Raw genomic sequence first — 54,859 nt, forward strand, 5'->3', positions numbered from 1 at the left:
GCTTCGCGGTGGTGGCCGGTGAAGTGCGCAACCTGGCGCAGCGCAGCGCACAGGCGGCCAAAGAGATCAAAGGCCTGATCGAAGACTCGGTCAGCCGCGTCGATATGGGTTCCGTATTGGTCGAGAGCGCCGGCGAAACCATGGGCGACATCGTCAATGCCGTTACCCGCGTGACCGACATCATGGGCGAAATCGCCTCGGCTTCTGACGAACAGAGCCGCGGTATCGATCAGGTTGGCCAGGCGGTAGCGGAAATGGACCGCGTGACCCAGCAGAACGCCTCGTTGGTGGAAGAATCCGCCTCGGCGGCGGCGGCGCTGGAAGAACAGGCCAGCATGCTGACCCAGTCGGTGGCGGTATTCCGCCTGAGGCCGGAAGGCCAGGAAGAGTTTAAAGCGCCTGTCACCAGCAAGGCGACGGTAACACCGGTAATCAATCATAAGAAAATGAACGCCAGCGATCTGCAGGATAACTGGGAAACGTTCTGACCGGTATCGGGCCTCTCTCGCAGAGGCCCTTTTCCCTACGTAGGCCGGTCGCCGGCCGGCTGCAAGGAGGTTCACAGTGTTTAACCGAATCCGTATCTCTACCAGCTTGTTCCTGTTGTTGATGACCTTCTGCGTTCTGCAGTTGGCTAGCAGCGGCCTGTCGTATTCCGCGTTTCGTTCCGATAACCACAACCTCGACATCATCACCCTTGGCAGCCAGCAGCGCGATTCGCTCAGCCTGAGCTGGGTGTCGCTGTTGCAGGCGCGCAATACGCTGAACCGCGCCGGCACCCGTGCGGCGCTGAAACTGCCACAGGAGCAGGTGAACGAATTGATGAGTAGCGCCCGCAGTTCGCTGCAGAAGGCCGATCTCTATTTCAATCAGTTCATGGCGGTTGAGCGCAGCAGTGAGCAACAGCGTCAGCAGACGGCAACCACCAAGGCCAGCTACGAGCGGCTGCGCGGCGCGCTGCGTGAGCTGATCGACTTCCTGGAGAAAGGGGAGCTGCAGGCGTTTATGGACCAGCCGACGCAGAAAACCCAGGACCTGTTCGAAGCCGACTTCGTGCAGTACCTGCAGTTGGTCAACGGCGACATCAGCGAAGCCAGAGACGCCAACCAGTTCTCCTTCACGCTGGCGGGCCTGATGCTGGCGGGGGCGGTCTTGATGCTGATCGTGGTAACCGGCAGCGCCATGTGGTGGTTACGCACCATGCTGGTACAGCCGCTGAACCAAATCCGCAGCCACTTTGAACGCATCGCCGCCGGCGATTTGGCGACGCCGATTCAGGTGTATGGCCGCAATGAAATCAGCATGCTGTTCGCCAGCCTGCAACGCACGCAGCAGTCGCTGATCGGCACCGTCGGCGCCGTGCGCGACGGCGCGGAGTCGATTCTGATCGGCCTGCAGGAGATCTCCGAAGGCAATAACGATCTCTCTTCCCGCACCGAGCAGCAGGCCGCTTCGCTGGAAGAAACCGCCGCCAGCATGGAACAGCTGACCGCCACGGTGAAACAGAACGCCGACAATGCGCGGCAGGCTTCTCAGCTGGCGCGTGACGCCTCGGCCACCGCGGCCAAGGGCGGCGAACTGGCCGGCGACGTGGTGACCACCATGCACGACATCGCCAACAGTTCGCAGAAAATCGGCGCTATCACCAGCGTGATTGACGGCATCGCCTTCCAGACCAACATTCTGGCGCTCAATGCGGCGGTGGAAGCGGCGCGCGCCGGCGAACAGGGGCGCGGTTTCGCCGTGGTTGCCGGCGAAGTGCGCAACCTGGCGAGCCGCAGCGCGCAGGCGGCGAAAGAGATCAAGGGGCTGATCGATGAATCGGTCAGCCGCGTCAAACACGGCTCGGTGCTGGTGGAAAACTCCGGCGCCACCATGCAGGACATCGTGCGTTCGGTGACCCGCGTGACCGACATCATGGGCGAGATCGCGTCGGCTTCGGATGAACAGAGCCGCGGCATCGAGCAGGTGACGCAGGCGGTGACCCAGATGGATCAGGTCACCCAGCAGAACGCCGCGCTGGTGGAAGAGTCCGCTTCTGCCGCCACCGCGCTGGAAGAGCAGGCTATTACCCTGGCCGACGCGGTCGCGGTATTCCGTCTGGCGGACGATAACTTCGTCGCGCCAGGTAACAGCAGCAACGCAGTTTCACCTGTGGTAAAGGAAGCCCAAGATTGTTAAACCGCATAAGCAGCACGTTTTTCCCCGGTGAGGTGGCATGAAACAGGCGCCGTCAACTTCTAACCGGGATACTGCGTCGATGTTGACGCAAATGGTGCAGCGCCTGCCGCTGTCGGACGTGCATTTTCGCCGTATCAGCCAGTTGATTTATCAACGCGCCGGCATCGTGCTGGCGGAGCATAAGCGCGAGATGGTTTACAACCGCCTGGTGCGCCGTTTGCGGCTGTTGGGATTGCACGATTTCGGCGACTATCTGGCGCTGCTGGAAAGCGACCCGAACAGCGCGGAGTGGCAGGCGTTCATCAACGCGCTGACCACCAACCTGACGGCCTTTTTCCGCGAGGCGCATCACTTCCCGATCCTGGCGGAACACGCGCGCTCGCGGCCGAACGGCTACAGCGTCTGGAGCACCGCGGCCTCGACCGGCGAAGAACCGTATTCGATCGCCATCACGTTGAGCGATGCATTGGGCCAGCGGGCCGGCAGTTGCCAGGTCTGGGCCAGCGACATCGATACGCAGGTGCTGGAAAAAGCGGAGGCGGGCGTTTACCGCCAGGAAGATCTGCGCACCCTGACGCCGACCCAAATGCAGCGCTATTTCCTGCGCGGCACCGGGCCGCATCAGGGGCTGGTGCGCGTGCGGCCGGAACTGGCGGCGCGGGTGAACTTCCAGCCGCTGAACCTGCTGGCGCCGGAGTGGGCGCTGCCGGGGCAATTCGACGCCATTTTTTGCCGCAACGTCATGATCTATTTCGATAAGGCGACGCAGGAGCGCATCCTGCGCCGCTTCGTTCCCTTGCTTAAGCCGGGGGGGCTGATGTTCGCCGGCCACTCCGAGAATTTCAGCCAAATCAGTCGGGATTTCTACTTGCGTGGGCAGACCGTGTATGGGCTGACCAAGGAGAGGTAATGAGTAAAATCAGAGTGTTATGCGTAGACGATTCGGCACTGATGCGCCAGCTGATGACGGAAATCGTGAACGGCCACGCCGACATGGAGATGGTGGCGACCGCGCCGGATCCGTTGGTGGCGCGCGATCTGATCAAAAAATTTAATCCTCAGGTGCTGACGCTGGACGTCGAGATGCCACGCATGGACGGGCTGGATTTCCTCGAGAAGCTGATGCGCCTGCGGCCGATGCCGGTGGTGATGGTCTCTTCGCTGACCGGCAAAGGGTCTGAGATCACGCTGCGTGCGCTGGAGCTGGGCGCGGTGGACTTTGTGACCAAACCGCAGCTCGGCATTCGCGAAGGCATGTTGGCCTACAGCGAGCTGATTGCCGAGAAGATCCGCACCGCTGCCAAGGCGCGCCTGCCGCAGCGTTCCAACAGCCCTGCGCCGGCGATCCTCAGCCACGCGCCGCTGCTGAGCAGTGAAAAACTGATCGCCATCGGCGCTTCCACCGGCGGCACCGAAGCGATCCGCCAGGTGCTGCAGCCGCTGCCGGCGACCAGCCCGGCGCTGCTGATCACCCAGCACATGCCGCCCGGTTTCACCCGTTCGTTCGCCGAGCGGCTGAACAAGCTGTGTCAGATCACGGTGAAAGAAGCGGAGGACGGCGAGCGCGTGCTGCCGGGCCACGCCTACATCGCGCCGGGGGACCGCCACCTGGAGCTGGCGCGCAGCGGCGCCAACTATCAGGTGAAGCTGCATGACGGCCCGGCGGTCAACCGCCATCGTCCGTCTGTCGATGTGTTGTTCCGTTCGGTGGCGCAATACGCCGGCCGCAATGCAGTGGGGGTGATCCTCACCGGCATGGGCAACGACGGGGCGGCGGGGATGCTGGAAATGCACCGCGCCGGGGCCTATACCCTGGCGCAGAACGAGGCGAGCTGTGTGGTGTTCGGCATGCCGCGCGAAGCGATCGCCAGCGGTGGCGTCAGCGAAGTGGTCGAGTTGGACAGGATGAGCCAGCGCATGTTGGCGCAGATTTCCGGCGGCCAGGCATTGCGCATTTGATTTTAGTCCGCAGGGTTTACCCGGCGGCGATATGACCCAGGTTCGCCGCGCGGTGGCCTGCGGTTTTGCATCATTAAACGGTTAACTATTTCAGGAGTAACAATGGCAGATAAGAACCTCAGATTTCTGGTTGTGGACGACTTTTCCACCATGCGCCGCATCGTCAGAAATCTGCTCAAAGAGCTGGGCTTCAACAACGTCGAAGAAGCTGAAGACGGCGCGGATGCGCTGAACAAGCTGCGCGCCGGCGGTTTCGACTTCGTGGTGTCCGACTGGAACATGCCGAACATGGACGGGCTCGAACTGTTACAGACCATTCGCGCCGACAGCGCGCTGGCCGCGATGCCGGTACTGATGGTGACGGCGGAAGCCAAGAAAGAGAATATCATCGCGGCGGCGCAGGCCGGCGCCAGCGGTTATGTAGTGAAACCATTTACGGCGGCGACGCTGGAAGAAAAGCTCAACAAGATTTTTGAAAAATTGGGCATGTAAGGAGAGGGCGATGAGAGACATTCCAATGCCTGCCAGCGATGCAGCGACCGCGGGAGAGATCATCTCCCGCATCGGCCAACTGACCCGAATGCTGCGCGACAGCATGCGTGAACTGGGGCTCGATCAGGCGATCGCCCAGGCGGCAGAAGCGATACCGGATGCGCGCGACCGTCTTGACTATGTCGTAACCATGACGGCGCAGGCGGCGGAACGGGCGTTGAACTGCGTGGAGGCGGCGCAACCGCGCCAGGCGGAGCTGGAATCCGGCGCGAACGCGTTGAAAGGGCGCTGGGACGAGTGGTTCGCCAATCCTATCGAACTGGACGACGCGCGTTCTCTGGTTAACGACACGCGCCAGTATCTGGATCAGGTGCCGGGCCATACGGGCTTCACCAATGCCCAGCTGCTGGAAATCATGATGGCGCAGGACTTCCAGGATCTGACCGGTCAGGTGATCAAGCGCATGATGGACGTGGTGCAGGAGATCGAAAAGCAGCTGCTGATGGTGCTGATGGAAAACATGCCGGAGCAGCCGGTGAAGGAAAAACGGCCGAACGACAGCCTGCTGAACGGCCCGCAGCTCGACCAGAACGGCGTCGGCGTGATCGCCAACCAGGCGCAGGTCGACGATCTGCTCGACAGCCTCGGTTTCTAAGGCTTTTCGGGGCGCGCGACGGCGCGCCCCGACACCATTCCACGCAGTTTTCGTTTCATCCCCTAAATAACCCGCCTTTTTCCCCGTTGTTCCGTCAATGACATCGCCAATTTTTTGGCATGCTGACCGCCATTCTTTACCCTCCCGACACAGGAACGGCGTTTCGTGGCTGAAGACAGCGATCTGGAAAAAAGCGAGGCCCCCACGCCCCACAGGCTGGAGAAGGCGCGTGAAGACGGCCAGATCCCGCGTTCCCGCGAACTGACCTCGGTACTGATGCTGCTCTCAGGCCTGGCGATCATCCTGATGTCCGGCAGCAACATGGCGCAACAGCTGGCGGCGATGCTCACGCAGGGTTTGAACTTCGACCACGGCATGGTCAGCAACGATAAACAGATGCTGCGCCAGCTGGGCATGTTGCTGCGCCAGGCCGTACTGGCGCTGTTGCCAATCATGGCGGGGCTGGTGCTGGTGGCGCTCGCCGCGCCGATGCTGTTGGGGGGCATTCTGTTCAGCGGCAAGTCGATCAAATTCGATTTGAAGCGGCTGAACCCGTTGTCCGGGTTGAAGCGCATCTTTTCCAGCCAGGTGCTGGCCGAGCTGCTGAAAGGGATCCTGAAAGCGACGCTGGTCGGCTGGGTGACCGGCCTCTATCTCTGGCATAACTGGGCGGCAATGCTGCATCTGATGACCCAGCAGCCGCTCGACGCGTTGGGCAATGCGCTGCAGATGATTCTGTTCTGCGGTTTTCTGGTGGTGCTGGGATTGACGCCGATGGTGGCGTTCGACGTGTTCTACCAGCTGTGGAGCCACTTCAAAAAGCTGAAGATGACCAAGCAGGATATTCGCGACGAATTCAAAGACCAGGAAGGGGACCCGCACGTCAAGGGGCGCATTCGTCAGCAGCAGCGGGCGATCGCCCGGCGCCGCATGATGGCCGATGTGCCCAAGGCGGACGTGATCGTCACCAACCCGACGCACTACGCCGTCGCGTTGCAGTACAACGACAAAAAAATGAGCGCGCCGAAGGTGCTGGCCAAAGGGGCCGGCGAAATCGCCTTGCGCATTCGCGAGCTCGGTGCTGAGCATCGCATCCCGATGCTGGAGGCGCCGCCGCTGGCGCGCGCGCTGTATCGGCACAGCGAGATTGGACAACATATCCCGGCCACCCTGTATGCCGCGGTCGCCGAAGTGCTGGCCTGGGTGTACCAACTGCGCCGCTGGCGGCGCGAGGGCGGCCTGATCCCGAAAAAACCTGAACGTTTACCGGTGCCGGAAGCACTGGATTTTGCAAAAGAGAGTGACTCTGATGGCTAATTTGGCCTCCCTGCTTCGTTTGCCGGGCAATTTTAAAGATACGCAGTGGCAGGTGTTGGCCGGCCCGGTGTTGATCCTGCTGATCCTGTCGATGATGGTGTTGCCGTTGCCGGCGTTTATCCTCGACCTGCTGTTTACCTTCAACATCGCGCTGTCGATCATGGTGCTGCTGGTGGCGATGTTCACCCAGCGCACGCTCGAATTCGCCGCCTTCCCGACCATCCTGCTGTTCTCCACGCTGCTGCGTTTGTCGCTCAACGTCGCGTCGACACGCATCATCTTGCTGGAAGGGCACACCGGTTCCGCCGCCGCCGGCCGCGTGGTGGAGGCCTTCGGCCATTTCCTGGTGGGCGGCAACTTCGCCATCGGTATCGTGGTGTTCATCATCCTGGTGTTGATCAACTTCATGGTCATCACCAAGGGGGCCGGGCGTATCGCCGAAGTGGGCGCGCGTTTCGTCCTGGACGGCATGCCGGGCAAGCAGATGGCGATCGACGCCGACCTGAACGCCGGGTTGATCGGCGAGGACGAAGCGAAGAAACGCCGCGCCGAAGTCACTCAAGAGGCCGATTTCTACGGCTCAATGGACGGCGCCAGTAAATTCGTGCGCGGCGACGCCATCGCCGGCCTGATGATTATGGTGCTGAACGTGGTCGGCGGCCTGTTGGTCGGCGTGGTGCAACACGGCATGGAGCTGGGAGCGGCGGCGGAAAGCTATACGCTGCTGACCATCGGCGACGGCCTGGTGGCGCAGATCCCGGCGTTGGTGATCTCCACCGCCGCCGGCGTTATCGTCACCCGCGTCGCGACCGATCAGGACGTCGGCGAGCAGATGGTGGGCCAGCTGTTCAACAATCCGCGCGTGATGCTGCTGAGCGCCGGGGTGCTGGGGCTGTTGGGCCTGGTACCGGGCATGCCGAACCTGGTGTTCCTGCTGTTTACCGCCGCTTTGCTGGGCCTGGCCTGGTGGCTGCGCGGCCGTGAACAACAGGCACCGAAAGCGGTGGAGGCGCCGGTGATGCCGGAGAACCCGCAGGCCGCCGAAGCCAGCTGGGCCGACGTGCAGTTGGAAGACCCGCTGGGGATGGAGGTGGGCTATCGGTTGATTCCGATGGTCGATTTTCAACAAAACGGTGAGCTGCTGGGGCGTATCCGCGGTATTCGCAAGAAATTTGCGCAGGACATGGGCTATCTGCCGCCGGTAGTACACATTCGCGACAACCTGGAACTGCCGCCTGCCAGCTACCGCATCCTGATGAAAGGCGTCGAGATCGGCAGCGGTGAAGCGCAGCCGGGCCGCTGGCTGGCGATCAACCCCGGCAATGCCGTGGGGGAGCTGGCGGGAGACAAAACCGTCGATCCGGCCTTTGGGCTCGAGGCGGTGTGGATCGACAGCGCATTGCGCGAGCAGGCGCAGATCCAGGGCTTTACCGTGGTGGAAGCCAGCACCGTAGTGGCGACGCATCTTAATCACCTGATCGGCCAGTTCGCCAGCGAGCTGTTTGGCCGCCAGGAAACCCAACAGTTGCTGGATCGCGTGTCGCAGGAGATGCCGAAACTGACCGAAGACTTCGTGCCGGGCGTGGTATCACTGACCACGCTGCACAAGGTGCTGCAAAACCTGCTGGCCGAGCGCGTCTCTATCCGCGATATGCGCACCATCGTCGAAACGCTGGCGGAGCATGCCCCGGCGCAAAGCGATCCTTATGAGCTGACCACCGTGGTGCGGGTGGCGCTGGGCCGGGCGATCACGCAGCAGTGGTTCCCGGGCAACGGCGAGATTCAGGTCATCGGTCTGGATACCCAACTGGAGCGTTTGTTGCTGCAGGCGTTGCAGGGCGGTGGCGGTCTGGAGCCGGGGCTGGCCGATCGCCTGCTGGATCAGGCGCGCCAGGCGCTGCAGCGGCAAGAGATGCTCAGCGCGCCGCCGGTGCTGCTGGTCAACCATGCGCTGCGGGCCTTGCTGGCGCGCTTCCTGCGCCGCAGCCTGCCGCAGATCGTGGTGTTGTCCAACCTCGAAATCAACGACGATCGCCAGATTCGCATGACGTCGACCATTGGAGCCGCCTGATGAAACGCTGTCTGTTCGTGTTGTGTTTGCTGACGCCGTTGACTGCCGGCGCGGTGTCCGGTTCCTGGGTGGCCGAAGGGGCGGGCGTGACGTTGGAACAGGGCGGCATGCGCGATGAATCCGCCGGTTTGCGGCCGCCGAACGCGTTGCCGGATGCCGATGCGCGCATCACCAGCGTCAGCTGGCGCTATCGTTTACTGGGGCCGGAGCCGGTGGGGCTGCAGGCCCAGCTGTGTACGGTAAACCGCTGCATTCCGCTGGGCGGCGGCAGCGGCAGCAGCAACGGTCTGCAGGGCGAACCGGCCAATGCGGAATTGCGCTTTGTCTATTACGTGCAGTCGCAAGGCGGGCTGAACCCGCCGCTGCGGGTGATTGGCAATCAGGTGATCGTCAATTATCAGTAGGATCAAGCCAGAATTTGCAGGCCGTTGCGTTCCACCAGCGTCAGCAGCTTCATTGCGGCGGAATTCGGTTGCGCTTCGCCGCGCTCCCATTTCTGTACCGCCTTTTTGCTGACGTTGAGATACAGCGCAAACACCGGCTGACTGACGTTTTCCCGTTCGCGCAGCGCGCGGATCTCGGCCGGCCCGAACTGTTTCACCGGCCGCAGGCACAGCATGTCGAAGGTGCGCATGGTCACGTCGTCGACGAAACCGGCGCGGTGCAGGCCCTGAACTTCCTGGTGGATCGATTTCAGCATCTTGCTCATAGTTGTAACCTTATTAATTCCCCGCAGTTGACCAGCTGATACAGTCTGAATGGTGAATAATCCAGATACAGCGCCGCCAAATGCCGCCAGGAAATTAACTCCTCCTGATTGATGTTGTCTCTTTCGTTTTTGGCAAAGCCATACATGAAAAAGATCCTGCCTTCATCTGCCGTTGCGATTAATACCCGATACCCGCGCCGTTTTCCACTCCCCATCCGGGCGATGCGTTTTTTGTAAACGCAACCACCGAGATTGGCGTCGTACAACTGATTTTGCATCTCTCGTGCCGCTTTCACTATCGTGGCGTCACTAATGCGTTCGTCGCCGGCAAATGTCTGGAAGGCTTTTGTGAGATAAATGTCGGTCATTCACTCTCCGTGTGAAAATATACCCTTAATGGGTACAGATCAAGATGTTTAACGACCGAGCTAAGATGACGAAATAGAGAGTGATGGGGAACAGGCAAATATCCGTTCTGCGCAGCCTGGCGCATAACGTTAAGGGAATTCAGAAAGCAAAAAGAAGAAAATGCGAGAGGGCGCGCATAACCGGGGAAACCCGCGCCCGGCGCTGCGCACACCGGGCGAAATCAGGGGGTTAGACGCCGATTTTTCTGCCGAGCAGGCTGCCGGCGTGCGACTGGCCGTCCGGGCCATACAGCGATTTGTTGTTCTTGCTGAGGATGGCCAGCGCCTGCGCGTTATGGTCGATCTGTTGATTGAGCAGCAAGCCATTGTGCTGATTCTTTTCGCGCAGCGTTTGGCTCAGCAATTGAATGCGCTGCCAGCGATCGGCCAGAGACGCATGGCTGGAATAGGGCGCGCGTTGCCCGCAGGCTTTTTCCTGCCCCAGACGCTGTTGCTCGAGGTAGGCGACCGTCGCCAGCAGTTGGCTTTTGGCATCGGTGACGCGCTGCAATGCCACGCCGGGCAACTGGCCGGAACACAGCAAGTCGTGCTCTTCCTCCAGCACGCCATTGAGCGCCCGCAGCGTTTCCAACAGTTTGTCCAGCAGTTGTGCCAGGTTTTCCATAGTGATGACTTATCCTTTACCGCTACTCGCCGCGCGCTGTCAGTCGCGTCCGGCGATCCATTGAATATCGCTCTGTGCGTCTTGCAGCAGCGCGTCGGCGATTTTACCGGTGTCCATCTTCAGTTCGCCGCTGCGGATCGCCTGCTTGATGGCCTCGACCCGGCCCATATCGATATCCTGGGAACCCGGTTGCATCAGACGCGCCTGCGCCTCGCTCAGTTTGACCTGCGTGCCGCTGACGGCCGTTTCGGCCACGGCGGCCTTACGCGGCTGGAGCGGGTTGTCGGCCGGGGTTTCACGCGGTTGCACAGTGGAAACCGGCTGTAACCGCTGGGTGCGATCGATACTCATGGTCCATCTCCGTTTACGCCGTGACCGCTGGCGGGCGACGACGCTGCAATGAAAGTTTTGCGGCCCTGGTGGCCAATAAAATGCTGCTTGATTTGTCTTATCGGCAAGGTTTGCGGAACCTTTACTTTTTTATAACGTAATGCGAATCGCGCCGTCGTCTCCGACCACGCCGCTGACGATCTGCCCGGACGCCATCCGCACGCGCACGCTGTCTTCGGCGGCGGCGTTGTTCATCGCCTTGCCCGACCCGCTGATGTTGAATCCTTCGCCCTGCGCGTTGACCTGCACCGATTGCCCCGCCTTGATAATCCAGGCGCGGCGCAGCATGGCGAGGGTCAGCGGTTGGCCAGGGCTGATGTTGCGCAGGCTGACGGCGCCCAACGCTTTGCCCGTTTCGGTCAGCGCGCGCGGCGGCAGGGTATCGAGCCGGCCTTCTTTCAACGTCAGATCCGCCGCGGTCAACCGGCTGCCGGCGCTGATGCCGCGCGCCGAAACCAAATAGCGGCCGAACACCTGCACCTGCGTCTGGATAAAACGCCGCTCCTGGCCACAGCGCGCCGAAATACTGACGTTGCCGCCGATCCGCGCGTTGGGCGGCAGCGACAGCTGGGGCAGTTCGCAGGCGGGCCACTGGGCCGGCGGCGTGCGCACCCGCACTTTCACCTGCACCGGCTCGCCGGTGAACTTGCCTTGGATGAAGCTTTCGATTTGCGTCGCCAGATCGTCGGCGCGCGCGTTCAGACTGCACAGCAGGCCGATAAGCAGCAGCATTTTACCTTTCATCGTCATCTTCTCAAGCTTCATCGGGATACGCGTAAGTGTACCCGCAGCGCGCGCAGGCTAAGCAGATAAATAGCGCCCCATTTTGCGTCTATTCCCGCGATAGGGTGGCGCAGGGGGCGTTTATCCTGTCGACTCCAAATTCTAACCTCGCGGAGGGAGCATGCTCGACAAACTGGACGCGGCTCTGCGCTTTGGCCAAGAGGCGCTGAACTTGCGCGCCCAGCGGCAGGAAATTCTGGCCGCCAACATCGCCAACGCAGACACACCGGGTTATCAGGCGCGGGATATCGATTTCGCCAGCCAATTGAACAAAGTGCTGGAACAAGGGCGCGTCAACGGCAACGGCATGTCGCTGAACCTGACGGCGGCGCGCCACATCCCGGCGCAAACCCTGCAGCCGCCGCAGCTCGATCTGTTGTACCGGGTACCGGACCAGCCGTCGATGGACGGCAACACGGTGGACATGGATCGCGAACGCACCAACTTTGCCGATAACAGCCTGAAATATCAGACCGATCTGACGCTGCTCAACGGGCAGATCAAAGGGATGATGTCCGTGCTGCAACAAGGATAAGGCGCATGTCTTTACTGAACATTTTTGATATCTCCGGCTCGGCGCTATCGGCGCAATCCCAGCGCATGAACGTCAGCGCCAGCAACATGGCCAATGCCGACAGCGTGACCGGCCCGGACGGCGAGCCTTACCGCGCCAAACAGGTGGTGTTCCAGGTCGCGGCGGCGCCTGGGCAGCCGACCGGCGGCGTGCGCGTCGCCCAGGTGGTGGACGATCCGGCGCCCGAGCGTCTGGTGTACCAGCCGGGCAACCCGCTGGCGGACGCCAAGGGCTACGTGCGCATGCCGAACGTCGACGTAGTGGGGGAAATGGTCAACACCATCTCCGCTTCCCGCAGCTACCAGGCCAACGTCGAGGTGCTCAACACCACCAAGTCGATGATGATGAAAACCCTGACACTGGGTCAGTAACCGGAGGTTCCCATGGCTATTGCCGCAACCACGAACGAGTCGTTGGACAACACCGTCATCGGTAACAACAGCAAAAATACCAACAGCCAGGATCTGCACAACAGCTTCCTGACGCTGCTGGTGGCGCAGTTGAAAAACCAGGATCCGACCAATCCGATGCAGAACAACGAACTGACTTCGCAGCTGGCGCAGATCAACACCGTTCAGGGTATCGAAAAACTCAACACCACGCTGGGATCGATCTCCGGTCAGATCAACAGCAACCAGTCGCTGCAGGCGACTGCGCTGATCGGTCACGGCGTAATGGTGCCGGGCAACAACATTCTGGTCGGCAGCAAGGACGGCAAGGTCAGCACCACGCCGTTCGGCGTGGAACTGGAGCGCGCCGCCGATCAGGTGACTGCCACCATCACCAACGCCAGCGGGCAGGTGGTGCGCACCATCGAAATCGGCGGCCTGACCGCCGGCGTGCATGCCTTCACCTGGGACGGTTCGCTGGATGACGGCTCTACCGCGCCAGACGGCGCCTACAAAGTGGCGATTAACGCCAAAGGCAACGGCGAGCAGTTGGTGGCGCGTAGCCTGCACTTCGGGCTGGTCAACGGCGTGATCCGCGACGGCAACGGCGCCAAGCTGGATCTTGGCCTGGCGGGCAACGCCACCCTGGAAGACGTGCGACAGATCTTATAACCCCAAGCATCAGGCTCAATCGGACGATAGCCTGACCACTATTCGGAGAATAACATGGCTTTTTCTCAGGCAGTCAGCGGCTTGAACGCGGCAGCAACCAACCTTGATGTGATCGGTAACAACATCGCCAACTCCGCGACCGCGGGCTTCAAATCCGGCAGCGTGTCCTTCGCCGACATGTTCGCCGGTTCGCAGGTCGGGCTGGGTGTTAAAGTGTCCGGCATCACCCAGAACTTCAAGGGCGGCACCACCACCGGCACCAGCCGTTCATTGGATGTGGCCATCAACGGCAACGGCTTTTTCCGCATGCAGGATAAAGACGGCGGCATCTTCTATACCCGCAACGGCCAGTTCAAGCTGGACGAAAATCGCAATCTGACCAACATGCAGGGCCTGCAGCTGACCGGTTACCCGGCGGCCGGCTCCCCACCGACCATTCAGCAGGGCGCCAACCCGGTGCCGTTGAGCATTCCTGAAGGCATGATGAACGCCAAGGCGTCCACCTCCGGCCAGATGGTCGCCAACCTGATGTCGACCCATGAAGTGCCGAAAAACAAGACCTTCGATCCGACCAAACAGGACAGCTACAACTATACCAATACCATCACCGCCTACGATTCTCTGGGTAACGCGCACAACATCAACGCCTACTTCGTGAAGACTGAAGACAACAAGTGGCAGGTCTATACCCAGGATGGTAGCGCCGCGCCAGTGAACGCCGGCACCATGGAGTTCAACACCAGCGGCAGCCTGGTGAAAACCACCAGCACCAACGGTGCGCCGGGCGAGTTCAGCATGGTGATCCCGATGACCGCCAAAGACGGTGCGCCGGCGCAAAACTTTACCCTGAGCTTCGCTGGCAGCATGCAGCAGAACGTGAGCAGCGACTCGGTGAGCAAAGTATCGCAGGACGGTTATGCCGCCGGTGAATACACGGGCTATCAGATCAACAACGACGGCACCATCATGGGGGTCTATTCCAACCAGCAGACCCAGCTGTTGGGCCAGATCGTCATGGCTAACTTCTCCAACCCGGAAGGGCTGGCGTCGCAGGGCGATAACGTTTGGCAGGAAACCGGCGCGTCCGGCCAGCCGCGTGTCGGTCTTGCGGGCGGCGGCGGCTTAGGAAAGCTGACCAGTGGCGCGCTGGAATCTTCCAACGTCGATCTGAGCCAGGAGCTGGTGAACATGATCGTCGCGCAGCGTAACTACCAGTCCAACGCCCAGACCATCAAGACGCAGGACTCCATACTGCAGACGCTGGTTAGCCTGCGCTAATAGGGCCAAGTTATGGATCACGCGATTTATACCGCGATGGGCGCGGCGCGCCAAACGCTGGAGCAGCAGTCCATCACCGCCAACAACCTGGCCAACGCGTCGACGCCGGGTTTTCGCGCCCAGCTCGCCGCATTGCGCGCGGTGCCGGTCGACGGGCCGAGCCTGGCAACGCGCACGTTGGTGACCGCCTCGACGCCGGGCGCCGACATGAGCCAGGGGGCGCTGAACTACACCGCGCGTCCGCTGGACGTGGCGCTGCAGCAGGACGGTTTCCTGGCGGTGAGCCTGCCGGGTGGCGGTGAGGCCTATACCCGCAACGGCAACATTCAGATTTCCTCCACCGGGCAGTTGACGGTGCAGGGATTGCCGGTGATGGGTGACGGTGGCCCGATCGAGGTGCCGCCGTCGGCGGAGATCACCATCGCGGCCGACGGCACCATTTCGGCGCTGAACGCCGGCGATCCGCCGAACACCATCGCGCAGATCGGCCGTCTGAAGCTGGTGAAAGCCGATGCTCGCGAAGTGATGCGCGGTGACGACGGGCTGTTCCGCCTGACGCCGGAAACCCAACAGCAGCGCGGCAATCAGTTGCAAAACGACCCGCAGGTGCGGGTGATGCCGGGCGTACTGGAGGGCAGCAACGTCAAGCCGATGGAGACTATGGTCGACATGATCGCCAACGCCCGCCGTTTTGAAATGCAAATGAAGGTCATCCACAGCGTGGATGAAAACGAACAGCGTGCCAACTCACTGCTCTCAATGAGTTAAGCAGCAAGGAAATAACCGATGATTCCATCCTTATGGATTGCCAAAACCGGTCTGGATGCGCAGCAGACCAACATGGACGTGATCGCCAACAACCTGGCGAACGTCAGCACCAATGGCTTCAAACGCCAGCGTGCGGTATTTGAAGATCTGCTGTACCAGACCATGCGTCAGCCGGGGGCGCAGTCCTCCGAGCAGACCACGCTGCCTTCCGGTTTGCAGATCGGTACCGGCGTGCGTCCGGTGGCGACCGAGCGCCTGCACAGCCAGGGCAACCTGTCGCAGACCAACAACAGCAAAGACGTCGCCATCAAGGGGCAGGGATTCTTCCAGGTGATGCTGCCGGACGGCACCCAGGCCTATACCCGCGACGGGTCGTTCCAGATCGATCAGAACGGCCAACTGGTGACCTCCAGCGGTTTCCAGGTGCAGCCGGCGATCACCATTCCGGCGAACGCGCTGTCCATCACCGTCGGCCGCGACGGCATCGTCAGCGTCACCCAGCAGGGGCAAACCGCCGCCCAGCAGGTGGGCCAACTGACGCTGACCACATTCGTCAACGACAGCGGTCTGGAGAGCGTGGGCGAGAACCTGTATCAGGAAACCGAAAGCTCGGGCGCGCCGAACGAGAGCACCCCGGGGCTGAACGGCGCCGGCTTGCTGTATCAGGGTTACGTGGAAACCTCCAACGTCAACGTGGCGGAAGAGCTGGTCAACATGATCCAGACTCAGCGCGCTTACGAGATCAACAGCAAAGCGGTATCGACCTCCGATCAGATGCTGCAAAAGCTGACGCAACTGTAATCTGTCATTGACGGGCCCGGCTTGCCGCGCCCGTCATTCTCTTTCGTGAAACAAAGGCGATACCCGTGGTAACCACATATTCGATGGCAATCCTGCCGCGGCAGGGACAACGCTGGCTGGCGGGAATGGTGATGCTGACGCTGAGCGGCTGCGCCTATATCCCGCACAAATCGCTGGTGGACGGCGCGACCACGGCGCAGCCCGCGCCGGCCAGCGCGCCGATGCCGAACGGCTCGATCTTCCAGACGGTGCAGCCGATGAACTACGGCTATCAGCCGCTGTTCGAAGACCGCCGTCCGCGCAACGTCGGCGACACCCTGACCATCGTGCTGCAGGAAAACGTCAGCGCCAGCAAAAGCTCCTCCGCCAACGCCAGCCGCAACGGCGCCAGCAAGTTCGGCGTCGCCACCTCGCCGCGTTACCTCGACGGCCTGTTGGGCAATGCGCGCGCCGATATGGACATTTCCGGTGACAGTACCTTCGGCGGCAAGGGCGGCGCCAACGCCAACAACACCTTTAACGGCACCATTACGGTGACGGTCAACCAGGTGCTGACCAACGGCAACCTGCACGTGGTGGGGGAAAAGCAGATCGCCATCAACCAGGGCACCGAATTCATCCGCTTCTCCGGCGTCGTCAACCCGCGCACCATCAGCGGCAACAACTCGGTCACTTCGACGCAGGTGGCGGACGCGCGCATCGAATACGTCGGCAATGGCTATATCAACGAAGCGCAGACCATGGGCTGGCTGCAGCGCTTCTTCTTAAATGTTTCACCGTTTTGAGTACAGGCTATTTTACTTGCCATTTTGAGGTTGGGCAGTGCTCGGAAACGTCACGTACTGCGTGTACGCTCCGTTTCCTGCGCGCTGTCCGCCCTCAAACTGCCTGCGACAATAACGCCTTTTGGCTAAGGCGAATGAGGTTCTAATGACAAAAAAAATCCTGATGGCTTTGCTGATCGGAACGATGAGTCTGCCGGCGGCGGCGGAGCGCATCCGCGATCTGGTGACGGTGCAGGGCGTGCGAGACAACGCCCTGATCGGCTACGGCCTGGTGGTGGGGCTGGACGGCTCCGGCGACCAGACCATGCAGACGCCGTTCACCACCCAAAGCCTGAGCAACATGCTGTCGCAGCTGGGCATCACCGTGCCCCCGGGCACCAACATGCAGTTGAAAAACGTGGCGGCGGTCATGGTGACCGCCAAACTGCCGCCGTTCTCACGCGCTGGGCAGAACATCGACGTGGTGGTTTCTTCGATGGGCAACGCCAAGAGCCTGCGTGGCGGCACCCTGCTGATGACGCCGCTCAAAGGCGTGGATAACCAGGTTTATGCGCTGGCGCAGGGCAACGTGCTGGTCGGCGGCGCGGGCGCGGCGGCCGGCGGCAGCAGCGTGCAGGTCAACCAGCTGGCGGGCGGGCGCATCAGCAACGGGGCTACCATCGAGCGTGAGCTGCCGACCACCTTCGGCAGCGGTGGCGTTCTCAACCTGCAGCTAAACGACGAAGATTTCACGCTGGCGCAGCAGATCAGCGACGCCATCAACCGCCAACGCGGCGGCGGCACCGCGACGCCGCTCGACGCCCGCACGATCCAGGTGCTGGTGCCGCAGGGCAACAGCTCTCAGGTGCGCTTCCTGGCGGAGATTCAAAACATCACCGTCAACGTTGGGGCGATGGACGCCAAAGTGATCATCAACTCGCGCACCGGTTCGGTGGTGATGAACCGCGATGTGATCCTCGACTCTTGCGCCGTCGCCCAGGGTAACCTGTCGGTGGTGGTCGATAGGCAGAACACCGTCAGCCAGCCGACGACGCCGTTCGGCGGCGGCCAGACGGTGGTGACGCCAAACACCCAGATTTCGGTGCAACAGCAGGGCGGATCGCTGCAGAAGGTGAACGCCAGCGCCAACCTGAACAACGTGATCCGCGCGCTGAACGCGCTGGGTGCCACGCCGATCGATCTGATGTCGATCCTGCAGGCGATGCAGAGCGCCGGCTGTCTGCGCGCCAAGCTGGAAATCATCTGATGGCCGGCGATCTGATGGCGATGTCGGGCGCGGCCTATGACGCCCAGGCGCTGAATGGCCTCAAGCGCGATGCGGCGGCCGACCCGCAGGGCAACCTCAAGCAGGTGGCCCAGCAGGTAGAAGGCATGTTCGTGCAGATGATGCTGAAAAGCATGCGTTCCGCCTTGCCGCAGGACGGGGTATTGAGCAGCGATCAAACGCGGCTCTATACCTCGATGTACGACCAGCAAATCGCCCAGCAGATGTCGCAAAAAGGGCTGGGGCTGGCCGACATGATGGTCAAGCAGATGAGCAACGCCAACACGGTGCCGAGCGAAACGGCGGGCCTGTCGCCGATGGCGCTGGACAACGAGGTGCTGCAAACGTTGCCGAACCAGGCGCTGGAGCAGATGGTGCGCCGCGCGATGCCGAAAGCCCCGCCTGCCGCCGCGCCGCTGTCGCTCAACAACGGCAACTTCGTCGCTCGCCTGTCGATACCGGCGAAGGTCGCCAGCCAGCAGAGCGGCATTCCGCATCAGCTGATCGTCGCGCAGGCGGCGCTGGAGTCTGGCTGGGGGCAACGCGAGATCCCGACCTCAGACGGCACGCCGAGCTACAACCTGTTCGGCATCAAGGCCGGCGGCAGCTGGAACGGGCCGGTGACGGAGATCACCACCACCGAGTTCGAACAGGGCGCGGCGAAGAAGGTGAAGGCGAAGTTCCGCGTCTACGGCTCGTACGTCGAGGCGATCGCCGATTACGTCAAACTGCTGACCAACAACCCGCGCTACGCCGACGTGGCCGCTGCGCGCAGCCCGGAGCAGGCGGCGCATGCGCTGCAACGCGCCGGCTACGCCACCGATCCGCAGTACGCCAGCAAACTGGTCAGCGTGATTCAGCAGATGAAGAACGCGGGGGAACAGGCGGTGAAAGCTTACACCCACGATCTGAAAGATTTGTTCTAAATCCCCGTCATTCTTGACGCCGCAGCGGCGCCAATTATTTAGGGAATAGGCGGTAATGAAGGCTGGCTGCTGACCGCATTGCCGCTTTTTTTTCTCAAGTTCTTCCCATTTTGGCCGATAACCGAAACAGGCTGAGCGAACAGGCTCAGCAGCTCAATTAGAACCCTGTGGGCCACCGGCGCCGCAGCATAAGGAATTCCGATGTCCAATAGCTTAATCAATACCGCGATGAGCGGGCTGAATGCGGCTCAGGTGGCGCTCAGTACCGTCAGCAACAACATCTCCAACTACAACGTGGCGGGCTACAACCGCCAGACCGCGATCCTGGCGCAGAACGGCGGCATGGCCACCATGAGCGGATTTATCGGCAACGGCGTGACCGTCACCAGCGTCAACCGCGAGTACAACCAGTTCATCACCAACCAGCTGCGCGGCGCGCAAAGCGCGTTCGGGGCGCAAAACGCCTATTACGAGAAGATTTCGCAGATCGATAACCTGCTGGCGAGCAAAACCAACCCGCTGTCGACCAACATGCAGGATTTCTTCACCAACCTGCAGAACCTGGTGAGCAACGCCGGTGACGACGCCGCGCGCCAGACGGTGCTGGGCAAGGCCAACGGCCTGGTGAACCAGTTCAACAACACCGACAAATTCCTGCGCGACATGGACAACGGCGTTAATCAGCAGATCAGCGATACGGCGCAGCAGATTAACAGCTACGGCCAACAGATCGCCAAGCTGAACGACGAGATCACCCGTTTGCGCGGCAGCGCCGGCGGCGAGCCGAATGCGTTGCTGGATCAGCGCGATCAGCTGGTCACCGAGCTGAACCAACTGGTGGGCGTACAGGTCACGCAACAGGACGGCGATGCGTATACCGTCTCCTTTGCCAACGGTTTGACCCTGGTGCAGGGCAGCAACACCTATCAGGTGGAAGCCGTGCCTTCCAACAGCGATCCTTCCCGTCTGACCATCGGTTATAACCGCGGCAATGGCGCCAGCGAAGTGCCGGAAGGCCAGATCACCAGCGGTACGCTGAGCGGCGTGCTGAAATTCCGCAGCGAAACGCTGGATGGCGTGCGCAATCAGCTGGGCCAGTTGGCGCTGGCGATGGCGGACAGCTTCAATCAGCAGCATCGCGCCGGTTTCGATCTGAACGGTGATGCGGGCGGCGACTTCTTCAGCTTCAGCGGCGGCCGGGTGGTGGATAACACCCGTAACACCGGCGACGCGTCGCTGTCGGTCGCTTACACCGACACCGGCAAGGTGAAGGCCAACGATTACCGCGTCGAGTTCGACGGCAGCAACTGGCAGGTCAGCCGCCTGCCGGACAACGTGAAAGTCAATGCCACGCCGGGCACCAGCGCGGACGGCAAACCGACGCTGAACTTCGACGGGTTGGAAGTGAGCATCGACGGCAATGCGCAGGCCAAAGACAGCTTCACCGTGAAGCCGGTCAGCGACGTGGCGGGTAACCTGAAAGTGGCCATCACCGATTCGTCCAAGATCGCCGCCGCCGGTAAAGACGACAGCGGCCGCGGCGATAACGAAAACGCCAAGAAGCTGCTGGATCTGCAAACCAAAAACCTGGTGGACGGCAAGGCGACCCTGAGCGGCGCTTACGCTGGCATCGTCAGCGGCGTCGGCAACCAGACCGCTGCCGCCAAGGCCATTGCCACGTCGCAGGCCAAGATCGTGACGCAACTGGGCGCGCAACAGCAGTCGATGTCCGGCGTCAACCTTGACGAAGAGTACGGTGAGCTGTTGCGTTTCCAACAGTACTACATGGCCAACGCGCAGGTGATTCAGACCGCCAGCTCGCTGTTCGACGCGCTGCTGAATATTCGTTGATTTTATTGTTAACCGGCACCGATAACGGCGCCGGTCGCTCAGAGTAAGGAACCCACAGCATGCGCATGAGCACCAGCATGATGTACCAACAGAACATGAACGGCATCACGGGCAACCAGTCGCTGTTCATGAAGGCGGCCGAGCAGCTTTCCTCCGGCAAGCGGGTGATCAACCCGTCCGACGATCCGCTGGCGGCGTCGCGCGCGGTGATGTTGTCGCAGTCGCAGGCGGAAAACAGCCAATACACGCTGGCGCGCACCTTCGCTCGCCAAAACGTGTCGATGGAAGAAACGGTCTTGGCCGGCGCGACGTCCACTATCGCGGACATGAAGGCGTTGATCGTCAACGCCGGCGGCACGGAAAGCGATAACGACCGTCAGTCGTTGGCCACCCAGCTGCAGGGGCTGAAAGATCAGCTGCTGAACCAGGCCAACAGCACCGACGGCAACGGCCGCTATATGTTCGGCGGATATGTGAACGACAAGGCGCCATTCGTCGACAACGGCGGCACCGTCAGTTATCAGGGCGGGGACAAGACGGTTCAGCAGAAAGTGGACGCCAACCGCACCATGACCATCGGCCATACCGGCAACGCGGTGTTCATGTCGTTGACCAGCAACCCGAAGCCTGAGCCGGACGGCAGCGCGCCGGTCAGCAACGTGTTCGAGAGTATCGATATCGCGCTGAACGCGCTGAAAATCCCGCTGCAGGGCGCCGATGAGGCCACCAAGCAGCAGGTGAACGATGCGCTGGCGAAAGCCAACCGCGGCCTGGACAACTCTTACAACAACGTGCTGAGCGTGCGCGCCGAGCTGGGCAGCCAGCTGCAGGAAATGGATCAGCTGGACAGCATCGGCAAAGAGCGAGACATGACCAACCAGGTGCAGATGAGCGCGTTGACGGATGCCGACCTGGCCGAGTCTATCTCGTCTTATTTCATGCAGCAGGCGGCGCTGCAGGCGTCGTATAAAACCTTCAGCGATATGCAGGGCATGTCGCTGTTCCAGATGAATCGTTAAGAGCAATACCCCGTTGCCTGACCGCGACGGGTTTCCCTTTAGTGTGCTTAGAAAATACCCTCTCCGCCCCGCGGGGAGGGTGGCTTCTTGAAACCGGGCGCACTCGTTTGGCGCGTCGCTCGTTCTCCCACTACTGACTGGGCGACGCGCCTTTTTTTCATCAGGAAAGAAATAATAAGATTGTCACCCCTGCTTAATGCGCAACGGCATGATTGAACTCAGCGGCGGAAAAATCGTGAGGGGATATTATTTCCCTGATGTTCAATAGCGGTATTATTTCTTTTTCTTCACCACTTTCCATTTTCCACCGTCGGCCGTCTCGGTAAAAGAAACGCTAAATTTGTTGCTTTTCCAGTGGGTCAAACCGAATAACCGGCGCGCCTTGCGGTTGCTTTTCGCTTTAATCATTTTCTCGCTCCTGTGGTTAGTAAAGGTCGATGCTGCGCCCTGCAGCCGGCAGGCGCCGGACGCATTTATTCAAGGTATAAGTTATCTGTCGCGCATTTAACCCTGCGTGACTGCGTTATTTTTATTTTTTACTCAAGATAAACGTACTTTATCGCTGCAGGAAAATAAGGAGATGCAGGCGATATTTTTTGTTACCGGGTCTATTCTATGTCGGGGTTTTATTTATTCAAGCCGCCGGAGACATTTGAACCTTAATCCGGATAAAAGACGTTTCTCAGGCTTTTGTCCCAGGAAAGCGTTTTTATTGCCATTTTGTCTCAGGGGAAAAGGGGGAAAGGAGGGGGCTTAGAAGGTCATGCCGCCGATCACCGCCGCCAGCCGGTCGAAGATTTCACCGAACAGATGCTCGCAGAACGGCGCCAGCATCGGCATCATCATGCCCAGCGTCATAATGCCGAAGGTCATGGTGACCGGGAAGCCGATCACAAAGACCGACAGCTGCGGCGTCATGCGGTTGAGCAAGCCGAGCGCCATGTTCAGCGTCAACAGCAGGCAGATCAGCGGCAGCGCCAGCATCATGCCGTTGATGAAGATCAGCGAGCCGACCTGGGTCAGCACCAGGAAGCCATTGCCGTTCAGCGGCTGCGTTTGGACAGGCAGGGTGTGGAAGCTGTCCGCCAGCAGCGAAATCAGCCACAGATGGCCGTCGAAGCTGAGGAACAGCAGCATCGCCAGCAGGTTGAGCAGGCGCGCCAGCACCGGCATGTTCGGGCCGCCGCTGGGATCGAAGAAGGTGGCGAACGACAGGCCCATCTGCATGCCGATCACTTCGCCCGCCAGGCGCACCGCCGCGAAGGCAAACTGCATGGTCAATCCCAGCGCCACGCCGATCAGAATCTGTTGAATCGCCAGCCACAGGCCGGCGGCGGAGAAGATCGGGATATTGCTGGCGGGCAGCGTTGGCGCGATCAGAATGACGATCAGCCCGCCAAGGCCGATTTTGACCTTTTTGCTGATTTGCTTTTCGCTGAATATCGGCGCGGTGCTGATCAGCGCCAGAATGCGCAGCAGCGGCCAAAAATAGTGGCTGAGCCAGACGGTGAGCTGGGCGCTGTCGAAGGTGAGCACGGTTAGCCGATCAGGGTGGGCAGGTTGCTGAACAGGGTGCGCATGTAGTCCAGCAGCAGGTTCAACATCCAGGGGCCGGCGATGATGATGGTGGCCACCACCGCCAGAATTTTGGGGATGAACGACAGCGTCATTTCGTTGATCTGGGTGGCGGCCTGCAGCAGGCTGACCACCAGGCCGCTGATCAGCGCCGCCAGCAGCAGCGGGGCGGCCAGCGCCAGCGCCACTTTCATCGCCTCGGTGCCGAGCGCCATAACCGATTCAGGTGTCATCTCGCGTTCTCCGGTCGGGGGTTACGAATAGAAGCTCTGCGCCAGCGAGCCGAGCAGCAGCTGCCAGCCATCGACCAGCACAAACAGCATCAGCTTGAACGGCAGCGAGATGGTGGCCGGCGGCACCATCATCATCCCCAGCGCCATCAGCACGCTGGCGACCACCAGGTCGATAATCAGGAACGGAATGAACACTGTAAAACCGATCTGGAAGGCGGTTTTCAGTTCGCTGGTGACGTAGGCGGGCAGCAGGATGCGCATCGGCACCGCCTCCGGGCCGGCCAGCGGCGGCTGATTGGCCAGCCTGGCGTACAGCGCCAAATCGGTTTCGCGCGTTTGGCGCAGCATGAATTCGCGCAGCGGCTGCGCGCCTTTATCCAGCGCGACCTCCAGCCCGATCTTGTCCTGGCTGAACGGCAGATAGGCGTCCTGATAAACCTTGTCGAACACCGGCGACATGATAAAGAAGGTCAGGAACAGCGCCAGCCCCAGCATCACTTGGTTCGGCGGCGCCGACGGCGTGCCCAGCGCGTTGCGCAGCAGGCCGAGCACGATGATGATGCGGGTGAAGCTGGTCATCATCAGCAGCATGGCCGGCAGGAAGGTCAGCGAGGTTAACAGCACCAGCGTCTGCACCGGCAGCGACCAGCTTTGGCCGCCGTTGGCCAGCGGCTGACTGATCAGCCCCGGCAGTTGCGCCAAAGCCGCCGGGCTGATGAACAGCAGGGCGGCAGGGAGCCAAACCGCCGGACGGCGGACGAGGGTATGAAGAGTCGAGGTCATGCCGATTTTTCCGGGCGTTTCAGAACTTTTTGCATCAGTTGGCGGAAGTCCGCCGGCGTCGCCGCGTCGGTCGCGCCCTCGTCTTTCGGCGGGGCGGGCAGGGTGTGCAGCGGGGTGATCTGCTGGGCGGTGACACCCAATACCAGCAAGGTGTCGTCGACTTCCACCACCACCACGCGCTCGCGCTGCCCGACCTGGCAACTGGCGCGCAGGTTGAGCAGCTTGTGGTTGCGCGCCTGCGGGGCGAAGCCCAGCCGGCGGAACAACCAACCGGCCAGCAGGATCAGCAGCAGAATGCCGCCGAGCGCGCTGCTGACCTGCATCAACACCGAACCGGCCGGCAAGGCCGGCGCGGCGGGTGGTTGGCTGCTTTGGACGGTAACGGGCGCCGCGACGGTCATCAGCGGCTCAGTCGACGCATGCGTTCGGACGGGGTGATGATGTCGGTGATGCGCACGCCGAACTTGTCGGCCACCACCACCACTTCACCTTGTGCGATCAGGTAACCGTTGATCAGGATGTCCAGCGGCTCGCCGGCCAGGCCGTCCAGCGCCACCACCGAGCCTTGCGACAGGCGCAACAGCTCTTTGATGGTCATCTTGGTGCGCCCCAGTTCCACGGTCAGCTTGACCGGAATATCCAGGATCAGGTCGATATCCTGCAGGCTGCCGAGCGCATCCTGAGCTTCCAGCGACTTGAACACCCCTTCGGTGCTCGCGCCGGATTTCTCTGTCGACTGCTGCTCGTTAAACGCATCAGCCCACAGATCGTCTACGGATTCCTTTCCTTCGCCAGACGGTTGCTTAGGATCACTCATTGGGCTGTTCCTCACTCAGAGCATTCAAAATAGGGTTAATCAAATGTTCAACACGCAGGGCATATTGCCCATTCAACGTGCCGTATTGGCTGGTCAGAACCGGTACGCCGTCCACATGGGCGATCAGGCGTTCCGGCTTGTCTATCGGTAATACATCGCCCGGCTGCAGCTTCAGGACTTTCGACAGCCGCATCGGGATATCGACGAAGTTGGCGATCAGCTCCAGTTCGGAGTGTTGCACCTGCTTCACCAGGGTTTCGCGCCAATGGCTGTCTTCCTGTCGCGAGTTTTCCAGCGGCGGGTTGGTCAGCAGCTCGCGCAGCGGCTCAATCATCGCGAACGGAATGCAGATGTTGAACTCGCCGGTCAGCGCGCCGATCTCCACCTGGAACGGCGTGGTGACCACGATGTCGTTCGGCGAAGTGGTGATGTTGGTAAATTTCACCTGCATTTCGGCGCGCACGTACTCTACGTCGATCTTGTAGATGGCGCTCCAGGCGTCGCCGTAGGCGTCCAGCGCCAGGCGCAGCATGCGCTTGATCACCCGCTGTTCGGTCGGGGTGAACTCGCGGCCTTCGACCTTGGTCGGGAAGCGGCCGTCGCCGCCGAACAGGTTATCGACGGCGATGAACACCAGGCTCGGCGCGAACACGAACAGGGCGGTGCCGCGCAGCGGGTTCAGATGCACCAGGTTCAGGTTGGTCGGCACCGGCAGGTTGCGGGCGAACTCGTGATACGGCTGGATTTTGATCGGGCCGACGGTAATGTCCGGGCTGCGGCGCAGCAGGTTGAACAACCCCATGCGGAACTGCCGGGCAAAACGTTCGTTGATGATTTCCAGCGCGTGCAGACGCTCGCGCACCACGCGGCGCTGGGTGTTCGGATCGTAAGGCTTGACCTCGCTCTCTTTGCCGACTATCGCTTCGGGTTCATCACCCGCGCTGTCGCCGTTGAGCAAGGCGTCGATCTCTGCCTGTGAAAGAATGCTATCGCCCATAGTGATTACCGCAGTATGAAGGCGGTGAACAGCACGTCGCTGACCACCTGCTTCGGTTGTCCCTTAACCAGTGGTGGGCTGAGCACGTCCTTAATCTGCGCCACCAACTGTTGCTTCCCTTGCTCATTGGCCAGCTGGCTCGCTTCCTGGCGGGAGAGCAGCATCAGCAGACGGCTGCGCACTTCCGGCAGAAAATCGTTCAGCTGGCGGCGGGTACTTTCGTCCGGCAGACGCAGCGTGAGGCCGATGTACAGCACGCGATCCGGGTTGTTGTCCGGCGTCACCAGGTTGACGGTAAAGGTGTCGAGCGGCATGAACACCGGCGCGGCCGGCGGTTGCTGTTTGGCGGCGGCCGGTTCGGCGCCGTTTTTATGCTGTTGCAGCAGCCACCAGCTGTAGCCCGCGGCGCCACAGGCGACGACGCTGATCAAGACCAGCAGGATGACCAGAAGGGGGCGTTTCGGTGCTGCCGGAAGGGAGTTCTGAGACATAGCGAAATCTAATTCCTGTTGTTCCACCCGCGGCCGGCGAGGCGGCGGGCATAGCGCGCGGCAAAGCCGCACGCATGACATGTAAAGGTATTATCGCGTCTATTGCGGCGTGCAATAGCCTGAATAGACGCGCAAATGGGTGCCAGCTTGGGCGTTTGCGGCGGCTCAGGCGAAAATATCGACGCCGTTGACCGCACTGGCCATACGCTGCAGCGTCACCGGTGCGCTGACGCCCTCGGCGGCTGCGCCATCACCGCCATGATGTTCAGCATAGTTGGAACGACCCTGGCCGTTGGAAGCCTGCTGCTGCCATTGCGGGGTGGACTCGCCGCCCACGCTGCTTTGCCCCAGGTTGATACCGCTCTCCGCCAACGCGTGACGCAGCTGCGGCATCGCCGCTTCCACCGCCGCACGCACCTGGCCGTGAGCGGAGGCGATGTGCAGTTGCGCCTGCTGATCGTCCAGTTTTAGCGTGATCTGCAAGGCGCCCAACTCCTGCGGGTGCAGGCGCAGCTCGGCGCTCTGCTGGCCGTTGCGGTGGAACATCAGCACCTGTTGGTTCAACGCCTGCTGCCACTCCGGGCTGCCCAGCTGCGCGTTGAGCTGCGGCGCAGGCGGTGCGGTCACCAGTGCGCTGGCCGGGGCGGCCGTTTGCGTCGGGCTGGCGGCGGCCAGGGCGACGGCGTGGTTGAACGTCGGTGGCTGCTGCGTATCGCTTGCCGGCAGCGGTTGTGCGGTGCTTGCGCGTTCGCCGTTGGTTGGTTGCGGTAGCGCCGCCTTGGCATTATCGCCGTCGGTAGCCGGCGATTTCGCGCCCGTCAGCGACGGAGCAGGAGAGGCCGACGCGCGCGCAGCGGTTTTATCACCGGCCGCCGCGATGTTCAGCAGGCCGTTGCCGGGCTGCAGCGCAGTCGCCTCGTCAGCGCTTTCCTCCGGCAGCGGCCGTTGCCCGTCCGCCGGTTGCGCCTGGGCGACGATCGCGGCCGGCAGCATGGCGTAAAGCGCCTGCAGCGTTGCGGCATCCAGCTCTTTGGCGGCGGCGATCGGCGTCTGCGCCGGTTTATCGCCGGCGACGGGCGCGTCGCCCTCGGTATCTTCAGGTGAAAGCGCGTCGGCTGAGGTTGTCGGGTTCTGCAGCAGACCGCCGCGCTCGCCGAAGGTGGCCAGCAGTTGATTGAGCGGGTTGCGGCTCAGGGCCGGGGCGTGTTCATCGTCTGTGTTCAGCGCGACCGGTGGCTGTTTGCCGTCGGTCGCGGGCGCGAAACGGGCGCCGAGCAGCTGGGCGAAAGCGGACGACAGCTGGCTCTCATCCAGCGCCGACGTCAGTTCGGCCAGGCCGCCGGCGTCGCCGGGTAAGACCAGACCGGGCAGGGCGTTCAGATTCATGGGTTGATATTCCTTTGTGCACTGCGTTGAGCGAACTCATCCATCAGTTTTTGATCCCGTTTGTTCTCCTGCTGCTGCTCCGCCGTCATGGCGCGGGTATGCAGGGTCTCGAAAGCGTTCAGCCGCTGTTGTTTGTCTTGCCATTGCTTCACCGCATGATCCACTTTCTGCCCCCACTGCAGCAGCTGCTGGCGGTGCTGGTCGATGGCCTGTTCCAGCGTGCCGATAAACTGCTGGTAGTTTTGCCAGCGTGAGCTGTCCATGCCGTCGCAGAGCGTATGATTCAGCTTCTGGCGGTATTCGTCCTGATAGTTGAGCAGCATCGACAGCTGCTGTTCTGCCGCCTGCTGCGCCTGCCGTACCTGGCCCAGCTGTTGCGCGGCCTGTTCCACCGCATCCTGCGCCAGATCGCGCAGGGTAATCAGGGGGGATTGTGATTTCATCGCTCTGCGCCTCTGGTGACGTTAAACAATCAACTGCTGCAGCTGTTGACAGGCTTCGTCATAGCCGCTGCGTTCAAAGATGCCCTGCTGCAGGTAGGCTTCCATCTGCGGATACAGCGTCATCGCTTTGTCCAGCAACGGATCGCTGCCTGCCGCGTAGGCGCCGACGCTGATCAGATCGCGGTTGCGCTGATAGCTGGCCAGCATCTGTTTGAAGGTGCGCACCCGGCGGTAATGCTCTTCGTCGATCAGCGACGTCATGGCGCGGCTGATCGACGCTTCGATGTCGATCGCCGGGTAGTGGCCGGCCTCCGCCAGGCGCCGGGACAGCACCACGTGGCCATCGAGAATCGCGCGCGCCGAGTCGGCGATCGGGTCTTGCTGATCGTCCCCTTCGGTCAACACGGTGTAGAAGGCGGTGATGGAACCGCCGCCGCTGATGCCGTTGCCCGCGCGTTCCACCAGCGCAGGCAGCTTGGCGAAGACCGACGGCGGATAGCCTTTGGTCGCCGGCGGCTCGCCGATGGCCAGGGCGATCTCACGCTGCGCCATGGCGTAGCGGGTGAGGGAGTCCATGATCAGCAACACATGCTGCCCGCGATCGCGGAAATCTTCGGCGATGCGGGTGGCGTAGGCCGCTCCCTGCATGCGCAGCAGCGGCGAAACGTCGGCCGGCGCGGCGATCACCACCGATCGCGCCCGGCCTTCGGTGCCGAGAATGTTCTCGATAAAGTCTTTGACCTCGCGGCCACGCTCGCCGATCAGGCCAACGACGATCACATCTGCCTGGGTATAGCGGGCCATCATGCCGAGCAGCACGCTCTTGCCGACGCCGGAACCGGCGAACAGGCCCATGCGCTGGCCGCGACCGACGGTCAGCAGGCCGTTGATGGTGCGCACCCCCACGTCCAACACCTGCTCGATCGGCGTGCGCTGCAAGGGGTTGAACGGCGCGGTGATCAGCGGCGCCCGGTAACCGGTTTCCGGTGAAGGCAGGCCGTCGAGCGGTTTGGCGCTGCCGTCCAGCACCCGTCCCAACAGCGCCGGGCCGAGCGGCAGCTGTTTGCCGGCGCTTTGGCCTTCCGGCGCGATGCGGGCGTAAACCCGTGCGCCCGGCACGATGCCTTCCACTTCTTCCAGCGGCATCAGGAACAGCCGCTGGCCGTTGAAGCCGACCACTTCGCTTTCCACTTCCTGCACCTCACCGGCGTCGTGCCGTTCGATGAGGCAGGTCGCGCCGAGCGGCAGCTGCAGCCCGGTGGCCTCCAGCACCAGTCCGGTGGCGCGGGTCAGGCGACCGTAGCGGCGCACCGTCGGCGCGCGGGCGATGCGCTTTTCCAGCGTATCCAGAGAGCTCAGCCAGCGGCCGAGACGCGCGGTCATCAGACGTCTCCCGGTGCTGCCAGGCGGCACAGTTCATGCCAGCGCGTTGCCAGGCTGGCGTCGAGATCGCCTTCCTCGGCGCTGACCTTGCAGCCGCCCGGATGCAGTTCGCCGTCCGCCAGCAGACGCCAGCCGTGCAGGCTGAGGGTGACCCCCAACTGTTGCTCGACGCGTGGGTAGTCGTCCGGGTGCACCCGCAGCTGCGGCTTGCCGTTGAACATCGGCTCCTGCTGGATCAGCTGTTGGATCTGCGCCAGCAGGGCGGTGCCGTCGCACACCGGCGGTTGGCCCAGCACCTGCTTGGCGGCGGTCAGCGCCAGCTGCATCAGTCGGGAGGCGATCACGCTGTCGAGCGCATCCAGCGTGTGCTGGAATTCGGTGACCAGCTGCTGCCAGTGGGCAGTCAGCGGCTGCTGCTGCTGCTGTGCTTCCAGCAGCCCTTGCTGGCGGCCTTCCTCCAGTCCGGACTGGAAACCGGCCTCATAGCCTTTTTGCTGGCCGTCGGCATAGCCCAGTTGCTGGCCCTGTTGCTCCGCCTGCAGGCGCAGCGTCGCCAACTGCTGCTGCAATTCGGCCTGTGCGTCCGGCGACGGATCGTCAAGTTCGAGATCCGGCAACTGCGGCAGTTCGAACGCCGGTTTCTGTTCGCCCAAATCGTTGAGCGACCAGGGCTGCCAGGGCAGGGTGTTAATGCGATCAGACATAGGTGTCCTCGCCGCCGCCGATGATCATTTCGCCGCTTTCCGCCAGGCGTCTCACCACCAGCAGGATGGCTTTCTGCTCGTTCTCCACCTGCGACATGCGCACCGGCCCACGGTTGGCCAGATCGTCGCGCAGGATGTCGGCGGCGCGTTGCGACATGTTCTTGAGGAACTTCTCGCGCAGCGGCTGCTCGGCGCCTTTCAACGCGATCAGCAGCGACTCGCCTTCCACTTCCTGCAGCAGGCGTTGGATACTGCGATCGTCGACTTCCACCAGGTTTTCGAACAGGAACATCTCGTCGATGATCTTCTGCGCCAGCTCGCCGTCGTATTCGCGCATCGCGTCGATGACCGCCTCTTCCTGCTGGGTTTTCATCAGGTTGATGATCTCGGCGGCAGTACGCACCCCGCCCATTTTGCTGCGTTTGAGGTTCTGGCCGTCGAGCAGGTTGTTCAGCACTTCGGTCAGCTCCGCCAACGCCGCCGGCTGCACGCCGCCGAAGGTGGCGATACGCAGCATCACGTCGTTGCGCAGGCGTTCGTCGAACAGGGCCAGGATATCCGCCGCCTGGCCGCGTTTGAGGTGCACCAGGATGGTGGCGATGATCTGCGGGTGTTCGTCGCGGATCAGATCGGCGGCGCTCTGCGGCTCCATAAAGTTGAGCGTTTCCATGCCGGTGGTGGTCTCGCGCGATTCGAGAATGTCTTCCAGCAGGCTGGCGGCGCGCTCTTCGCCCAGCGCCTTGACCAGCACCGAGCGCAGATAGTCGCTGGCGTTGACGCTCAGCGCCGCGTATTGCTCGGCGTCGTCTTCAAACTCGGTCAGTACTTCGCCGAGCTGTTTGTGCGAAACCTGGCTCATGCCGGCCATGGTGCCGCTCAGCAGCTGTACTTCGCGCGAGGAGAGGTGCTTGAACACCTCCGCCGCACGATCTTCACCCAGCGTCATCAGCAGGATGGCGCTTTTGTCGGTTCCGGTCAGGCTCATATCTCGTTACTCATCCATTGGCGGATTACCAGAGCGACCACGCGTGGGTCTTTGTCAGCCAGATCGCGGATCCGCTGGCTCTGGACTTCTGCGCTGACGCGCTGCTGCGATTTACGACGCTGCGCCAGCTCCTCGTTGCTCGGTTTGCTGCTGTCGACCGCTTTGGCGGCAGGGGCGTTGGCGGCGGCGACGGCGGCCTGTTGCGCCGCCTGGCGCTGTTGCAGCTGCGGCCGCACCAGTTTGCGCCACAGCAACCAGGCCACCAGCAGCACCAGCAGATAGCGGCCCGCGTCGATCAGGCGATCGATAAACGACTGGCTTTGCCAGAACGGCAGTTCGCCACCGGTCACCTGACTGTCGGTAAACGGCGTGTTGACCACGTTCAGGGTATCGCCACGGCTGCTGGAGTAGCCCATCGCTTCACGCACCAGCGCTTCGATCTGCGCCAGCTGCTCTTTGCTCATCGGCTGCGGTTTGCCGTCTTTATCGGTGCCCAGATAGTTGACCACCACGGCGACCGACAAACGTTGCACGGTGCCGGCTTTTTGCTGGGTATGGCGAATGGTGCGGTCGAGCTCGTAGTTGGTGGTCGCGTCGCGACGGGTATTTTGCGGTACGCCGTTGGCCGCCGCGCTGCGGGTGGTCGCGGCGTTTTGCGCGGTGGCGTTGGCATTGTTGCCTGCCGCGGTGGCCGGCTTGGCGGTCTCAATCGGCGCCGTGGCAGGCGCGCTTGGTTGGTTGGACAGTGCGCCCGGCACGCCGCCTACCTGTGGCCCGCCGATCTGCTCGCTCAGGCTGGTTTGCTGAGAGCGGATAGCGGCTTTGTCCGGCTGTTGGTTCGGTTGGTACTGTTCATCGGTTTGTTCGCGAGTGGCGAAGTCAATCTGCGCCGTGACCTGCGCACGCACGTTGGCGCTGCCGACCACCGGGGCGAGGATCGCTTCGATGCGGCGCTGGAAGCCGTTTTCCACTTCGTTGGCGTATTTCAGCTGCGAGGCGTTGAGATCGCGCCCGGTGCCGTCGGACTGCGTCAGCAGGCGACCGGCCTGATCGACCACGGTCACGTTGCCCGGCGGCAGGCCGGCGACGCTGCTCGACACCATATAAACGATGGCGTTGATCTGGCCATCGTCCAGCGCACGGCCGGGTTGCAGGGTCAGCGTCACCGACGCGGAAGGGGATTTCTGTTCGCGCACGAACAGCGAAGGTTTAGGCAGCGCCAGGTGAACGCGGGCGTTTTGCACCGGCCCCAGCGATTCGATAGTGCGCGACAGCTCGCCTTCAAGGGCGCGCTGGTAGTTGATCTGCTCGCTGAACTGGCTGATGCCGAATTTTTCCTGATCCAGCAGTTCGAAGCCGACGGCGCCACCCTTCGGCAGCCCTTGCTGCGCCAGACGCAGACGGGTTTCATGCACTTTTTCCGCCGGGATCAGCAGCGCCGCGCCATTTTCGGCAAAGCGGTAAGGGATGTTCATCTGCGTCAGTTGAGTGACGATGGCGCCACCGTCGCGGTCGTTCAGATTGCTGTACAGCACGCGGTAGTCGGGGCTTTTCACCCACAACAGCAGCGCGACGACGATCGCGATCGCGGCGGAAGCGGCGACCAGCAACGGAATTTTCGGGTTGGCGCGCAGACGATTCCAGATGGCCTGCAGGCCGTTGTCGCGGCTTTCGCCGGCGGTTATCGAAGCACTCATTTTAGGTCTCGTCCTTCAATGGCGCTCACGATCCCGTATGGGCCGCTGAGCAGCTCCCTGCCAGGCTGATGAACGGTATGGTTAGCGTTGTGTGACAAAACAGACTCCCTGATACACATATCTTCTAAATAGCGGCGCTCCCATTTCTGGGCAGGCCATTATTCGCCTTATCAGACGATTCCGATTGCCCGATAAGCCGGGTTTTTTGCAGTTAATTAGCCGCTTTAGGTCTGAAAACGCTGTGCTAGGGTGTGCATCATTGGAGAAGTGCAGGGTGAAACGTCACCCGGCGAGACGAGATGATTGAGGATCAGATGGCGATTCAGGGCATTGAAGGGGTACTGCAGCAGATGCAGACCATGGCGGTTCAGGCCGGCAAGATGGGGCAAAATGCGGCGCCGCAGGGCGTCAGCTTCGCCAGCGAACTGACCGCGGCGCTCGGCAAGATCAGCGAGACCCAGCAAACGGCGCGCAAACAGGCGCAGGATTTTGAACTGGGCGCGCCGGGCATCAGCCTGAACGATGTGATGGTCGATCTGCAGAAATCGTCGGTCTCGCTGCAGCTGGGCGTGCAGGTGCGCAACAAGCTGGTGGCGGCCTACCAGGACATCATGAATATGCCGGTGTGATGAGCATGCCGCTCATTTTGCAGTGACATTTGGGCTGGCGCTGTTACCCTATAGCGACGGTTATTTATCAGGATAGGATGATGTGCAAATCGCTGTGTCTTGCTCTGGGCATCATGGCGCTGTCAGGATGCGCCGGGCAAAACGATGATGATTCATCGGCCCAAAAAAACGCGGCTCATCAGGAAGCCGGCAAGGAATGGAAAGCGTTTGTCGCGCCGCTGTCCGTGAAAACGCAGTCACCCGGTGAGCGAGAAATGAAACGCGTCGCCCGGCAATACTGACGCCGAGACCCCAGCCGATGAACAAAAAAAACCAGCTATCGAAATAGCTGGCTCAAAGTGCGATAAAACTTTATGTGATGTAGGTGCGTCGACGCCCGTTCTGGGTGACGTCAACGCGGTTATCATATTTGTTATGTTATAACAAATCAATACTGCCGTGCGTTTGCCTCAGTCCGCCAATTCCGCAATCCGCTGGTGGGCGTTCGCCAGCCCCTGCGCGAGGCCGTGCGGTTTCATATCCAGCCCTTCGGCATAGATAAATTGAACGTCGCCGATCCCCATCAGCCCCAGCACCGACCGCAGATAGGGCGTCACGGCGTCGGTCGGCTGGCCGGCGTGTACGCCGCCGCGTGAACTGAATACCAGCGCATTGACGCCGTCGACCAATCCGACCGGGTAGGTGGCGGTATAGTTGAACGTTACCCGGGCGCGGGCCACCAGATCGAACCAGTTTTTCAGCTGGGTCGGGACGTTGAGGTTGTACATCGGCGCCCCGATCAGCAGCAGATCGCTCCCTTTCAGTTCGGCAATCAGCCGATCGGAAAGCGCCAGCGCCGCTTTGGCGCGTGGGCTGGTGTTTTCCGCGCCGCGCAGCGCACTGAACAGCTCGCCGTCCAATACCGGCAGGTCCAACGCCGTCAGATCGTGCTCGATGATCTGGTCTTCGTGCCCGTTGGCCCGACGTTCCACCAGATAGCGATCAATCAGGTTATTGGTCTGCGAGTCGTTTCCCATAATGCTGGATTTGAGCACCAGTATTTTTTTCATACGGTTGTCCTCTGACGGTCATCTGTAGTTTTCACCGGGAATTCCGGAATGACTGCAGGTTATCATTGCTTGATGTTCACCAGTGGTGATAGGTTTTCACTTAATTGATTCCAATTTGGAAACGGTAAAATGAAAAGCGATCTCAGCGCGCTGCCGGCTTTTGTCGCCGTGGCGGAAGGCGGCAGTTTTGCCGCCGCCGCAGAAAAACTGCATCTGACGCGCTCTGCGGTCAGCAAAATCGTGTCGCGGCTCGAGGCGCGGCTCGGCGTGATGTTGTTTATGCGCACTACGCGCAGCCTGAGCCTGACGGATGAAGGGGTGCTGTACTACGAGCACTGTCGGCAGGCGTTGGCGAACATTCAGGCGGCGGAAAATCAGCTGGACAGCGGCAAGATGCAGGTCAGCGGCCGGCTCAGGGTCTCAGTGCCGGTGTTGTTCGGCCACCTGTGCATCGCCCCCTTGCTGACGGCGCTGGCGAATGAGCATCCGTTGCTGGCGTTGGAAATCTCGTTCAGCGACCGCAGGATCGATCTGGTCGACGAGGGGTTCGATCTGGCGGTACGCATCGGCGAGCTGGCGGACAGCGGCAGTCTGGTTGCCCGGCGTCTGGGTGAACACGGCATGCTCCTGTGCGCTTCGCCCGATTATCTGCAGCGCTGCGGCGAACCGCGCACGGTAGACGCCTTAAGCCGACATCAGGCGGTGGGGTATCTGCACGCCGGCGCCGTGTTGCCCTGGCAACTTCGCGGCGAAAACGGCGAGCTTCGGCCGTTCAGGCCACCGGCCAAGATGATGATGGACGATATGCAGGGGATCGTCGATGCCGTTTCCGCCGGCGCCGGTATTGCCTGGCTGCCGGAGTGGCTGGTACGCGATCGGCTGGTGGCGGGGGCGTTGGTGGAGCTCATGCGTGGTGAGTCCAGCCCCAGTTTTCCGGTGAATGTGGTATGGCCGTATATGCCTTACCAGCCGCTTAAGGTACGGCTGGCGGTGGACAAATTGGTGGCGGAGCTGCCGGGGAAATTGGCGCTTGTGGCGCCGGCGGTATCGCACCGGTAATGGCTGGTGCCACAATCAACAGGAAATGGGCGCTAATGTTCCGAATAGAGGGACGAAAACGGCGCTGTCAGGCTCATTGACTGCGCAGGTGGCCGTTTATTATGGCCTGATTAGTAGGGTTATTATTCGAGGCAGGTCAATGAGCACGAAAAGCGAATCCAGATGGCGCCTGATCAGTATTTTAATGCTGACGGTACTCGTCGTATTAATTGGCATTCTGGTTAAACTGGATTGAAGTCTGACCAGGCGATAAAAGCCTGGCCATTTTATTGTGCGGCAAGTAAGCGCATCATGTCTTCTTCATACGGCAATGCTAACAGCCACAGCCCCAACAACATTGTTGCCAGAGAAAATAATCGCTTTTCATTACGCATCGTTTAATTTGCTCTTCGACGATTTGACGTTGCGTAGCCTATCTCAGCGTTGTGACAACGGTTAGGGACCTGTGCCAAATAAAGCCATTTTGTTGCGCGTCCAGTTATGTTTCTCCGGCGGCTATCGTTTCGGTTCCCACGGGGCCAGGTTCCATAATCCTTTGATGACCGCGAATAGCGGTAGGGGCGAAACCGAAGCGTTTGCGAAAACGTTCGGCGAAACGTGATGCGCTTTCATAGCCGACATGTTGCGCGATGGCGGAGATCGGCCAGTCGGTCGACTGCAGCAGGGCCAACGCACTGCTCATGCGCACGTCGATCATCAGGTTGCGCAACGCGGTATTTTCCATCGAGAGTTTGCGGCGCAGCATCACTTCGCTCATCGACAGGCTTTCCGCCACTTTGGCGGCCGTCCAAATGCTGTGTGGATCGGTTGCCAGGCAGCGACGCACGCGCTGCGTCAGGTCCTTGGCTTCGTTGTGGATGAAGCGAATGCCGAATTGGGCCAGCCACAGCAGAATTTCCAGCATTTTGTGCCGCACGATGATGGTGGGAAAACGCTGCCGAAGCGCCAGCGCCAGGCTGGTGGTCTCAAAACTGTGTTTCAAAGCGCAGGGCAGGCTGCGCAGCGCCAGAACGGCATCAAACGGCATCGGCGCCGGCGCTTCCTCGGCTGGAGGCTGAATAGTGAGCAGCAATGGGTCGCAGGTCAGCAACTGGCAGCTGAACACCCCCTCTTCGGAGGGGCCGTTAATAATATCCACTGTTTGCCCCCCGTCGATAATCAACAGTTCGCCGGCATGAGCCACCACCTCGTGTTGTTGCCAGCGTACGCGCTTATGGCCTTGTTGTATCAGATACAGGTGTGGTTGCTCAAAATAGACTGAAGGGAATAATAATTCAGTATGCTGAATGATGTGCGCTGAGGCGCCAATTCCTGGACAGAGATTAATTGTACGTTCCATCGATATTCATTTCGCAGCCATTATCTGAGAATATCTTTACGCTTTGATCCGCGTTGGAGCAACATTTTTCCATGGGCCGTGAAACACAGCGGCGTGTTGTATCTATCAAAAATCAATTTCCTGCTGAACAGAAAACGTCCGTGTCGGGATAATGTTTATCCATTAAAGTGAGAGCCAGGCTCGAAGCGCGCATTTTACCAATTACCCATAAACTGAATAATTCAAATGCCATAGATTAATATCCTAACGTAACCCGAGAGTAATAGCGCATAGTGCTATTTAATCCATTTTCGTCAGTATTGTCGATCTTATCGGACCTGCGGTTCCCCCAGTAACAGCGCACGGTCATGAAACTGGCCGTAGGTATTGTTGACCACGTTCTGGCGCGTGGACTGTTCGATCAGCATTTTCAGCTCATCCATGCGCTGCTGTAACAGGCGTTTGAGCTCGGTTTCGTTGTCGAGGATCTGTTGCAGCTTATTGCGCAACATCTCCTGCAACGCCATGGAAGGGCCGGCTTGCCCGGTAAAGGCGGCGGTTTTTTCCACCGCCGTCACGTAAGCGAACTCGAGCTCGACGAGCTCTTCCCAGCGCCCGGTTTGCGCCAGCGCGATCATCTGGCTGCTCAGGCTGTAAATTTGTTGATAAGCGGCTAACAGCTGCTGTTGACGTTCCATTACACGGCGTCCTGCGAAGGTTGGTAGTTGGGGCCGATCTGGCGCCAGGCGTCGGCGATGTTTTCCAGCAGTTTGACCACTTCGGCGATCGCCGCTTCGTCGTTGTGCAGGTTGGCCTGCATCAGACGCCGCTTCATATAGTCGTACAGCGCCGCCAGGTTTTCGGCGATCTCGCCGCCCTGCTGAGGGTCGAGGCCGCTTTTCAGGCCGTTATCGATGATATTGATGGCTTTGGACAGCGCCATACCTTTGCCGGCGATATCGCCCTGGTTCATCAGGATGCGTGCGCGAAGCAGGGCGCTGAGCGCCCCGTCGAACAACATCACGATTAACTGGTGCGGGCTGGCGCTCATGGCGCCGCTTTCCAGACTGACCTGTGCATAGGCCTGAGTGCCGCTACGGTTATACATGCTGTTTTCTTTACCTTGTTAAAGGGTTACTTGAACTGTTGAGCCAAATAGTTACTGGTGCCGTTCATTTTCGACATCATGGTATCCAGCTGAACGAACTGTTGTTTATAACGATCGATGGTGTTCTGAATGCTGGCGGTGACCGTGGTGATCTGGCTGTTCAGGCGATCGAGGTTGGTGTTGATGCTTTTGGTCGAGTTCTCGATGATGCCGCCGGATTTGATGTAGCTCTGGATCTCGTTGTGGATCTCGGTGGCCATGCCGGTGTCTTTGCCGTTGCCGACGAAGAAGTTACTGACCTGATCCGGTTTTTCATCCATCGCTTTCTTCAGCTTGGTGCTGTCGATTTCCAGTTTGCCGGTCTTGGTGTTGGTGGAGATACCGAGGTTGCCCAAGCCTTTCAAATCCGGGTTGTCTTGCGCGGCACTGAGGGCGCTTTTGATCGACGACTGAACGCCGCGCAGGGTGTTGTCGCCGAGCAGCGGACCGTTGCTCGGGTTTGGCGCTTCGCCGGTTTTCACCGGGGTGTACTTGGACAATGCGTTGAAGGTGTCCAGCAGTGAGTTATAGCTGTCGACCCATTCTTTGATCTTGTCGGTGGTGCCGGCGGTGTTGGTACTGATCACCAGGTTTTGTGGCTCGGTGTCTTTGGTTTTGGTTTTCAGATCGATGGTAACGCCCTGCAGGGCATCGCTGATCGAGTTGGTGCTGCGCTTGATATCCGTGCCGTTCACTTTCAACAGCGCATCTTGCGGCTCAACCGTCTGCTTCATGGCGGTGGTGGTGCCGCGGGTGGCGTTGTAGTTCAGGATATCGCCCAGTTTGTCGTCATTGTCGACCTGGAGGGAAATCTTGTTGTTCTCGCCGGTGGTGGAGGAGCTGATCGCCAGCTGATAGTCGTTGTCGCCGACGCGCATGATGCTGGCGGTAACGCCGGCCTTGGCGCCGTTGATGGCGTCGCGCAGCTCCAGCAGCGAGGTTTGATCGTCGCTGAGCGGGATTTTGGTGGCTTTCGGCGGGTTGCCGGCGGTGATGGTCAGAGCGCGGTCGGTGGCGCTTTCGGTGCCTAACTTGGCGCCCTGATCGCTGACTTTCGCCTGAGTGGTCAGGGTTTGCGCCTGCGCCAGCTGCTTCACTTCCACCACGTAGTTACCCGGCACCGCTTTGGCGTTGGTGGTGATCTTGAAAGCGTCGTGTTCGGTGGCGGTCGTCGCCTTGAAAAAGTCTTCTTTCGCCATCTCTTTGCTGAGGTTGTCGAACTTTTCCAGTGCGCCTTTCAGGGTGCCGTAACCGGTCAGCTGCGCGTTATAGCTCGACTGTTTGGTGGTGTAAGGGGTCAGGCGCTGCTGTTCCGCTTTGGTCAGCTTATCCAGCAAGCCGTTGAGGTCGAGTCCTGAGCCGAGACCTAATGAACTGATCGTTGCCATGAGTAATTCTCCTTGATTATGACTTTATTCGCTTTACGCGTTATCGGCCCAGTGATGAAAAAGTTTACCGAAAAAAACAAAAAACCGATGGCGCAATAGAAGAGGGAAAAAACGCGTTATTTCCGCCATTGCCGAAAGCGCAAAAAATTTTAAAAAATTGCTAAAGGTTGGTAGGGGAGGGCCGATACCTGAGGGGACGGTGGTTGACGCCGTGGGCAAATAAGCCCGAACCTTTTTAACTGTGTTGCGAAGAACGCAACTGACTCGTAAGGAAAGCAAACAATGGCACAAGTAATCAACACTAACAGCCTGTCGCTGATGGCGCAGAACAACCTGAACAAATCTCAGTCTTCTCTGGGCACTGCGATTGAGCGTCTGTCTTCCGGTCTGCGTATCAACAGCGCGAAAGACGATGCTGCGGGTCAGGCGATCTCCAACCGTTTCACCGCGAACATCAAAGGCCTGACTCAGGCTTCCCGCAACGCCAACGACGGTATCTCCCTGGCGCAGACCACTGAAGGCGCACTGAACGAAGTTAACGACAACCTGCAGAACATCCGTCGTCTGACCGTACAGGCGCAGAACGGTTCCAACTCCTCCAGCGACCTGAAATCCATCCAGGACGAAATCACTCAGCGCATGTCGGAAATCAACCGTATCTCCGAGCAGACTGACTTCAACGGCGTGAAAGTGCTGAGCAGCGATCAGAAACTGACCATTCAGGTTGGCGCTAACGACGGCGAAACCATCGATATCGACCTGCAGAAAATCGACTCCACTAAACTGGGTCTGGATGGCTTCGACGTGACCAATAAAGGTCCTAAACTGGGTGCAGAAGTTACCGGTACTGTGAACGTAGGCGGTAAAGATCTGACTGTTGACGCAATGGCTACAGGTAAGAAACTGTTCTCTGGTAAAGATGCTACTGGCAAAGATACCTTCTACGTAGAAACTACCGATAAAGGTGTTAAAACTTACAAAGAAGCAACCATTGCTGAAGATGGTACAACAGGTAAAGCAAAAATCACCGAAGGCACTACTGACGTTAAGATGGCAGATCCTCTGGCTACCCTGGACAAAGCGCTGTCTCAGGTTGACGGCCTGCGTTCTTCCCTGGGTGCGGTACAGAACCGTTTCGATTCTGTTATCAACAACCTGAACAGCACCGTTAACAACCTGTCCGCTTCTCAGTCCCGTATCCAGGATGCTGACTACGCGACCGAAGTGTCCAACATGAGCCGTGCCAACATCCTGCAACAGGCTGGCACCTCTGTTCTGGCACAGGCTAACCAGTCTACTCAGAACGTTCTGTCCCTGCTGCGTTAATCGTCTCTCCCGATTAACTGTCGCAAAGGAACCCCGCCTCGGCGGGGTTTTTTTATGCTCGCGCACCGCGCGGTTATTACATGGCGCAAATAAAGCCCGTTTTGTGCGACTGTTCAGCCGATTGGCATTCTGCCCCCTACGCATAATAGCGCTGACTCTCTTATCCGCAGGTTTAAGACATAGTGAGCGATCTGTATACCGCCGAAGGCGTGATGGACAAAAATTCTCTCTGGCTGCGCTACGTCCCGTTAGTGCGCCACGAGGCGCTGCGCCTGCAGGTCAGGCTGCCCGCCAGCGTGGAGCTTGACGACTTGCTGCAGGCCGGGGGAATCGGGCTATTGAACGCCGTTGAGCGTTATGACGCCCTACAGGGAACCGCCTTTACCACCTATGCGGTGCAGCGCATTCGCGGCGCGATGCTCGACGAGCTGCGCAGCCGCGACTGGGTGCCGCGCAGCGTGCGGCGCCACGCGCGCGAGGTCGCGCAGGTGATGCGGCAACTGGAACAGCGTTACGGCCGCCCGGCGAGCGAGACGGAAGTGGCGCAGACGCTGAATATCTCGCTGGATGAGTACCGTCAAATTCTGTTGGACACCAATAACAGCCAGCTTTTCTCCTACGACGAATGGCGCGAGGAGCATGGCGAGAACGCGGAACCGATGCTGGAAGGGCATGAAGAGGCCAACCCGCTGCATCACCTGTTGGAAGGCAGCCTGCGCCAGCGGGTGATCGACGCCATCGAGGCGTTGCCGGAGCGCGAAAAAATGGTGCTGACGCTGTATTACCAGGAAGAGTTGAATCTCAAAGAGATCGGCGCCGTGCTGGACGTCGGGGAATCCCGCGTTAGCCAACTGCACAGTCAGGCGATCAAACGGCTGCGCGCGCGGCTGGCGAACGATACCTGACGGCGGCCCGCCGCCCCTCAACTCGATGACTCATGCGACAACCGGACTGCCCCTTATGCCAGGAATACTGTTGAAGAAACGGCCGCTTAGCCGTTACCTGAAAGACTATAAGCACAGCCAGACCCATTGCTCCCAGTGCGGTAAGTTATTGGACCGCATGGCGCTGGTGTTTCGCGGCAAAATCATCAATAAAGAAGCCATCGCGCGCATGGATCAGCCGATCGACGATGCGGTCTGGCAAAACGTGCAGCATGAGCTGACCGCGCTGTGCCGCTTTTGCAGCGAGATCTCCTGCAACAGCCACCCGAGCTATTTCGATATTATGGCGTTCAAACAGTATCTGTTCGAACAGACCGAGATGAGCCACAGCACCATCCGCGAGTATGTGGTGCGGCTGCGCCGGCTGGACGAAATGTTGGTGGCGCGCAACTACCCAGCGGACAAGTTCGCCAACTGTGCCAGTCACCAGCGTATCATCGACGATCTGCCTAGCGCGGCGCACAACAACTACCGCATAGCGCTGCGCAAATACGATCAGTACCTCGCCTGGCAGCGCAGCTACTGAGACTTTCCCCGGCCGTTGGGCCGGGGCCCGCTGTTTCCCCCGTGATAAAGGATGATTATTCAGTTCACATCTGATAAATCTATCGCTTATCTGATGTCGATATTCGATTCCCTGGGGGGAAGAAGTGAACCTGCAACAACAACTGGCGCAATTTCCGCGTCTGGACCTGGTTGGCACCGCCACACCGCTGGAAAAGCTGTCCCGTCTCTCCGATTACCTCGGCCGCGATATTTACCTTAAACGTGACGATGTCACCCCTATGGCTATGGGCGGCAACAAGCTGAGAAAGCTTGAGTTTCTGGCCGCCGATGCGCTGCGACAAGGCGCCGATACGCTGGTCACCGCCGGCGCCATTCAATCCAACCACGTGCGCCAGACGGCGGCGGTGGCGGCGAAACTGGGCCTGCACTGCGTCGCGCTGCTGGAAAACCCTATCGATACCCGTGCGGAAAACTACCTGACCAACGGCAACCGCCTGTTGCTCGGCCTGTTCAACGCCGAGGTGGTGATGTGCGAAGCGCTGCACGATCCGCAGCAGCAGTTGGCGGAACTGGCGATGCGCCTCGAGGCGCAGGGCTTCCGGCCTTACGTGGTGCCGGTGGGTGGCTCCAATGCCCTGGGCGCGCTGGGATATGTGCAGTGCGCATTGGAAATCGCCGAGCAGAGCCAACGTAGCAACGTGGCGTTCAGTTCGGTGGTGGTGGCGTCCGGCAGCGCCGGCACCCACGCCGGGCTGGCGGTGGGGCTGCAGCAGCTGTTGCCGGAGACTGAGCTGATCGGCGTGACGGTCTCGCGTACCGTGATCGATCAGCTGCCGAAGGTGGAGCAGATCCAAAAAGCCCTGGCCTGTTCGCTGAATATCGATGAACTGGCGCCGATCGCGCTGTGGGATGATTATTTCGCGCCGCAGTACGGCATGCCGAACGAAGAGGGCATGGCGGCGGTGCAACTGCTGGCGCAGCAAGAAGGCGTGTTGCTGGATCCGGTATACACCGGCAAAGCGATGGCCGGTTTGATCGACGGCATCGCCCAGCGGCGCTTCCGCGATGAAGGCCCTATTCTGTTCGTTCACACCGGCGGTGCCCCGGCGCTGTTCGCCTATCATCCGCAGGTGTAAATACCGCTTGTTATTCCATTTTGAACTATATTTATAAGGTTATATTCCTTTATGCGGGCGGTCGCACTGTTAAAGTGCTGATATCAAAAAAGATAAATAACACACAGGGGTGTTTATGATGTTTGCGAAAGTTCGTCGTCAATGGCTGTTGGGCGTGGTGGGTATTGCGTTGGCCGCCGGTGTGACGACTCAAACCTATGCCGCCGACAATCTGCTGCAGCAGGTGAAACAGCGCGGCACGCTGATCGTCGGGCTGGAAGGCACCTATCCGCCGTTCAGCTTCCAGGGGGAAGACGGCAAGCTGACCGGTTTCGAAGTGGATTTCGCCAACGCACTGGCGGAACATCTGGGCGTGAAAGCCAAGCTGAACCCGACCAAATGGGACGGCATGCTGGCTTCGCTGGATTCGAAGCGCATCGACGTGGTCATCAATCAGGTGACGCTCTCCGATGAGCGCAAGAAGAAATATGATTTCTCCACCCCTTACACCGTTTCCGGGATTCAGGCGCTGGTGAAAAAAGGCAACGAAGGCACCATCACCAAGCCGGAAGATCTGAAGGGCAAGAAGGTCGGCGTTGGACTGGGCACCAACTATGAGCAATGGCTGCGCGAGAATGTGCAGGGCGTGGACGTGCGTACCTACGACGACGACCCGACCAAGTATCAGGATCTGCGCGTTGGCCGTATCAACGCCATTCTGGTGGATCGCCTGGCGGCGCTGGATCTGGTGAAGAAAACCGGCGATACGCTGGCGGTAGCCGGCCCGGCATTCTCTCGTCAGGAGTCCGGCGTGGCGCTGCGCAAGAACAACCCAGAGCTGCTGGCCGCGATTGACCAGGCGATCGCCGAGATGCAAAAAGACGGCACGATGGCGAAGATCTCCGAGAAATGGTTTGGCGCGGACGTAACTAAATAATGCACGAAAGTATTCAACTGGCGCTGGATTCAGCGCCATTTTTATTGAAGGGCGCAATACTGACGCTTCAGCTCAGCCTGGGCGGCATGGCGCTGGGGTTGCTGCTCGGTTTTCTGCTGGCGCTGATGCGCCTTTCGCCGCTGTGGCCGCTGGCGTGGCTGTCGCGCATTTACGTGTCGCTGTTCCGCGGCACGCCGTTGATCGCCCAGCTGTTTATGATCTATTACGGTCTGCCGCAGTTCGGCATCGAGTTCGATCCTTTCCCGGCGGCGCTGATTGGCCTGTCGCTCAATACCGCCGCCTACACCTCGGAAACGCTGCGCGCGGCGATTTCGTCGATCGACAAAGGCCAGTGGGAAGCCGCCGCCAGCATCGGGATGACCCGCTGGCAAACCCTGCGCCGGGTGATCCTGCCGCAGGCGGCGCGCACCGCCTTGCCGCCGCTGGGCAACAGCTTCATCGGCCTGGTGAAAGACACCTCGCTGGCCGCCACCATTCAGGTGCCGGAACTGTTCCGCCAGGCGCAGCTGATCACCTCGCGCACGCTGGAAGTGTTTACCATGTACCTGGCGGCATCGCTGATTTACTGGGTGATGGCGACCCTGCTTTCCGCACTGCAAAACCGTCTGGAAGCCCACGTTAATCGCCAGGATCAGGAGTAACGCATGAGTGCCATCGAAGTTAAGCAATTGACCAAGCAGTTCAAGGGTCAGACGGTGCTGCATGGGATCGATCTGGCGGTGGACGCCGGCGAAGTGGTGGCGATCATCGGGCCGAGCGGCTCGGGGAAAACCACCTTATTGCGCTGCATTAACCTGCTGGAGGAGCCGGATTCCGGCACCATTCGCGTCGGCGATATCCTGATCGACGGCAGCAAGCCACTGAGCAAGCAGAAAAATCAGGTGCGGGCGCTGCGTCAGCAGGTCGGTTTCGTATTCCAGAACTTTAACCTGTTCCCGCACCGTTCGGTGTTGGAAAACATCATCGAAGGGCCGGTGGTCGTCAAGGGCGAGGCGAAGGCCAGCGCGGAACAGCGCGCCCGCGCGTTGCTGGCCAAGGTGGGCCTGAGCGGCAAAGAGCAGGCTTATCCACGCCGGCTGTCCGGCGGCCAACAGCAGCGGGTGGCTATTGCGCGCGCGCTGGCGATGCAGCCGGAGGTGATTTTGTTCGATGAGCCGACGTCGGCGCTCGATCCCGAACTGGTGGGGGAAGTGCTCAATACCATGCGCTCACTGGCGGATGAGAAACGCACCATGGTGATCGTCACCCATGAGATGAGCTTTGCCCGCGACGTGGCCGACCGGGTTATCTTTATGGACCACGGCCGCATCGTTGAACAGGGCCCGGCCAAAGCGCTGTTCGCCAACCCGCAGCACCAGCGCACTCAGCAATTCCTCGACAAATTCCTGAATCAATAAGGCGGCGGGGGGAACTTCCCCCGTCCGCATTCACTCCGTTTTCAACAATGCGTTTCGCGCGGCGGCGGCGAGAAACCCGCTGCGGCTACCGTATCCCTGATATTGCCGAACCCGAGAGTCAATGCGACTCGTAGCGTTCTGCCGCGGCTTGCAAGCAGATTAATCCGTTCTGAGCTCACCCTGTTGTTATCGCCCATAGAGGCGCCACATCCTCATGCAAGGATAACAAGACGCTAACGGCTGACCGGGCTGCGGGCAATAAAAAACCCTGCACAAGTGCAGGGTTTGCGTCGCGGTGAGCCAATCAGGCGGCAATGCATGGCCGCCTTGACGATGCGTTAACCGATGGTCATCAGGCTGGCGTTACCGCCGGCGGCGGCGGTGTTGACGCTCAGCGAACGCTCGATCAGCAGGCGTTCCAACAGGATGTTGGTTTCACCGTGAGCGAAGCCCTGCACCGAGACGATGGCGCCGCCGCGCTGCGCGATCTGTTCGCACAGGGTACGCAGCTGGTCGGCATCGCCGTGATAGATGGCGGCGTCGAACTCGACCTTGTCCTGCTGCCAGTCTTTGCTGAAGGCAATGCGCGCCTGCACATCGTTCGGCAAGCGGCGGAACAGATTGCGCTGCAGTTCCGCTTCCGGCCACAGCACGCAGCTGCCAACCGCCAGCACGGCGGCCAGTTGGATCAGCGCGTCGGCTTCGTTATCCGCCAGGCACAGCACGCGTTCACGCGGCAGCAGGGCATAGGTATTGCGCTCGCCGGTCGGGCCCGGCAGCGGACGTACGGTGCCGCCCTGGCCCAGTTCCGCATAGCGCTGCGCCAATGCCGCCAGTTCGCCTTGTTGGCTGGTGATCGCCCATTTCTCCAGCGATTGCAGTGCGCCCAGCAGTTGCGGCCGCGCGGTGGCTTCCATCGGGCGCTCTTCGTCCTGACGGTGCAGCGTACGCTGCAGTGCGTCGTCCGGACGGTTGGCCAGCAGACGGTACAGGTACAGCGGGCCACCGGCTTTCGGGCCGGTGCCCGACAGGCCTTCGCCGCCGAACGGCTGCACGCCGACCACCGCGCCGACCATATTGCGGTTGACGTACAGGTTGCCGACCTTGGCGCGTTCGGTCACCCGGGCGATGGTTTCATCGATACGGGTATGAATACCCAGCGTCAGGCCATAACCGGCGGCGTTGATCTGATCGACCAGCGCGTCCAGATTGTTGCGCTGGAAGCGCACCACGTGCAGCACCGGGCCGAAGATCTCTTTTTGCAGCTCGTCGAAGCTGTCGAGTTCGATCAGCGTCGGCTTGATGAAGGTGCCACGCGCCCACTCCTTCTCATCCTGCGCGCTGCCTTTGGCGGCCTGGTACACCTTGCGGCCTTTGGCGCGCATCGCCTGGATGTGGCGTTCGATGCCGGTTTTGGCTTCGGCGTCGATCACCGGGCCCACGTCGGTAGACAGGCGCTCCGGATTGCCCATGCGGCATTCGGCCATCGCGCCGCGCAGCATTTGCAGCGTGTGTTCGGCCACGTCTTCCTGAATGCACAGGATACGCAGCGCGGAGCAGCGCTGGCCGGCGCTGTCGAAGGCGGAGGCCACCACGTCGGTCACGACCTGTTCGGTCAGGGCGGAAGAGTCGACGATCATGGCGTTCAGGCCGCCGGTTTCGGCGATCAGCGGCGTCGGGCGACCCTGCGGATCCAGACGACCGGCGATGCTGCGCTGCAGAATACCGGCGACGTCGGTGGAGCCGGTAAACATCACGCCGCGTACGCGGGCGTCGTTGACCAGCGTTGAGCCGACGGTTTCACCCTGGCCCGGCAGCAGCTGCAGCACGCCTTGCGGAATGCCGGCTTCCAGCAGGATACGCACCGCCTGCGCGGCCACCAGCGGCGTTTGCTCGGCCGGTTTGGCCAGCACGCTGTTGCCCGCCGCCAGCGCGGCGGCGATTTGGCCGGTGAAGATCGCCAGCGGGAAGTTCCACGGGCTGATACAGACCACTGGGCCCAGCGGGCGGTGGCTGTCGTTGGCGAAATCGTCGCGTACCTGGCCGGCGTAGTAGTGCAGGAAATCGACCGCTTCACGCACTTCGGCGATGGCGTTGTTGAAGGTTTTACCCGCTTCGCGCACCAGAATACCCAGCAGGCTTTGCAGCTGGCTTTCCATCAGCTCGGCGGCGCGTTCGAGGATCGCGGCGCGCTCCGTCGGCGGTGTCGCGAACCAGATTGGGCCGGCGGCCGCGGCGGCGTCGAGCGCACGGCTGACTTCGTCTTCGGTGGCTTCACGCACGTAGCCGACCACATCGCCCGGCTCGGCCGGGTTGATCACCGGTTGCTCCACGCCCTGATCCAATTCGGCGTCGATGATAGGTTCCGCGCGCCACGGATGGCTGGCGCTGGTGAGCAGGGCGCTGGAGAGCGAGGCCAGACGCTGTTCGTTGGACAGATCCAGACCGCTGGAGTTGGTGCGCTTCTCGCCGTACAGCTCGCGCGGCAGCGGAATGCGCGGGTGCGGCAGGCCAATCTGACCTTCGCTGGCCGCCAGCGCTTCCACGGCGCTGACCGGATCGGCCACCAGCTCGTCGAGCGGCAGGGTGGCGTCGGCGATGCGGTTGACGAACGAGGTGTTGGCGCCGTTTTCCAGCAGGCGGCGCACCAGGTAAGCCAGCAGCGTTTCATGGGTGCCGACCGGCGCATAGATGCGGCAAGGGCGGTTCAGTTTGCCGTCGGCCACTTTACCCACCACCTGCTCATACAGCGGCTCACCCATGCCGTGCAGGCACTGGAACTCATACTGGCCAGGGTAGTAGTTGTTGCCGGCCAGGTGATAGATGGCGCTCAGGGTATGGGCGTTGTGGGTCGCGAACTGCGGATAAATCAGGTTCGGCACCGACAGCAGCTTGCGGGCGCAGGCCAGGTAGGAAACGTCGGTATAGACCTTGCGGGTGTAGACCGGGTAGCCTTCCAGGCCGTCCATCTGGGCGCGTTTGATTTCGCTGTCCCAGTAGGCGCCCTTCACCAGACGGATCATCAGGCGACGGCGGCTGCGTTGCGCCATGTCGATCACGGCGTCGATGGCGAACGGACAGCGTTTTTGGTAGGCCTGGATCACGAAGCCGATGCCGTTCCAGCCGGCCAACTGCGGCTCGAAGCACAGTTTCTCCAGCAGATCGAGCGAGATCTCCAGGCGGTCGGCCTCTTCGGCGTCGATGTTGATGCCGATATCGTACTGGCGTGCCTGCAGGGTCAGCGACAGCAGACGCGGGTAGAGTTCTTCCATGACGCGTTCGTACTGCGCGCGGCTGTAGCGCGGGTGCAGGGCGGACAGCTTGATGGAAATGCCGGGGCCTTCATAGATGCCGCGGCCGTTGGAAGCTTTGCCGATGGCGTGGATCGCCTGCTGGTAGGAAACCAGGTAGGCCTGCGCGTCGGCTTCGGTCAGGGCGGCTTCGCCCAGCATGTCGTAGGAGTAGCGGAAGCCTTTTTCTTCGAGCTTGCGCGCGTTGGCCAGCGCTTCGGCGATGGTTTCACCGGTTACGAACTGTTCGCCCATCAGGCGCATCGCCATGTCCACGCCTTTGCGGATCAGCGGTTCGCCGCTCTTGCCGATAATGCGGTTCAGCGAACGGGACAGATTGGCTTCGTTATGCGTGGACACCAGTTTGCCGGTGAACAGCAGGCCCCAGGTCGCGGCGTTGACGAACAGCGATGGGCTGCGCCCCAGGTGCGAGTGCCAGTTGCCGTTGCTGATCTTGTCGCGGATCAGGGCATCGCGGGTCGGTTTGTCCGGAATGCGCAGCAGCGCTTCCGCCAGGCACATCAGCGCCACGCCTTCTTGCGAAGAGAGGGAGAACTCTTGCAGCAGGCCTTGCACCATGCCGGCGCGGCCGTTTGCACTTTTTTGGTTACGCAACTTCTCGGCGATGCCATAGGCCATTTTGTGAGTGGCCTGAGCAAGATCGGCGGGTAATCGCGCCTGTTCGAGCAACATCGGCACCGCTTCGGTCTCCGGGCGACGATAGGCGGCGGTGATGGCGGCGCGGGTGACCGACTGCGGCAGAATTTGTTCGGCGAAATCGAGGAATGGCTGGTGTGACTCTTCCTGCGCTTGCGGCATAATGTCGTCCGCTTCAGGCTGGCCCGCAGCGGCCAGCGCGGGAATTTCAGGAATATCGGAACCGCTCTCGAGACGCTCGAGGTAATTAAAGATGGCCTGCTTGATGAGCCAGTGCGGCGTGCGATCGATACGCTGTGCGGCGCTCTTGATCCGGTCGCGTGTTGCCTCGTCGAGTTTCACGCCCATTGTGGTAGTGCCCATGCCAATCCAACTCCTGTGTTTAGAACCTATCCCATCAGGCTAGACAAACAGCAGGCCGGAAAGCCTGTTGGGATAGGTTCGTGAGATGTGTGGTGTCAAGAATGCAGACAATATCCTGCATGTTGCAACTTTGTGCAACCTTGTTAAATCAGGCTGATGAGCGAAGTGTGAGTTTCATCGATTTTTTAACATCGGCAGTTGGCACGAATGTTGCGTTATTGAGCGAATGCGGCGGGGGTTATGATGCCGCAGGCGTTATACCTTGCGGTATATAAGGGTAATAAGAGGGTGCAACTCATTTTATTTGTCGTGAGTGCAACCTTCGGGCCCGGTAAATGTGACGCAGGGTAAACTTTGTGTAACTTTGTTGTTAAATATCTTGTTGGTTGATGAAAGGCTCATCTAGGATAACCGACGGTCAACAATTACGGGCAGAAACTATTTTACCTGCACTTGCTTGCAGGCTGCGCCACGTTCCGGCGCGGCGGCCAGTAAAATGCATTGCGCGTGGGTTTACCGGCGCCGGCTTGGCCGGAGCGAAACGCGAATAATAATGAAAGTGGAGAATTAAATGACAATGAGCACACCTATGCTGGTGACCTTCCTGGTGTACATTTTCGGGATGGTGCTGATCGGCCTGCTTGCCTACCGGGCAACCAACAACTTTGATGACTATATTCTCGGCGGCCGCAGTTTGGGCAGCGTGGTGACCGCGCTGTCCGCCGGCGCTTCCGACATGAGCGGCTGGTTGCTGATGGGCCTGCCGGGCGCCATCTTCCTCTCCGGCATTTCCGAAAGCTGGATCGCCATCGGCCTGACCATCGGCGCTTACCTGAACTGGAAACTGGTGGCAGGAAGGCTGCGCGTTCATACCGAAGCCAACAACAACGCCCTGACGCTGCCGGACTATTTCACCAGCCGCTTTGAAGACAACAGCAAGCTGCTGCGGGTGATCTCGGCCATCGTCATCCTGGTGTTCTTCACCATTTACTGCGCCTCGGGTATCGTAGCCGGCGCACGCCTGTTCGAAAGCACCTTCGGCATGAGCTACGAAACCGCCCTGTGGGCCGGTGCCGCGGCGACCATCCTCTATACCTTTATCGGTGGTTTCCTGGCGGTGAGCTGGACCGACACCGTGCAGGCCAGCCTGATGATTTTCGCGCTGATCCTGACGCCGGTGATCGTGATTTTCGCCGTCGGCGGCATCGATACCTCGATGCTGGTGATCCAGGCGCAGAACCCGGCCAACCTCGACATGCTTAAGGGGCTGAACTTCGTCGCCATCCTGTCGCTGCTGGGTTGGGGCCTGGGCTACTTCGGCCAGCCGCACATCCTGGCGCGTTTCATGGCGGCGGACTCCCACCGCACCATCCGCAGCGCGCGTCGCATCAGCATGACCTGGATGATCCTGTGCCTGGCCGGCACCATCGCCGTCGGTTTCTTCGGCATCGCTTACTTCGCCAATAACCCGGATCAAGCCGGTAACGTGTCGCAGAACGGCGAACGCGTGTTCATCGAACTGGCGATGTTGCTGTTCAACCCATGGGTGGCGGGCGTGCTGCTGTCGGCGATTCTGGCGGCGGTCATGAGTACCCTGAGCTGCCAGCTGCTGGTGTGCTCCAGCGCGATCACCGAAGACCTGTACAAGGCGTTCCTGCGCAAAGGCGCCAGCCAGCGTGAGCTGGTGTGGGTCGGCCGCGTGATGGTGCTGGTGGTGGCGCTGATCGCCATCGCGCTGGCGGCCAACCCGGAAAACCGCGTGCTGGGCCTGGTGAGCTATGCCTGGGCCGGTTTCGGCGCCGCCTTCGGCCCGGTTGTGCTGATCTCGGTGCTGTGGTCGCGCATGACCCGCAACGGCGCGCTGGCCGGCATGCTGGTCGGTGCGGTGACGGTGATCGTCTGGAAACAGTACGAATGGCTGGGCCTGTATGAAATCATCCCAGGCTTCATCCTGGGCTGCCTCGCGATCGTGGTAGTGAGCCTGATGGGCCGCCAGCCTTCCTCCACCATGACCGAGCGTTTCGATCAGGCGGAAGCCGAGTACAAAACGGTATAACGCCGTTCGATGTCAGTCAGCAAGGGGCGCGCAGAGCGCCCCTTCTTTTTTCCTGTTTACCACCGTCATCCGGCTGTAACACCTGGCGACATTTGATTAGAAAAAATCACGCTTGCGCCTCTTGTATTTCTTCTTGGCAGAATGATAATCACTCTCGTTGTATTTTACGTTTCTTTACAGAGTTGCCGCCGCTCATTTCGAGTCAGTTTTCTCTGCCGCCGCGGTCTTTTCAGGGGTGATTATTTATGTTCGTTCCCTTTCTTATCATGTTCCGCGAGGGGCTGGAGGCTGCGCTGATCGTCAGCCTGATCGCCAGCTACCTGAAACGCACGCAGCGCAGCCAATGGCTCGGTGCGGTGTGGATCGGCGTGATTGTCGCCGCGGCGCTGTGTCTGGCGCTCGGCATCTTCATCAATGAGACCACCGGCGAGTTCCCGCAGAAACAGCAGGAGCTGTTCGAAGGCATCGTCGCGGTGGTGGCGGTACTGATCCTCACCTATATGGTGTTTTGGATGCGTAAGGTGTCCAAATCGGTCAAGGTGCATTTGGAAGGCGCGATCGATCACGCGCTCAACGCCGGTAAAGGGCAGGGTTGGGCGCTGGTGGCGATGGTGTTCTTCGCCGTAGCGCGCGAAGGGCTGGAGTCGGTGTTCTTCCTGTTGGCGGCGTTTCAGCAAGACGTGGGCGCCGCGGCGCCGATCGGCGCGGTGCTCGGCCTGGTGGCCGCCATCGTGCTGGGCATGATGATTTACTGGGGCGGGGTGAAGCTGCACCTGGCCAAGTTCTTCAAATGGACCAGCCTGTTCATTCTGTTCGTCGCCGCCGGCCTGGCCGCCGGGGCGATCCGCGCCTTCCACGAAGCCGGTCTGTGGAACCACTTCCAGGCTATCGCCTTCGATTTCAGCAGCACCCTGTCGACCCATTCGCTGTTCGGCACCCTGCTGGAAGGTATTCTCGGTTATCAGGAAGCCCCGACGGTCAGCGAAGTGGCGGTCTACTTCCTGTATCTGATCCCGGCGCTGATTTTCTTTTTCCTGCCGCAGCGCGCGGAGCCGGCAGCGGCCCCGGCGCAACGTAAAATCAATCATTAATGTTTAATAGGGAATCTCGTATGTCTACTCCGTTATTTCGCCGCAAGGCGTTGCACGCAGCATTACTGGCTATCCCGGCGTTTGCGCTGAGCATCGACGCGTTGGCGGCGGACGTGCCGCAGGTCAAGGTCACGGTCAACGACAAGCAGTGTGAACCGATGCAGCTGACGGTGCCGGCCGGCAAGACGCAGTTTGTGGTGCACAACACCAGCCAGAAAAACGTCGAATGGGAAATCCTGAAAGGGGTGATGGTGGTGGAAGAGCGCGAGAACATCGCGCCGGGCTTTACCCAGAAAATGACCGCCACGCTGGAAGCGGGCGAATATGACATGACCTGCGGGCTGCTGAGCAATCCGAAAGGCAAACTGACCGTCACCGCGGCGGCCAACGGCGCTACCGACGGCAAACCGAGCGCGCTGGATCTGGTTGGCCCGATTGCCGAGTACAAAGTCTACGTCACCAAAGAAGTCGATGGGCTGGTGAAACAGACCAAGCTGTTCACCGACGCGGTGAAGGCCGGCAACGTGGAGCAAGCGCGCAAGCTGTACGCGCCGACCCGCCAGCACTATGAGCGCATCGAGCCGATCGCCGAGCTGTTCTCCGATCTGGACGGCAGCATCGACGCCCGTGAAGACGACTACGAGAAGAAATCGGCGGATCCGAACTTCACCGGTTTCCACCGTCTGGAGAAGGCGCTGTTTGCCGACAACTCGACCAAGGACATGGGCAAATATGCCGATCGTCTGTATCACGACACCGTTGAACTGCAAAAACGCGTGAGTGAACTGACCTTCCCGCCGAGCAAAGTGGTGGGCGGCGCCGCCGGGTTAATCGAAGAAGTGGCGGCCAGCAAGATCAGCGGTGAAGAAGACCGTTACAGCCGCACTGACCTGTGGGATTTCCAGGCTAACGTCGACGGCGCGCAGAAGATCGTCAATCTGCTGCGCCCGCTGCTGGTCAAAGCCAACAAGCCGCTGCTGGACAAGATTGACGCTAACTTCAAAACCGTGGACACCATTTTGGCGAAGTACCAAACCAAAGAGGGCTATGAGTCCTATGAGAAGCTGAGCGATGCCGACCGCAACGCGTTGAAAGGGCCGATCACCACGCTGGCGGAAGACCTTTCCCAACTGCGCGGCGTGTTGGGCCTGGACT

Annotated in this window: 58 protein-coding genes and 1 pseudogene (2 of these 59 cut by a window edge); 33 read left to right on the top strand and 26 right to left on the bottom strand. The window is 60.6% G+C overall.

Annotation, left to right across the window (positions count from 1 at the left end; genetic code table 11):
* The 9 genes from tsr to ACYF6X_RS05445 form a co-directional block, all read left to right on the top strand.
* Positions 1–488 carry the 3' portion of a methyl-accepting chemotaxis protein gene (tsr, locus tag ACYF6X_RS05405; RefSeq protein WP_063990271.1) on the top strand. It extends 1,183 nt beyond the left edge of the window, so the window shows 488 of its 1,671 coding nt (coding positions 1,184–1,671); its start codon lies off the left edge, out of view; it ends in the stop codon at positions 486–488.
* 76 nt (positions 489–564) lie between these two features.
* Positions 565–2,181, top strand: coding sequence for a methyl-accepting chemotaxis protein (locus ACYF6X_RS05410; protein ID WP_107226382.1), 1,617 nt, complete (start codon positions 565–567; stop codon positions 2,179–2,181).
* 37 nt (positions 2,182–2,218) lie between these two features.
* Entirely contained in the window at positions 2,219–3,091 is an 873-nt protein-coding gene (cheR, locus tag ACYF6X_RS05415; protein ID WP_025159837.1) for a protein-glutamate O-methyltransferase CheR, read from the top strand.
* Positions 3,091–4,140, top strand: coding sequence for a protein-glutamate methylesterase/protein-glutamine glutaminase (locus ACYF6X_RS05420; protein ID WP_063990269.1), 1,050 nt, complete (start codon positions 3,091–3,093; stop codon positions 4,138–4,140). The genes cheR and ACYF6X_RS05420 overlap by 1 nt, the downstream gene beginning before the upstream one ends.
* 102 nt (positions 4,141–4,242) lie before the next feature.
* On the top strand, positions 4,243–4,632 hold the full coding sequence (gene cheY, locus ACYF6X_RS05425) for a chemotaxis response regulator CheY (RefSeq protein WP_004934862.1): 390 nt from the start codon (positions 4,243–4,245) through the stop codon (positions 4,630–4,632).
* Between the two features lie 10 nt (positions 4,633–4,642).
* Entirely contained in the window at positions 4,643–5,287 is a 645-nt protein-coding gene (gene cheZ / locus ACYF6X_RS05430; protein WP_130018222.1) for a protein phosphatase CheZ, read from the top strand.
* A gap of 165 nt (positions 5,288–5,452) precedes the next feature.
* On the top strand, positions 5,453–6,604 hold the full coding sequence (flhB, locus tag ACYF6X_RS05435; protein WP_015378261.1) for a flagellar biosynthesis protein FlhB: 1,152 nt from the start codon (positions 5,453–5,455) through the stop codon (positions 6,602–6,604).
* Positions 6,597–8,675 carry a flagellar biosynthesis protein FlhA gene (gene flhA, locus ACYF6X_RS05440; protein ID WP_126179689.1) on the top strand — a complete coding sequence of 693 codons (2,079 nt, stop codon included), beginning with the start codon at positions 6,597–6,599 and terminating at the stop codon, positions 8,673–8,675. The genes flhB and flhA overlap by 8 nt, the downstream gene beginning before the upstream one ends.
* Entirely contained in the window at positions 8,675–9,079 is a 405-nt protein-coding gene (locus ACYF6X_RS05445; RefSeq protein ID WP_130018223.1) for a flagellar protein FlhE, read from the top strand. The genes flhA and ACYF6X_RS05445 overlap by 1 nt, the downstream gene beginning before the upstream one ends.
* A gap of 2 nt (positions 9,080–9,081) precedes the next feature.
* Here ACYF6X_RS05445 and ACYF6X_RS05450 read toward each other — a convergent pair whose 3' ends face one another.
* The 5 genes from ACYF6X_RS05450 to flgA all read right to left on the bottom strand — a co-directional run bounded on the left by ACYF6X_RS05450 (position 9,082) and on the right by flgA (position 11,550).
* Positions 9,082–9,384, bottom strand: coding sequence for a helix-turn-helix domain-containing protein (locus ACYF6X_RS05450; protein ID WP_033632742.1), 303 nt, complete (start codon positions 9,382–9,384; stop codon positions 9,082–9,084).
* A complete protein-coding gene (locus ACYF6X_RS05455) occupies positions 9,381–9,752 on the bottom strand; it encodes a type II toxin-antitoxin system RelE/ParE family toxin (protein ID WP_063990265.1) in 372 nt (123 codons plus the stop codon). The genes ACYF6X_RS05450 and ACYF6X_RS05455 overlap by 4 nt, the downstream gene beginning before the upstream one ends.
* Positions 9,753–9,981: 229 nt before the next feature.
* On the bottom strand, positions 9,982–10,416 hold the full coding sequence (locus ACYF6X_RS05460) for a flagella synthesis protein FlgN (protein WP_063990264.1): 435 nt from the start codon (positions 10,414–10,416) through the stop codon (positions 9,982–9,984).
* A 39-nt stretch (positions 10,417–10,455) separates the two neighbouring features.
* Positions 10,456–10,767: a flagellar biosynthesis anti-sigma factor FlgM gene (flgM, locus tag ACYF6X_RS05465; protein ID WP_130018224.1), complete on the bottom strand. Its 312-nt coding sequence runs from the start codon at positions 10,765–10,767 to the stop codon at positions 10,456–10,458.
* A 129-nt stretch (positions 10,768–10,896) separates the two neighbouring features.
* Positions 10,897–11,550, bottom strand: a complete 654-nt coding sequence (flgA, locus tag ACYF6X_RS05470; protein ID WP_063990262.1) for a flagellar basal body P-ring formation chaperone FlgA — start codon at positions 11,548–11,550, stop codon at positions 10,897–10,899.
* 160 nt (positions 11,551–11,710) lie between these two features.
* On the opposite strand from flgA, the gene flgB reads away from it, so the two are divergent.
* The 11 genes from flgB (at position 11,711) to flgL (ending at position 21,916) form a co-directional block, all read left to right on the top strand.
* Positions 11,711–12,124, top strand: a complete 414-nt coding sequence (gene flgB, locus ACYF6X_RS05475) for a flagellar basal body rod protein FlgB (protein WP_033634995.1) — start codon at positions 11,711–11,713, stop codon at positions 12,122–12,124.
* Between the two features lie 5 nt (positions 12,125–12,129).
* Positions 12,130–12,534 carry a flagellar basal body rod protein FlgC gene (gene flgC, locus ACYF6X_RS05480; protein WP_004934826.1) on the top strand — a complete coding sequence of 135 codons (405 nt, stop codon included), beginning with the start codon at positions 12,130–12,132 and terminating at the stop codon, positions 12,532–12,534.
* A 12-nt stretch (positions 12,535–12,546) separates the two neighbouring features.
* A complete protein-coding gene (flgD, locus tag ACYF6X_RS05485; protein ID WP_016927297.1) occupies positions 12,547–13,224 on the top strand; it encodes a flagellar hook assembly protein FlgD in 678 nt (225 codons plus the stop codon).
* A gap of 54 nt (positions 13,225–13,278) precedes the next feature.
* Positions 13,279–14,502 carry a flagellar hook protein FlgE gene (flgE, locus tag ACYF6X_RS05490; protein WP_063990261.1) on the top strand — a complete coding sequence of 408 codons (1,224 nt, stop codon included), beginning with the start codon at positions 13,279–13,281 and terminating at the stop codon, positions 14,500–14,502.
* Between the two features lie 12 nt (positions 14,503–14,514).
* Positions 14,515–15,270: a flagellar basal body rod protein FlgF gene (locus ACYF6X_RS05495; RefSeq protein WP_025303261.1), complete on the top strand. Its 756-nt coding sequence runs from the start codon at positions 14,515–14,517 to the stop codon at positions 15,268–15,270.
* A gap of 18 nt (positions 15,271–15,288) precedes the next feature.
* Positions 15,289–16,071, top strand: a complete 783-nt coding sequence (flgG, locus tag ACYF6X_RS05500) for a flagellar basal-body rod protein FlgG (RefSeq protein WP_004934819.1) — start codon at positions 15,289–15,291, stop codon at positions 16,069–16,071.
* 83 nt (positions 16,072–16,154) lie between these two features.
* Positions 16,155–16,856, top strand: a complete 702-nt coding sequence (gene flgH, locus ACYF6X_RS05505; protein WP_130018244.1) for a flagellar basal body L-ring protein FlgH — start codon at positions 16,155–16,157, stop codon at positions 16,854–16,856.
* A 145-nt stretch (positions 16,857–17,001) separates the two neighbouring features.
* Positions 17,002–18,102: a flagellar basal body P-ring protein FlgI gene (locus tag ACYF6X_RS05510; protein WP_038876847.1), complete on the top strand. Its 1,101-nt coding sequence runs from the start codon at positions 17,002–17,004 to the stop codon at positions 18,100–18,102.
* Complete coding sequence (gene flgJ, locus ACYF6X_RS05515; RefSeq protein ID WP_049200258.1) at positions 18,102–19,046, top strand: flagellar assembly peptidoglycan hydrolase FlgJ; 945 nt, start codon at positions 18,102–18,104, stop codon at positions 19,044–19,046. Before ACYF6X_RS05510 ends, flgJ begins: the two co-directional genes overlap by 1 nt.
* Before the next feature lie 201 nt (positions 19,047–19,247).
* The gene (flgK, locus tag ACYF6X_RS05520; RefSeq protein WP_130018225.1) at positions 19,248–20,897 is read left to right on the top strand and encodes a flagellar hook-associated protein FlgK; all 1,650 of its coding nucleotides are present in this window, start codon (positions 19,248–19,250) and stop codon (positions 20,895–20,897) included.
* A 59-nt stretch (positions 20,898–20,956) separates the two neighbouring features.
* The gene (gene flgL, locus ACYF6X_RS05525; protein ID WP_063990258.1) at positions 20,957–21,916 is read left to right on the top strand and encodes a flagellar hook-associated protein FlgL; all 960 of its coding nucleotides are present in this window, start codon (positions 20,957–20,959) and stop codon (positions 21,914–21,916) included.
* Positions 21,917–22,189: 273 nt separating this feature from the next.
* Here flgL and sra read toward each other — a convergent pair whose 3' ends face one another.
* The 14 genes from sra to fliF all read right to left on the bottom strand — a co-directional run bounded on the left by sra (position 22,190) and on the right by fliF (position 33,410).
* Positions 22,190–22,324, bottom strand: a complete 135-nt coding sequence (gene sra, locus ACYF6X_RS05530) for a stationary-phase-induced ribosome-associated protein (RefSeq protein WP_175089935.1) — start codon at positions 22,322–22,324, stop codon at positions 22,190–22,192.
* 345 nt (positions 22,325–22,669) lie between these two features.
* Positions 22,670–23,452: a flagellar biosynthetic protein FliR gene (fliR, locus tag ACYF6X_RS05535; protein WP_004934804.1), complete on the bottom strand. Its 783-nt coding sequence runs from the start codon at positions 23,450–23,452 to the stop codon at positions 22,670–22,672.
* Positions 23,453–23,454: 2 nt separating this feature from the next.
* Positions 23,455–23,724 (bottom strand): flagellar biosynthesis protein FliQ, encoded by a 270-nt coding sequence (gene fliQ, locus ACYF6X_RS05540; protein WP_004934803.1) that lies wholly within the window; start codon positions 23,722–23,724, stop codon positions 23,455–23,457.
* A gap of 21 nt (positions 23,725–23,745) precedes the next feature.
* Positions 23,746–24,507, bottom strand: coding sequence for a flagellar type III secretion system pore protein FliP (gene fliP / locus ACYF6X_RS05545; protein ID WP_025303257.1), 762 nt, complete (start codon positions 24,505–24,507; stop codon positions 23,746–23,748).
* Complete coding sequence (gene fliO, locus ACYF6X_RS05550) at positions 24,504–24,908, bottom strand: flagellar biosynthetic protein FliO (protein WP_063990257.1); 405 nt, start codon at positions 24,906–24,908, stop codon at positions 24,504–24,506. Before fliO ends, fliP begins: the two co-directional genes overlap by 4 nt.
* Entirely contained in the window at positions 24,908–25,324 is a 417-nt protein-coding gene (gene fliN / locus ACYF6X_RS05555; RefSeq protein ID WP_038876868.1) for a flagellar motor switch protein FliN, read from the bottom strand. The genes fliO and fliN overlap by 1 nt, the downstream gene beginning before the upstream one ends.
* Positions 25,317–26,321 (bottom strand): flagellar motor switch protein FliM, encoded by a 1,005-nt coding sequence (gene fliM / locus ACYF6X_RS05560; protein ID WP_025303254.1) that lies wholly within the window; start codon positions 26,319–26,321, stop codon positions 25,317–25,319. Before fliM ends, fliN begins: the two co-directional genes overlap by 8 nt.
* A 5-nt stretch (positions 26,322–26,326) precedes the next feature.
* Entirely contained in the window at positions 26,327–26,812 is a 486-nt protein-coding gene (fliL, locus tag ACYF6X_RS05565; protein WP_004934797.1) for a flagellar basal body-associated protein FliL, read from the bottom strand.
* A gap of 165 nt (positions 26,813–26,977) precedes the next feature.
* A complete protein-coding gene (locus tag ACYF6X_RS05570; protein WP_130018226.1) occupies positions 26,978–28,198 on the bottom strand; it encodes a flagellar hook-length control protein FliK in 1,221 nt (406 codons plus the stop codon).
* Complete coding sequence (gene fliJ / locus ACYF6X_RS05575) at positions 28,195–28,641, bottom strand: flagellar export protein FliJ (RefSeq protein ID WP_033634978.1); 447 nt, start codon at positions 28,639–28,641, stop codon at positions 28,195–28,197. The genes ACYF6X_RS05570 and fliJ overlap by 4 nt, the downstream gene beginning before the upstream one ends.
* Before the next feature lie 21 nt (positions 28,642–28,662).
* Positions 28,663–30,024 (bottom strand): flagellar protein export ATPase FliI, encoded by a 1,362-nt coding sequence (gene fliI, locus ACYF6X_RS05580; protein WP_130018227.1) that lies wholly within the window; start codon positions 30,022–30,024, stop codon positions 28,663–28,665.
* Positions 30,024–30,728, bottom strand: a complete 705-nt coding sequence (fliH, locus tag ACYF6X_RS05585) for a flagellar assembly protein FliH (protein WP_130018228.1) — start codon at positions 30,726–30,728, stop codon at positions 30,024–30,026. The genes fliI and fliH overlap by 1 nt, the downstream gene beginning before the upstream one ends.
* Positions 30,721–31,713, bottom strand: coding sequence for a flagellar motor switch protein FliG (gene fliG, locus ACYF6X_RS05590; RefSeq protein ID WP_060420814.1), 993 nt, complete (start codon positions 31,711–31,713; stop codon positions 30,721–30,723). The genes fliH and fliG overlap by 8 nt, the downstream gene beginning before the upstream one ends.
* Positions 31,710–33,410: a flagellar basal-body MS-ring/collar protein FliF gene (gene fliF, locus ACYF6X_RS05595; protein WP_130018229.1), complete on the bottom strand. Its 1,701-nt coding sequence runs from the start codon at positions 33,408–33,410 to the stop codon at positions 31,710–31,712. The genes fliG and fliF overlap by 4 nt, the downstream gene beginning before the upstream one ends.
* Before the next feature lie 314 nt (positions 33,411–33,724).
* Between fliF and fliE the strand changes: the two genes are divergently transcribed.
* Both fliE and ACYF6X_RS05605 read left to right on the top strand, forming a co-directional pair.
* On the top strand, positions 33,725–34,039 hold the full coding sequence (fliE, locus tag ACYF6X_RS05600) for a flagellar hook-basal body complex protein FliE (protein ID WP_004934773.1): 315 nt from the start codon (positions 33,725–33,727) through the stop codon (positions 34,037–34,039).
* 80 nt (positions 34,040–34,119) lie between these two features.
* The gene (locus ACYF6X_RS05605; protein ID WP_063990253.1) at positions 34,120–34,320 is read left to right on the top strand and encodes a hypothetical protein; all 201 of its coding nucleotides are present in this window, start codon (positions 34,120–34,122) and stop codon (positions 34,318–34,320) included.
* A gap of 168 nt (positions 34,321–34,488) precedes the next feature.
* Here ACYF6X_RS05605 and ACYF6X_RS05610 read toward each other — a convergent pair whose 3' ends face one another.
* Positions 34,489–35,088: an FMN-dependent NADH-azoreductase gene (locus tag ACYF6X_RS05610; protein WP_130018230.1), complete on the bottom strand. Its 600-nt coding sequence runs from the start codon at positions 35,086–35,088 to the stop codon at positions 34,489–34,491.
* A gap of 129 nt (positions 35,089–35,217) precedes the next feature.
* On the opposite strand from ACYF6X_RS05610, the gene ACYF6X_RS05615 reads away from it, so the two are divergent.
* Positions 35,218–36,147 (top strand): LysR family transcriptional regulator, encoded by a 930-nt coding sequence (locus ACYF6X_RS05615; RefSeq protein ID WP_107226374.1) that lies wholly within the window; start codon positions 35,218–35,220, stop codon positions 36,145–36,147.
* A gap of 478 nt (positions 36,148–36,625) precedes the next feature.
* Here the strand turns inward: ACYF6X_RS05615 and ACYF6X_RS05620 are convergent, their stop codons facing one another.
* From ACYF6X_RS05620 to fliD, 4 genes are all read right to left on the bottom strand, one after another.
* Positions 36,626–37,486, bottom strand: coding sequence for a helix-turn-helix transcriptional regulator (locus ACYF6X_RS05620; RefSeq protein WP_130018231.1), 861 nt, complete (start codon positions 37,484–37,486; stop codon positions 36,626–36,628).
* 308 nt (positions 37,487–37,794) lie between these two features.
* Positions 37,795–38,163, bottom strand: coding sequence for a flagella biosynthesis regulatory protein FliT (gene fliT, locus ACYF6X_RS05625; RefSeq protein WP_004934765.1), 369 nt, complete (start codon positions 38,161–38,163; stop codon positions 37,795–37,797).
* Entirely contained in the window at positions 38,163–38,573 is a 411-nt protein-coding gene (gene fliS, locus ACYF6X_RS05630; protein ID WP_004934758.1) for a flagellar export chaperone FliS, read from the bottom strand. The genes fliT and fliS overlap by 1 nt, the downstream gene beginning before the upstream one ends.
* A 26-nt stretch (positions 38,574–38,599) precedes the next feature.
* Positions 38,600–40,000: a flagellar filament capping protein FliD gene (gene fliD / locus ACYF6X_RS05635; protein ID WP_063990248.1), complete on the bottom strand. Its 1,401-nt coding sequence runs from the start codon at positions 39,998–40,000 to the stop codon at positions 38,600–38,602.
* Between the two features lie 282 nt (positions 40,001–40,282).
* Here fliD and ACYF6X_RS05640 point away from each other — a divergent pair, with 282 nt between their 5' ends.
* The 7 genes from ACYF6X_RS05640 (at position 40,283) to tcyN (ending at position 46,247) form a co-directional block, all read left to right on the top strand.
* Complete coding sequence (locus tag ACYF6X_RS05640; RefSeq protein ID WP_107226373.1) at positions 40,283–41,326, top strand: flagellin N-terminal helical domain-containing protein; 1,044 nt, start codon at positions 40,283–40,285, stop codon at positions 41,324–41,326.
* A gap of 182 nt (positions 41,327–41,508) precedes the next feature.
* A complete protein-coding gene (locus ACYF6X_RS05645) occupies positions 41,509–42,231 on the top strand; it encodes an RNA polymerase sigma factor FliA (protein WP_004934752.1) in 723 nt (240 codons plus the stop codon).
* A gap of 55 nt (positions 42,232–42,286) precedes the next feature.
* A complete protein-coding gene (fliZ, locus tag ACYF6X_RS05650) occupies positions 42,287–42,796 on the top strand; it encodes a flagella biosynthesis regulatory protein FliZ (RefSeq protein ID WP_033647756.1) in 510 nt (169 codons plus the stop codon).
* 124 nt (positions 42,797–42,920) lie between these two features.
* Complete coding sequence (locus ACYF6X_RS05655) at positions 42,921–43,913, top strand: D-cysteine desulfhydrase (RefSeq protein ID WP_019452928.1); 993 nt, start codon at positions 42,921–42,923, stop codon at positions 43,911–43,913.
* A gap of 115 nt (positions 43,914–44,028) precedes the next feature.
* Positions 44,029–44,829 carry a cystine ABC transporter substrate-binding protein gene (tcyJ, locus tag ACYF6X_RS05660; protein ID WP_063990245.1) on the top strand — a complete coding sequence of 267 codons (801 nt, stop codon included), beginning with the start codon at positions 44,029–44,031 and terminating at the stop codon, positions 44,827–44,829.
* Positions 44,829–45,491, top strand: a complete 663-nt coding sequence (gene tcyL, locus ACYF6X_RS05665) for a cystine ABC transporter permease (RefSeq protein ID WP_041035592.1) — start codon at positions 44,829–44,831, stop codon at positions 45,489–45,491. Before tcyJ ends, tcyL begins: the two co-directional genes overlap by 1 nt.
* Before the next feature lie 3 nt (positions 45,492–45,494).
* Positions 45,495–46,247: an L-cystine ABC transporter ATP-binding protein TcyN gene (gene tcyN, locus ACYF6X_RS05670; RefSeq protein WP_130018232.1), complete on the top strand. Its 753-nt coding sequence runs from the start codon at positions 45,495–45,497 to the stop codon at positions 46,245–46,247.
* Between the two features lie 30 nt (positions 46,248–46,277).
* Here tcyN and ACYF6X_RS05675 read toward each other — a convergent pair.
* Together ACYF6X_RS05675 and putA are read right to left on the bottom strand one after the other, a co-directional pair.
* Positions 46,278–46,376, bottom strand: a pseudogene (locus ACYF6X_RS05675) (type II toxin-antitoxin system HicB family antitoxin); the annotation flags it as partial.
* A 209-nt stretch (positions 46,377–46,585) separates the two neighbouring features.
* Positions 46,586–50,557: a trifunctional transcriptional regulator/proline dehydrogenase/L-glutamate gamma-semialdehyde dehydrogenase gene (gene putA / locus ACYF6X_RS05680; RefSeq protein WP_460925263.1), complete on the bottom strand. Its 3,972-nt coding sequence runs from the start codon at positions 50,555–50,557 to the stop codon at positions 46,586–46,588.
* A gap of 571 nt (positions 50,558–51,128) precedes the next feature.
* Between putA and putP the strand changes: the two genes are divergently transcribed.
* From putP to efeO, 3 genes are all read left to right on the top strand, one after another.
* Positions 51,129–52,613: a sodium/proline symporter PutP gene (putP, locus tag ACYF6X_RS05685; protein WP_063990243.1), complete on the top strand. Its 1,485-nt coding sequence runs from the start codon at positions 51,129–51,131 to the stop codon at positions 52,611–52,613.
* 245 nt (positions 52,614–52,858) lie between these two features.
* Positions 52,859–53,704, top strand: a complete 846-nt coding sequence (gene efeU, locus ACYF6X_RS05690) for an iron uptake transporter permease EfeU (protein ID WP_063990242.1) — start codon at positions 52,859–52,861, stop codon at positions 53,702–53,704.
* A 20-nt stretch (positions 53,705–53,724) separates the two neighbouring features.
* Positions 53,725–54,859: the 5' portion of an iron uptake system protein EfeO gene (gene efeO / locus ACYF6X_RS05695; RefSeq protein WP_063990241.1), read on the top strand. 2 nt of this gene lie beyond the right edge of the window; only the first 1,135 of its 1,137 coding nucleotides appear in the window; the start codon lies at positions 53,725–53,727; its stop codon straddles the right edge of the window (only 1 of its three bases is visible, at position 54,859).

This window comes from Serratia sp. ID 25-353, assembly GCF_054792795.1.

What these genes read in the sequence shown, in the direction of transcription:
- cheR (WP_025159837.1), top strand. Translation starts at nt 2,219, where the DNA reads ATGAAACAGGCGCCGTCAACTTCTAACCGGGATACTGCGTCGATGTTG.
- ACYF6X_RS05420 (WP_063990269.1), top strand. Translation starts at nt 3,091, where the DNA reads ATGAGTAAAATCAGAGTGTTATGCGTAGACGATTCGGCACTGATGCGC.
- cheY (WP_004934862.1), top strand. Translation starts at nt 4,243, where the DNA reads ATGGCAGATAAGAACCTCAGATTTCTGGTTGTGGACGACTTTTCCACC.
- cheZ (WP_130018222.1), top strand. Translation starts at nt 4,643, where the DNA reads ATGAGAGACATTCCAATGCCTGCCAGCGATGCAGCGACCGCGGGAGAG.
- flhA (WP_126179689.1), top strand. Translation starts at nt 6,597, where the DNA reads ATGGCTAATTTGGCCTCCCTGCTTCGTTTGCCGGGCAATTTTAAAGAT.
- ACYF6X_RS05445 (WP_130018223.1), top strand. Translation starts at nt 8,675, where the DNA reads ATGAAACGCTGTCTGTTCGTGTTGTGTTTGCTGACGCCGTTGACTGCC.
- ACYF6X_RS05450 (WP_033632742.1), bottom strand. Translation starts at nt 9,384, where the DNA reads ATGAGCAAGATGCTGAAATCGATCCACCAGGAAGTTCAGGGCCTGCAC.
- ACYF6X_RS05455 (WP_063990265.1), bottom strand. Translation starts at nt 9,752, where the DNA reads ATGACCGACATTTATCTCACAAAAGCCTTCCAGACATTTGCCGGCGAC.
- ACYF6X_RS05460 (WP_063990264.1), bottom strand. Translation starts at nt 10,416, where the DNA reads ATGGAAAACCTGGCACAACTGCTGGACAAACTGTTGGAAACGCTGCGG.
- flgM (WP_130018224.1), bottom strand. Translation starts at nt 10,767, where the DNA reads ATGAGTATCGATCGCACCCAGCGGTTACAGCCGGTTTCCACTGTGCAA.
- flgA (WP_063990262.1), bottom strand. Translation starts at nt 11,550, where the DNA reads ATGAAAGGTAAAATGCTGCTGCTTATCGGCCTGCTGTGCAGTCTGAAC.
- flgB (WP_033634995.1), top strand. Translation starts at nt 11,711, where the DNA reads ATGCTCGACAAACTGGACGCGGCTCTGCGCTTTGGCCAAGAGGCGCTG.
- flgC (WP_004934826.1), top strand. Translation starts at nt 12,130, where the DNA reads ATGTCTTTACTGAACATTTTTGATATCTCCGGCTCGGCGCTATCGGCG.
- flgD (WP_016927297.1), top strand. Translation starts at nt 12,547, where the DNA reads ATGGCTATTGCCGCAACCACGAACGAGTCGTTGGACAACACCGTCATC.
- flgE (WP_063990261.1), top strand. Translation starts at nt 13,279, where the DNA reads ATGGCTTTTTCTCAGGCAGTCAGCGGCTTGAACGCGGCAGCAACCAAC.
- ACYF6X_RS05495 (WP_025303261.1), top strand. Translation starts at nt 14,515, where the DNA reads ATGGATCACGCGATTTATACCGCGATGGGCGCGGCGCGCCAAACGCTG.
- flgG (WP_004934819.1), top strand. Translation starts at nt 15,289, where the DNA reads ATGATTCCATCCTTATGGATTGCCAAAACCGGTCTGGATGCGCAGCAG.
- flgH (WP_130018244.1), top strand. Translation starts at nt 16,155, where the DNA reads ATGGCAATCCTGCCGCGGCAGGGACAACGCTGGCTGGCGGGAATGGTG.
- ACYF6X_RS05510 (WP_038876847.1), top strand. Translation starts at nt 17,002, where the DNA reads ATGACAAAAAAAATCCTGATGGCTTTGCTGATCGGAACGATGAGTCTG.
- flgJ (WP_049200258.1), top strand. Translation starts at nt 18,102, where the DNA reads ATGGCCGGCGATCTGATGGCGATGTCGGGCGCGGCCTATGACGCCCAG.
- flgK (WP_130018225.1), top strand. Translation starts at nt 19,248, where the DNA reads ATGTCCAATAGCTTAATCAATACCGCGATGAGCGGGCTGAATGCGGCT.
- flgL (WP_063990258.1), top strand. Translation starts at nt 20,957, where the DNA reads ATGCGCATGAGCACCAGCATGATGTACCAACAGAACATGAACGGCATC.
- sra (WP_175089935.1), bottom strand. Translation starts at nt 22,324, where the DNA reads ATGATTAAAGCGAAAAGCAACCGCAAGGCGCGCCGGTTATTCGGTTTG.
- fliQ (WP_004934803.1), bottom strand. Translation starts at nt 23,724, where the DNA reads ATGACACCTGAATCGGTTATGGCGCTCGGCACCGAGGCGATGAAAGTG.
- fliP (WP_025303257.1), bottom strand. Translation starts at nt 24,507, where the DNA reads ATGACCTCGACTCTTCATACCCTCGTCCGCCGTCCGGCGGTTTGGCTC.
- fliO (WP_063990257.1), bottom strand. Translation starts at nt 24,908, where the DNA reads ATGACCGTCGCGGCGCCCGTTACCGTCCAAAGCAGCCAACCACCCGCC.
- fliN (WP_038876868.1), bottom strand. Translation starts at nt 25,324, where the DNA reads ATGAGTGATCCTAAGCAACCGTCTGGCGAAGGAAAGGAATCCGTAGAC.
- fliM (WP_025303254.1), bottom strand. Translation starts at nt 26,321, where the DNA reads ATGGGCGATAGCATTCTTTCACAGGCAGAGATCGACGCCTTGCTCAAC.
- fliL (WP_004934797.1), bottom strand. Translation starts at nt 26,812, where the DNA reads ATGTCTCAGAACTCCCTTCCGGCAGCACCGAAACGCCCCCTTCTGGTC.
- ACYF6X_RS05570 (WP_130018226.1), bottom strand. Translation starts at nt 28,198, where the DNA reads ATGAATCTGAACGCCCTGCCCGGTCTGGTCTTACCCGGCGACGCCGGC.
- fliJ (WP_033634978.1), bottom strand. Translation starts at nt 28,641, where the DNA reads ATGAAATCACAATCCCCCCTGATTACCCTGCGCGATCTGGCGCAGGAT.
- fliI (WP_130018227.1), bottom strand. Translation starts at nt 30,024, where the DNA reads ATGACCGCGCGTCTCGGCCGCTGGCTGAGCTCTCTGGATACGCTGGAA.
- fliH (WP_130018228.1), bottom strand. Translation starts at nt 30,728, where the DNA reads ATGTCTGATCGCATTAACACCCTGCCCTGGCAGCCCTGGTCGCTCAAC.
- fliG (WP_060420814.1), bottom strand. Translation starts at nt 31,713, where the DNA reads ATGAGCCTGACCGGAACCGACAAAAGCGCCATCCTGCTGATGACGCTG.
- fliF (WP_130018229.1), bottom strand. Translation starts at nt 33,410, where the DNA reads ATGAGTGCTTCGATAACCGCCGGCGAAAGCCGCGACAACGGCCTGCAG.
- fliE (WP_004934773.1), top strand. Translation starts at nt 33,725, where the DNA reads ATGGCGATTCAGGGCATTGAAGGGGTACTGCAGCAGATGCAGACCATG.
- ACYF6X_RS05605 (WP_063990253.1), top strand. Translation starts at nt 34,120, where the DNA reads ATGTGCAAATCGCTGTGTCTTGCTCTGGGCATCATGGCGCTGTCAGGA.
- ACYF6X_RS05610 (WP_130018230.1), bottom strand. Translation starts at nt 35,088, where the DNA reads ATGAAAAAAATACTGGTGCTCAAATCCAGCATTATGGGAAACGACTCG.
- ACYF6X_RS05615 (WP_107226374.1), top strand. Translation starts at nt 35,218, where the DNA reads ATGAAAAGCGATCTCAGCGCGCTGCCGGCTTTTGTCGCCGTGGCGGAA.
- ACYF6X_RS05620 (WP_130018231.1), bottom strand. Translation starts at nt 37,486, where the DNA reads ATGGAACGTACAATTAATCTCTGTCCAGGAATTGGCGCCTCAGCGCAC.
- fliT (WP_004934765.1), bottom strand. Translation starts at nt 38,163, where the DNA reads ATGGAACGTCAACAGCAGCTGTTAGCCGCTTATCAACAAATTTACAGC.
- fliS (WP_004934758.1), bottom strand. Translation starts at nt 38,573, where the DNA reads ATGTATAACCGTAGCGGCACTCAGGCCTATGCACAGGTCAGTCTGGAA.
- fliD (WP_063990248.1), bottom strand. Translation starts at nt 40,000, where the DNA reads ATGGCAACGATCAGTTCATTAGGTCTCGGCTCAGGACTCGACCTCAAC.
- ACYF6X_RS05640 (WP_107226373.1), top strand. Translation starts at nt 40,283, where the DNA reads ATGGCACAAGTAATCAACACTAACAGCCTGTCGCTGATGGCGCAGAAC.
- fliZ (WP_033647756.1), top strand. Translation starts at nt 42,287, where the DNA reads ATGCCAGGAATACTGTTGAAGAAACGGCCGCTTAGCCGTTACCTGAAA.
- tcyJ (WP_063990245.1), top strand. Translation starts at nt 44,029, where the DNA reads ATGATGTTTGCGAAAGTTCGTCGTCAATGGCTGTTGGGCGTGGTGGGT.
- tcyL (WP_041035592.1), top strand. Translation starts at nt 44,829, where the DNA reads ATGCACGAAAGTATTCAACTGGCGCTGGATTCAGCGCCATTTTTATTG.
- tcyN (WP_130018232.1), top strand. Translation starts at nt 45,495, where the DNA reads ATGAGTGCCATCGAAGTTAAGCAATTGACCAAGCAGTTCAAGGGTCAG.
- putA (WP_460925263.1), bottom strand. Translation starts at nt 50,557, where the DNA reads ATGGGCACTACCACAATGGGCGTGAAACTCGACGAGGCAACACGCGAC.
- putP (WP_063990243.1), top strand. Translation starts at nt 51,129, where the DNA reads ATGACAATGAGCACACCTATGCTGGTGACCTTCCTGGTGTACATTTTC.
- efeU (WP_063990242.1), top strand. Translation starts at nt 52,859, where the DNA reads ATGTTCGTTCCCTTTCTTATCATGTTCCGCGAGGGGCTGGAGGCTGCG.